This window comes from Burkholderia sp. BCC0506, assembly GCF_902833145.1.
In the GTDB taxonomy this organism is placed as follows: Bacteria; Pseudomonadota; Gammaproteobacteria; order Burkholderiales; family Burkholderiaceae; genus Burkholderia.
On the sequence record NZ_CADFEN010000011.1, the window covers coordinates 57,672 to 114,172 of the forward strand.

Consider the following 56,501-nt stretch of genomic DNA (forward strand, 5'->3'; position numbering starts at 1 on the left):
CGCCGCCTACGTCGCGCTCGCGGCCGACATGACGAAGGTGGCCGACAGCGAGGCGATGGGTGCGCTCGCCCGGCGCCTGAACACCGAGATTCCCGGCTATCGCTCGCTCGTCGCGAAGACCGCGCGCGCGATGCCGCTGAAGGGCGACGGCGACGCGGTGCTCACGCCCGCGCAGCAGCGCGCGAAGCTCGTCGAGCTCGATGCGCGCTGGGGCGACCCCGCATACTGGCAGGCGATCGCGAAGAACGGCAGCGCGTATTCGCCGTTCTACCTGCTCGCCGCGCTCGACCACAAGCAGGACGGCTTCGGCCACATCGTGCAGGCCGATCCCGACCAGTCGATCTACGTCGCGATCTTCGGCCGCACGTTCGTGATCGGCATCGCCGTCACGCTGTTCGCGCTGCTGCTCGGCTATCCGCTCGCGTACTGGATCTCGACGCAGTCGGAGCGGCGCGCGAATCTCGTGATGATCCTCGTGCTGATTCCGTTCTGGACGTCGGTGCTCGTGCGCGTCGCCGCATGGATCGTGCTGCTGCAGAGCGAAGGGCTCATCAACAAGGCGCTGCTCGGCAGCGGGCTGATCTCGCATCCGCTGACGCTGCTGTTCAACCGCGTCGGCGTGTACATCTCGATGACGCACATCCTGCTGCCGTTCATGATCCTGCCGCTCTACAGCGTGATGAAGTCGATCCCGCCGACCTACCAGCGCGCGGCCGTGTCGCTCGGCAGCCATCCGTTCGCCGCGTTCTGGCGCGTGTACGTGCCGCAGACCTATCCGGGCGTCGGCGCGGGCGCGCTGCTCGTGTTCATCCTCGCGATCGGCTACTACATCACGCCCGCGCTGCTCGGCGGGCCGAACGACCAGATGGTCAGCTACTACGTCGCGTACTTCACGAACGTGACGATCAACTGGGGCATGGCGTGTGCGCTCGGCGGGCTGCTGCTCGCGGCGACGCTCGTGCTGTACGCGGTGTACGGGCGCTTCACGCGCACCAACGTGAGCCTCGGCTGAGCGCCGGGCACAGGGAAACGGGAAGGGGATGCCGACCATGAAACTCGCCAGGCCGCTGTTCGCGCCGCACATGTCGTTCGTCGAGCGCGCGTGGTACGTCGCGTTGCGCGTGCTCGTCGTGCTGACGCTGCTGTACCTGATCCTGCCGGTGCTCGCGATCGTGCCGCTGTCGTTCTCGTCGAGCACGTTCCTCGTCTATCCGATTCCGGGCTTCTCCACGCGCTGGTACGAGAACCTGATCGCCTCGGACGAGTGGCGGATGGCCGCGAAGAACAGCTTCATCGTCGCGCCGTCGGCGACCGTCGTCGCGACCGTGCTCGGCACGCTCGCGGCCATCGGCCTGACGAAGGCCGACTTCCGCGGCAAGGGGCTGCTGATGGCCGTGCTGCTGTCGCCGATGATCGTGCCCGTCGTCGTGGTCGGCGTCGGCATGTACCTGTTCTTCGCGCCGCTCGGGCTCGCGAATACCTACACGGGGCTGATCGCCGCGCACGCGGCGCTCGGCGTGCCGTTCGTCGTGACGACGGTGGCCGCGACGCTGCAGGGTTTCAACCAGAACCTCGTGCGCGCGAGCCTGTCGCTCGGCGCGAACCCGGTCACGACGTTCTTCCGCGTGACGCTGCCGGTGATCGCGCCGGGCGTGATGTCGGGCGCGCTGTTCGCGTTCGCGACGTCGTTCGACGAAGTGGTCGTCACGCTGTTCCTTGCCGGCGCGGACCAGACGACGCTGCCGCGCCAGATGTTCACGGGCATCCGCGAGAACATCAGCCCGACGATCGCCGCGCTCGCGACCATCCTGATCATCTTCTCGACGAGCCTGCTGCTCGCGCTCGAATGGCTGCGCGGCCGCAATGCACGGCGTGCGGTGTCGTAAAGAGCGGCGGCCGATCGTTGTGTCTGCATCGGTGCCGCCCGCCCGACGCGGCATGCCGAATCTTTCGTTTCGCTGACTGGCGAAGCGGCCGCCTGCACGTTTGATGCGGCTCTGCAACAATACGGCTCGCGGTGCCGCGCATTCCAGTGCTGCTGCACGGAACAACCGGCGCCGCGCCGCTCAATCCGCGACGCCGCGCGTCGCCCGTCAGCCGAGCCCATCTTGTCCGAATTCACTTCCTCCGCCGGCGCGCACGAGCCGGCCGTCAACTGGCGCGCGATGTCCGCGGTGCTGCTGGCCGTCGCGCTCGCGACACTCGATACGGCCATCGCGAACACCGCGCTGCCCGCCATCGCCGCCGACCTGCATGCGTCGCCGGCCGCGTCCGTGTGGATCATCAACGCGTACCAGCTCGCGATGGTCGCGACGCTGCTGCCGTTCGCGGCGCTCGGCGACATCGTCGGCCACAAGCGCGTGTACGTCACCGGGCTCGCGGTGTTCACGCTGGCGTCGCTCGGTTGTTCGCTCGCGTCGACGCTGCCGCTGCTGACGGCCGCGCGCATCGTGCAGGGCTTCGGCGCGAGCGCGATCATGAGCGTCAACGTCGCGCTGATCCGCGGCCTGTTTCCTGCGCACCGGCTCGGGCGCGGCGTCGGCTTCAACGCGCTCGTCGTCGGCGTGTCGTTCGCGGTGGGGCCGACCATCGCGTCGCTGATCCTGTCGGTGGCCGCGTGGCCGTGGCTGTTCGCGGTGAACGTGCCGCTCGGCGTGTTCGCGCTGGCCGTCGCGATTCCATCGCTGCCGCAGACGGCGCGCGGCAAGCATGCGTTCGATCCGGTTGCCGCGCTGTTCAACGTGATCACGTTCGCGTCGCTGATTTTCGCGCTCGGCGAATTCGCGCAGCGCGGGCCGCTGTCGGTCGTGTTCGCGGCGGCCGCGGTGGCATGCGCGTTCGGCTGGCTGCTGATCCGCCGCCAGGGCGGGCACCCGGCGCCGATGCTGCCGGTCGACCTGTTCCGCCGCCCCGTGTTCGCGCTGTCCGCGCTGACCGCCGTATGCGCGTTCGCCGCGCAGGGGCTCGCGTTCGTGTCGCTGCCGTTCTATTTCGAAACCGTCCTGCATCGCAGCGCAGTCGAAACGGGTTTCCTGATGACGCCATGGTCGGCGGTCGTCGCGCTCGCCGCGCCGATCGCGGGGCGGCTGTCGGATCGTTATCCGCCCGGGCTGCTCGGCGCGATCGGCCTCGCGTTGCTGAGTGCGGGGATGGTGTCGCTCGCCGCGCTGCCGGTGTCGCCGGGCGTCGTCGACATCGGCTGGCGGATGATGCTGTGCGGCGCGGGCTTCGGCTTCTTCCAGTCGCCGAACCTGAAAGCGCTGATGTCGAGCGCGCCGCCCGAGCGCAGCGGCGGCGCGAGCGGGATCATCGCGACCGCGCGGCTGATCGGGCAGGCGACGGGCGCGGCGCTGGTTGCGCTGTCGTTCGGCATTGCGGGGCACCACGGGCCGACGCTTGCATTGATGCTCGGTGCGGGCTTCGCGGGCGCGGCGAGCGTCGCGAGCGGGCTGCGGCTGTTCGCGCCGTCGCATCGGGCCGGCGCGCCGGTCGCGTCGGAGCGCGTGAAGGAGCCGGCGACGGAGTAGGGCGCGGGACGCTCGCAACCGGTGCGCGGCAGACGCTCGCCGCGCACCGGTCTTCATGCATCGCTCAGAACCCGCCGGACTTGATCAGCTGGTTGAGGTTCGCGATGTTCAGGCTGCCGAAGCCGGTCGTCAGATCCCAGCCGGTGCCGGCGGTATAGCCATACCCCTGATAGCCGTTGTTGCCCGACTTGACGTCATAGCGCACGAGCGACGGGTTCGACGGAATGTCCGCATAGAAGTTGCCGGCCGGGAAGCCGAGGCCGGTGCCGTTCGCCGCGAGCAGACGCGCCCAGAAGCCCGTGAAGATCGGCGCCGCGAGGCTCGTGCCGCCGATCTGCTGCAACTGGCCGTAGTTGTAGATGTACGCGCCCGTGCTTTGCGCCGCATCGAACGCGACGTCCGGCAACTGGCGATTGCTGCCCGACTGCCACGACGGCGCGGGCAGGATCGTGCTGACGCCGCCCCCCGTCGCCCACAGCTTGCCGTTCGAATCGAGCCCTTCGTTCCACACCGTCTCGTTCGAGAACGCGCCCGCCGACGTCGTGTAGAGCGTCGTGCCGCCGATCGCGAGCACGTGCGGCGACGATGCCGGCCACGACACCGTGTAGTTCGAGCCGTCCGGATAGCCGCGGTTGTTGCACTCGTACACGCCTTCGTCGCCCGACGATACCGAGAACGTCTGGCCTTGCGCGGCTGCCGTCGTGAAGATCTGTTCCTCGGCGTCGATCGTGCCGTCCGCGTTCGCATCGGTTTCGCACCAGCCGAGCGACACGTTGATCACCTTCGCGGTGTTGTCCGACACCGCGCGGTTGAACGCCTGCGTGAGGCCCGTGTTGCCGGCGGCGTTCAGGTCCGTCATGTAGAACACCAGCTTGCCGACCTGGCCGCCGGCCGCGCCGACGATCGACTGGCTGTCGAGATCCCATTCGCCCTGGCCGTCCTGGTCGTCGGTGTAGCTGCCGCCCGTGCCGTTGGTCTTGACGGTCTGCGTCGTGACCGTGCCGTAGCCGTTGCTCGACGTGAACTGCTTCAGGTCCTGCAGCGTTTGCGATACGCCGCCGATCGTGATGATGCCGACGGTCACGCCGGCCGCGGTCGGCACGCCGGTCGCGTTGTAGAGGCCCGGGAATTCCTTCGGATAGTGGCCCGTCGCCGTGCCGGCGGCGAGCGCCTGCGGCTTCGCCACGTTGCCGATGCGCAGCATCGGCTGCGCGTGCGCGACGCTTTGCAGCCCGAGCACCGAGCCGACGACGTCGCCGAGTGCACGCGGCACCTGCGCGGTCGACGTGTTGGCGAAGCCCGAACGGCCCGCGTACTGGAAGTGCACGAGCGACGTGTTGAACGCCGTCTTCACCGTGCCGGCCGTGCCGCTGGCGGAGATCAGCAACCGGTTCGGCGCGACCTCGACATTCGTGAAGCCGCTCTTGCGCAGATAGTCGACGACCGACTGCACCTGCGCTTCGGTCGGCGCGTAGTTCGCGAGGAACTGCTCGTGCGTCAGGTACTGGCGGTAATGCGCGCTGCCGGGCCGGTTCACGTCGCGCGCCAGTTGCTTGAGTTGCGCGGCGTTGCGCAGCTTCAGGCTGACGACGACGTTGGTCGTTTCACCGGCCGCGAGTTCGAGCGACGGCGCCGCACTGCGCGCCATCAACTGCGGGCCGGTCAGAAAGGCCTTCGTGTGAGTATCGACCCAATCCGTCGCCGCGTGCGCCGCGGCGGCGGCGAACACGAGCGGTGCCACGCACGCCAGGCGGCGGGGCGACGGAAGGGGAAGGGCAAACCAGGTGTTCCTTTTCATCGGGAGTCCTTTTTAGGAGAGGCGACGTTACTGGAACCCCCGGCCCTTGTGGGGCCGCGAGCGGTGACGAGCGTAGGGCGTCGGTGCCGTTCGGGTAGCTGCCATTTTCCATAGCTGTCAGTTCTGACAACGGCACGCATGCGTGTGCGCACGGCGTCGCACGCGTGGGCCAATGGCGGGGGCGGCGAGCGGAACCGGTTCGCGGTACGACGGCGCGGCAATGCGCGCCGCTATCACGCACGCGTCGTTCGTTGCAGCACCGGAACGTGCGCGATCGACGAAGGGCGCGCCGCGTGGCCGCGCGGCGTTGGCGTGTCAATGGCTGCGCGCCGTATCGCACTATGTGGTCACTGGAAGCGACTCGTCAGGAACGGATTCGCACATGCACAGGAACGGGGCCGGCCGAACGCAAACGTTTCCCGAACTGTGGAACGGCGCGTCGGCCAGTCTTGCAGGCTGCTTTCGGATCGCGCGTCGCAATCGAGGATTAGAAGAAAGGCTCGAATTCGCCGTTGGCGCGAGCCGGTGCGATACGTGTGCCTGTCGCGCAGGATCGGACAACGTCGTGCGCGAAATTCCCCCTTGACGCGCGCCGCTCGGCGGATATGCTTCGATTCATAACCATGGAGTTATGAATTTTCGCCGACATGCAGAACGCTCACGACACGCTTTTCCGGACGCTTGCCGATCCCACGCGCCGCGCGCTTTTCGAGCGGCTGTGCGCGGAGGGCGAGCTGACGGTTGCCGCGCTGACCGCCCATGCGGGCGTCTCGCAGCCGGCCGTGTCGAAGCACCTTGGCGTACTGAAGCAAGCCGGGCTCGTGAACGACCGTCACGAAGGCCGGCAGACGCACTACAGCGCGCAGCCGCACGCGCTGGCCCCGTTGATCGACTGGACGAGCCAGATGGCAGGTTTCTGGCGGAGCCGGTTCGATGCCCTCGAAGACCTGCTCAAAAGGATGGATCAGTAATGAACCCAGCCTCGACCGAAACGCGCTCCGTCGTCGTCGAACGGGAGCTGCCTCATCCGCCGGAGAAGATCTGGCGCGCGCTCACGCAACCGCACCTGATCGAGGCGTGGCTGATGAAGAGCGACTTCGCGCCCGTCGCGGGCCGTGCATTCGGCTTCCGCGCGGACTGGGGCTCGGTCGACTGCACGGTCGTCACGATCGAGCCGCACCGCACGCTGTCCTATACATGGGCGGCCCACGGCCTCGAAAGCATCGTCACGTGGACGCTCACGCCGACGCCGGCCGGCACGCACCTGCGCATGGAACAGGTCGGCTTCCGCCCCGACCAGGAGCACGCATATCGCGGCGCGCAGTACGGCTGGGTCCGCTTCTTCGACTCGCTCGAACAGGTACTGGCGCGCCCCGACGCGCAAACGGAGGCGCGCGCATGAGTGCAACGGAGCTGCAACCGTCCGAGCGCATCGACGCGCTGATCGCCGGCATCGCCGACTGGCGCGGCGCGACCTTCGCCGAGCTGCGCCGGACGATCCTCGCGGCGGACGAGGGCATCGTCGAAGAGTGGAAGTGGATGGGCAGCCCCGTGTGGTCGTGCGACGGGATGATCGCGGTCGCGAACGCGCACAAGGGCAAGGTGAAACTGACGTTCATGCACGGTGCGCACCTGCCCGATCCCGACGGGCTGTTCAATGCGGGCCTCGAAGGCAATGCGCGTCGCGCGATCGACTTCCTCGAAGGCGACAAGATCGACAAGCGGGCGTTGAAAAAGCTCGTGCGCGCGGCGATCGACTACAACCGCGCGCATTTGAAGAAGAATGCGCGCGGGGCGGCCGCGAAGGCGCGCGGCGACACGGCGGCGTAGGCCGCATCGAGCAGGGCGAAAAAAAGCCCGACACGAGGTCGGGCATCCAAATCGGCCGCAACCACCCGCGAGGCGGTTGCGGCACCTGCAACGGCCGCGCGCTTACGCCGCGAGCAGCGAGCGCAGCACGAACGGCAGGATCCCGCCGTGCTTGTAGTAGTCGACTTCGATCGGCGTATCGATGCGCAGCAGCACCGGCACGCGGGTCGTTTCGCCGTTCTTGCGGTGGATCACGAGCGTGACGTCCTGCTGCGGCTTGAAGTCGTCGCCGAGGCCTTCGATGTCGTAGGTCTCTTCACCGGTGATGCCGAGCGACTGGACGCTGTCCGCGCCCTTGAACTGCAGCGGCAGCACGCCCATGCCGACCAGGTTCGAGCGATGGATCCGCTCGAAGCTGCGGGCGATCACGGCCTTCACGCCGAGCAGTTGCGTGCCCTTCGCGGCCCAGTCGCGCGACGAGCCCGTGCCGTACTCTTCGCCCGCGAACACGACGGTCGGCGTGCCGGCGGCCACGTACTGCATCGCCGCGTCGTAGATCGACTGCTGTTCGCCGCTCGGCTGGTGGATCGTCAGGCCGCCTTCGACGCGCGTGCCGTCCGCCTTCGGCGGGATCATCAGGTTCTTGATCCGGACGTTCGCGAACGTACCGCGCATCATCACGTCGTGGTTGCCGCGGCGCGAGCCGTAGCTGTTGAAGTCGGCCTTCTGCACGCCGTTTTCCTTCAGCCACTTGCCTGCCGGCGAATCTTCCTTGATCGAGCCTGCCGGGCTGATGTGGTCGGTCGTGACAGAGTCGCCGAAGATGCCCAGCGCGCGCGCGCCCTTGACCGTCGGGATCGACGCGGCCGGCTCCATCGAGAAGTCGTTGCCGAAGAACGGCGGCTCGGCGATGTACGTCGACTTCGGCCAGTCGTAGACCTCGCCCGTTTCGCCCTCGATCTTGCTCCAGAGGTCGCCCTTCTTGGTCAGCTTCGAGTAGTTGTCCTCGAACTTCTTCGGATCGAGCGCGAACTTGAGCAGCGCGTGGATTTCGTCGCTCGTCGGCCAGATGTCGCCGAGGTAGATGTCGCGGCCGCCCTTGCCCTTGCCGACCGGCTCGGTCATCAGGTCGCGCGTGATGTTGCCGGCGATCGCGTACGCGACGACGAGCGGCGGCGATGCGAGGAAGTTCGCGCGGATGTTCGGGTGGATACGCGCTTCGAAGTTACGGTTGCCGGACAGCACGGCCGCCGCGACGATGTCGTTCTTCGTGATCGCTTCGTTCAGTTCCGGCGTCAGGTCGCCCGCGTTGCCGATACAGGTCGTGCAGCCGTACGCCGCCACTTCGAAGCCGAGCTTCGACAGGTAGGGCAGCAGGCCGGTCTTCGTCAGGTATTCGGTGACGATGCGCGACCCCGGCGCGAGCGAGGTCTTGATCTTCGGATCGACCGTGAGGCCGGCCTCGACCGCCTTCTTCGCGAGCAGGCCGGCGGCCAGCAGCACGCTCGGGTTCGACGTGTTCGTGCACGACGTGATCGCGGCGATCAGCACGTCGCCGTTCTTCACGTCGACGCCGTTGCTCGTCGTGTACTGCGTGTTCAGGTCTTCCGCCTTCTTCGCGAAGCCGTTCTCCGCGACCGGCTTCGAGAACAGCTCGGTGAACGTCGACTTGACGTGACCGATCTCGATGCGGTCCTGCGGGCGCTTCGGGCCGGCCAGCGACGGGGCGACCGTCGCGAGGTCGAGCGTCACCGTCTTCGTGTAGTCGATGTCGCCGGCCTTCGGAATGCCGAACAGCTTCTGCGCCTTGAAGTAGTTTTCGAACGCGGCGATTTCGGCCTTCGTGCGGCCCGTGCCTTCGAAGTATTCGATGGTCTTTTCGTCGACCGGGAAGAAGCCCATCGTCGCGCCGTATTCCGGCGCCATGTTGCCGATCGTCGCGCGGTCCGGCAGCGACAGCGACTTCGTGCCTTCGCCGAAGAATTCGACGAACTTGCCGACGACCTTCTCCTTGCGCAGCATTTCGGTGATCGTCAGCACCAGGTCGGTGGCCGTCACGCCTTCGCGCAGCTTGCCCTTCAGCTCGACGCCGACCACGTCCGGCGTCAGGAAGTACACCGGCTGGCCGAGCATGCCGGCTTCCGCCTCGATGCCGCCCACGCCCCAGCCGACCACGCCGATGCCGTTGATCATCGTCGTGTGGCTGTCCGTGCCGACAAGGGTGTCCGGGTAGTACACGGTGTCGGCGCCGTCCGTCTTCTTGTGGACGCCGCGCGCCAGATACTCGAGGTTCACCTGGTGGACGATACCCACGCCCGGCGGCACGACCTTGAACGTGTCGAACGCCTGCATGCCCCACTTCATGAACTGGTAGCGCTCGTTGTTGCGCTGGAATTCCAGCTTCATGTTCAGGTCGAGCGCGTCCTTCTGGCGGAAGTAGTCGATCTGGACCGAGTGGTCGACGACGAGATCGACCGGGACCAGCGGCTCGATCTTCTTCGGGTTCTTGCCCGTGCGCTCGGCGACGCCGCGCATGGCCGCGATGTCGGCGAGCAGCGGCACGCCCGTGAAGTCCTGCAGCACGACGCGCGACACGACGAACGGAATCTCGTCCACGCGCTTCGCGGTCGGTTTCCAGTTCGCGAGCTGCTCGATGTGCTCTTCGGTGATTTTCTTGCCGTCGTAGTTGCGCAGCACGGACTCGAGCACGATGCGGATCGACACCGGCAGGCGTTCGATCTTCGTCTTCAGCTCCTTGCCGAGTTGCGGCAGCGAGTAGAACTTGCCTTTGCCGGAACCGCTGTCGAATTCCTTGAGGGTCTTGTGGAGATTGTGGGCCATGGTGATTTTCCTGGGTTTAAGGCTAGGAAACAAAGAGTCCTATATCACATACAAGTCGACGTACTCATCGACCGGCATCGCGTCGAGCTTTGCCTGGTCCAGCGACACGTCGAGAATCGCTTGTTGCTGCTTGGCCGGAAAGCGGCGGGCGAGGTGGGTCCGGAATTTATCGACCAGCAGCGGGATGCCGTCCGCGCGGCGCCGCCGATGGCCGAGCGGGTACTCGACCGCCACTTCGGCAAGCTTCGATCCGTCCGTGAACTCGATCGTCAGCGCATTCGCGATCGAGCGCTTGTCCGGATCGTGGTAATCCTTCGTGAACTGCGGATCCTCGACGCACACGGTTTTCGCGCGCAGCGCGTCGATGCGCGGGTCCGCCGCGGCCGCGTCTTCGTAGTCGGCCGCGGTCAGCCGGCCGAACAGCAGCGGCACGGCGACCATGTACTGGATGCAGTGGTCGCGGTCGGCCGGATTGGCGAGCGGGCCCTGCTTGTCGATGATGCGGATCGCGGCCGCGTGCGTGCGGATCGTGATGCGGGCGATGTCGTCGGTCGTGCGGCCCGCCGCGGCGAGCTGCGCGTGCAGCTGCAGCGCGGCCTCGGCGGCCGTCTGCGCATGGAATTCGGCGGGGAACGCGATCTTGAACAGCACGTTTTCCATCACGTACGTGCCGTACGGGCGCTGGAAGCGGAACGGCTTGCCGCCGAACAGCACGTCGTAGAAGCCCCAGGTGCTGGCGGTGAGCGCCGACGGATAGCCCATTTCACCCGTTTTCGCGATCAGCGCGAGGCGCACCGCGCGGGACGTGGCGTCGCCGGCCGCCCACGATTTGCGCGAACCGGTGTTCGGCGCATGGCGGTAGGTCCGCAGCGCGTGGCCGTCGACGAACGCGTTGGACACCGCGTTGATCAGCTCGTCGCGCGTGAGCCCGAGGAGACGCCCGACGACGGCCGTCGATGCGACCTTCACGAGCAGCACGTGGTCGAGCCCGACCGCGTTGAACGCATTCTCGAGGGCGAGGCAGCCCTGGATCTCGTGAGCCTGGATCATCGCGACCAGCACGTCGCGCATCGCGAGCGGCTTGCGGCCGGCCGCGCGGGCCGTGCGGGAGAGCCAGTCGGCCGTCGCCAGGATCCCGCCGAGGTTGTCGGACGGATGACCCCATTCGGCGGCGAGCCAGGTGTCGTTGAAGTCCAGCCAGCGGATCATCGCGCCGATGCCGAACGCGGCCTGCACGGGATCGAGCTGGAAGGAGGTGCCGGGCACCTTCGCGCCGTTCGGCACGATCGTGCCGGGCACGACGGGGCCGAGCAGCTTGGTGCAGGCAGGGTAGGACAGCGCCTCGAGTCCGCATCCGAGCGTGTCGATCAGGCAATGACGCGCCGTCTCCAGCGCGAGCGCGCTGTCGATCCCGGTGTTCAGCACGTAGTCGACGATGTCGACGAGTACCGTATCGGGAGCCGGGCGGACGTTGGAGACCGGGGCGGACATCGAGGGGCCGAGGGAAGCGCGCTTAGTTCGTCGCCGGCTTCAGTTCGTTCGCCTGCGTCGGCGCCGCGGCGCCTTGTGCCATTTCCGGCGTCACGCACTCGTCCGCGAGGCGCTCGCCGCCGTTCGCGTCGGAGAACAGCATCGCCTTGCTCGGGATCACGACCAGCTTGAAGCCGGCTGCCGGATCGTAGAACGTGTCGGCGCCCGTCGTCGTGGCCTGGCGCGGCAGCTTGTAGTTCTTCTTCGCCCAGTGAACCGTGACGACCTGGTCGCGCTTCATGTCGCCGGCGAGGTCGAACGACAGACCTTCCTTACAGGACCACTTGACCGCGCCGTCCGGTACCGGATCGACCTTGGCGGCTGCGCGTGCCTGCGCCTTCTTGCTGCGCGGGATGATGCGCTTGGCCGGCGCCGGGCGCTTGGCCGCTGCCTTCTTCGCGGTCGTGGTGGCCGTACCCTGGGCAAACGCGCTCGGAGCCGACACCAGCATCGTGGCGGACAAGGCGCCGATGGCGGTAGCGATCAGGAGTTTCTTCATGGAGTCAGAACCTTTCGATAATCAGTTGACAAGGGCCGGCAATCGAAACCGCCGGCCGGTTTGAAACTGCACGCGCCCCGAAAGCGCGCAGCGGCCGCTATTTTCACCTATTTGGCCGCGCATATATCAGGTTTTCGGGCTCCGTTACGTTTTTTGTCGTTTCGCCGACTTCTGCCCGGCCTGCGTTCCGGCGAATGCATGAAACGCGTGACCCGGCCGGCGGCGCGCATTCAACGCGCGGCGCCCGCGGCGGCGGGGCCGAACAGCGGCGCGGCCTCGGCCGGTACGGGCTGGCCGGTGGCCCGCGCACGGCGCAGCACCGACCAGTAATAACGATAACTCGCGCGATCGTGCAGCGTATCACCGTGGCGCGTCGGGCCCCAGTCGGCCGCCTGCGCGGCCAGCAGAATCTCGGCGGCCAGCGCGACTTCGTCGGTGCGCGGCGCGAAGGCGTCGACGATCGGGCGGATCTGCGCGGGGTGGATGCTCCACATCCGCGTGAACGCGAATTCGTCGCGTGCGCGGCGCGCATCGCCGGCGACGACGCTCATGTCGCGCACCTCGGTCGTCACGTTGTGCGACGGCGTCTTGCCGTGCGCGTGACAGGCCGCGGCGATTTCCAGCTTCGCGCGGCGTACGAGCGGGTGCTCGAACTGGCCGGGCGAGCACATCGCGGAATCGGGGATCGCGCCGTGGTGCGCGGAGACGAAGTCCATCAGCCCGAAGCTCAGCGTGCCGACCGTCGGCAACGCGGCGAGGGCGGCGGCTTGCGCCAGCGCGCCGTGCGTCTCGATCAGCACGTCGACCGGAATCGGCTGCGCGATGCCGAGCTCGCGGCGCGTGCCTTCGATGAACGCGGTCATTTCGGCCGCGTCGGCGGCGTTCGCGACTTTCGGCAGCGTGATGTAGGCGGGTACGTGCGATGCGCGCAGCACGATGCGCACGTCGTCGCGCCAGTGCGGGTGGGAAAAGTCGTGGATGCGGACGCCGACGCGGCCGAAGCGGTTCTCGGCGCTGCCGAGCAGATCGGCGACGAGCGCCGCGTGCGCGGCTTCCTGGCCGACGGCCGCGCCGTCCTCGCAGTCGAGCGTGAGATCGAACACGGGGCCCAGCTCGGCCTGCAGCGCGAGCGACTTGCGCATCAGCTTCTCGCTGCCCGCGTAGTGATCGCAGCAGGGCAGGATCGCGGGCGGTGACGCCCCGTCGTACAGCACTTGTGCAGGAGTGAGCGCGGCCATCTCGTCTACGTCAGGGGAGCGGGTCAACGTGGAGAAAATCGGATTCGGGCAGGTTCTGGGCCGGTGCGCGGCGGGCGCGGGGCGGCAAAACGGGCGCGAATCGGATCGGCCGGCAGGGCCGGCGGCATGCCGGCCCGTGCCGAAGCCGGGCGGCCCGAAGGCCGCCCGGCACGATGCGTGATGCTTAGTTCTTCAGCAGGTGGGCGACGCCATCGCGCTCTTCGAGCAGCTCGGCCAGCGTGCCGTCCATCTTCTCGCGCGAGAACGCGTCGATTTCCAGGCCTTCGACACGCTTGTACTCGCCGTTTTCGCAGGTGACCGGCACGCCGTAGATGATGTCTTCGGGGATGCCGTACGAGCCGTCCGACGGAATGCCCATCGTGACCCACTTGCCGTTCGTGCCGAGCACCCAGTCACGCACGTGGTCGATCGCCGCGTTGGCCGCCGACGCCGCCGACGACAGGCCGCGCGCTTCGATGATCGCCGCGCCGCGCTTGCCGACGGTCGGGATGAACGTGTCGCGGTTCCACACGTCGTCGTTGATCAGCTTCAGCAGCGATTCGCCTTCGGCGGTCGCGAAGCGGAAGTCCGGGTACATCGTCGGCGAGTGGTTGCCCCACACGGCGAGCTTCTCGATCGACGCGACCGGCTTGCCCGACTTGGCGGCGAGCTGCGACAGCGCGCGGTTGTGGTCGAGGCGCAGCATGGCCGTGAAGTTCTTCTTCGGCAGATCCGGCGCCGACTTCATCGCGATGTACGCGTTCGTGTTCGCCGGGTTGCCGACGACCAGCACCTTCACGTCGCGGCTCGCGACTTCGTTCAGCGCGGCGCCCTGAACCGTGAAGATTTCGGCGTTCGCCGACAGCAGGTCCTTGCGCTCCATGCCCTTCGAGCGCGGACGTGCACCGACCAGCAGCGCGACGTCCGCATCCTTGAATGCGACCTTCGGATCGTCGGTGATCACGACGCCCGCGAGCAGCGGGAACGCGCAATCGTCGAGTTCCATCACGACGCCTTTGACGGCGGCTTGGGCTTGCGGGAGGTCGAGCAGTTGCAGGATGACCGGCTGGTCCTTGCCGAGCAGGTCGCCGTTCGCGATGCGGAACAGCAGGGAGTAAGCGATTTGACCTGCGGCGCCGGTGACGGCAACGCGCTTTGCGGGCTTAGCCATTGAAAATCTCCAGGACGGGTGAAGCGTTGGACGCGAGCGAAAACGCCATTCTATGCGCGTTGTGCGTAGCGTTGCATTGAAGCAGGGCGGAGGACTCGCGATGGCACACGCGGTGAACCTGGAGACGGCCGTGGCACGTAGCCGGGGACGCGCCGTTGCACCCGCGAACCCTTGCTCGACCGGGAGTGTAGGAGCCGTCACGCGCAAAGTCAAACGGTATCATATGTCTTATATAAGACAGATGTTTTGCGGAAATTGAGTGGACGAAAAAGTGCGGTTTGTGATGAAATGCGCGCCATGACATCGAACCAGGCGAACACCGCGAATCAGACCGGCGCAGGCGGCCCAGGGCAGCCGGGCGCGGGCGATCCCGCGGCCTCGCCCGCGGCAGCCGCGTCGCCGACGTTCAGCCCGTTATACCAGCAGATCAAGTCGTTGATCACGCAGAGTCTCGAATCCGGCGAATGGAAGCCGGGCGAGATCATTCCCAGCGAAGTGGAGCTCGCGGCCCGGTACAAGGTCAGCCAGGGCACCGTGCGCAAGGCGATCGACGAGCTGGCCGCCGAAAACCTCGTGGTCCGGCGGCAGGGCAAGGGTACTTTTGTTGCAACGCACAACGAGGATCGCGCGCAATTCCGCTTCCTGCGTCTGCTGGCCGACGACGGCGCCGAGCACCCGCACGTGAGCCGCCTGCTCGAATGCCGGCGCCTGCGCGCGCCGGCCGAGATCGCGCGGCAGCTCGACCTGAAGCCGGCCGATCCGGTCGTGCAGGTGCGCCGCCTGCTGGAATTCGACGGCGAAGTGACGGTGCTCGACGAGATCTGGCTGCCGGGCGCGATGTTCCGCGGGCTCACGTTCGAGCGGCTGAGCGAGTACAAGGGGCCGCTCTACGCGATGTTCGAGACGGAGTTCGGCACGCGGATGATCCGCGCGACGGAGAAGATCCGCGCGGTCGCGGCGGATCCGGCGGTGGCCGACCTGCTGCACGTGCCGGCGGGCTTCCCGTTGCTGTCGGTCGAGCGTGTGTCCTATACGTACGGGGACCGGCCGGTGGAAGTGCGGCGCGGCTGGTATGTCACAACCGGGTACTACTATCAGAATGACTTGAGCTGACGACGTTCGGCTCAGCCGCGTGCATTCGCGTTTCCCACGCTCGCGAAGCACGTTTCGGGCCGCCTTTGTTCGTGTTCGCGCAATGATCCAGAGCAGACTTTCGCTGCAGCGCGATATAAAAAGGCGCTAAAATCGCGGATTAGTGTGACAACATAGTAGGGGTCTAGCATGACTGACGCAGTAAGAAAGCCGAGGCCGGAATACCGGAACATCGGAATCGGCGACATCACGTTGAAATATCGCATGCCGCTGGCGGCGATACTGTCGATTCTCCATCGTATCAGCGGCGCGCTGCTGTTCCTGTTCCTGCCGTTCCTGCTGTTCCTCTTCGACCAGAGCCTCACCTCCGAGCTCAGCTTCGAAGTCTTCAAGGCTTTCCTCTCCAACATCGTCGTCAAGCTGATCGTCCTCGCACTGTCCTGGGCCTTCTTCCACCATTTCTGCGCCGGCATTCGCCACCTGCTGATGGACGTCAACCACGACGCCGTCTCGAAGGAAGGCGGCAAGCGGACGGCCGTCGTCGTCTTTGTCGTCTCGATCGCGCTGACGATCGCCATGGCACTCAAACTGTTCGGAGCATTCTAAGAAAATGGCAGCCAACAACCGAATCGGCTCGAAGCGCCTCGTCGTCGGCGCGCACTACGGCCTGCGCGACTGGCTCGCGCAGCGCGTCACCGCCACGATCATGGCGGTCTACACGGTCATTCTGCTCGTCCTGTTCTTCGGCGCGCACGACTTCTCGTACGAAGGCTGGGCATCGATCTTCTCCGCGCAATGGATGAAGCTCGCGACCTTCGTGACGCTGCTCTCCCTCTTCTACCACGCATGGGTCGGCGTGCGCGACATCTGGATGGACTACGTGAAGCCCGTCGGTGTGCGCCTGCTGCTGCAATCGCTGACCATCGTCTGGCTGCTCGCATGTGCGGGCTACGCCGCGCAGATTCTCTGGAGAGTGTAAAGAATGGCTGCAATCAAAACTTCCCTGCCGCGCCGCAAGTTCGACGTGGTGATCGTCGGCGCGGGCGGCTCGGGCTTGCGCGCAGCGCTGCAACTGTCGCGCGCGGGCCTGTCGGTCGGCGTGCTGTCGAAGGTGTTCCCGACCCGTTCGCACACGGTGGCCGCGCAAGGCGGCATCGGCGCGTCGCTCGGCAACATGAGCGAAGACAACTGGCACTACCACTTCTACGACACGATCAAGGGTTCCGACTGGCTCGGCGACCAGGACGCGATCGAGTTCATGTGCCGCGAAGCACCGAACGTCGTGTACGAGCTCGAACACTTCGGCATGCCGTTCGACCGTAACGCCGACGGCACGATCTACCAGCGCCCGTTCGGCGGCCACACCGCGAACTACGGCGAGAAGCCGGTCCAGCGCGCTTGCGCGGCCGCCGACCGTACCGGTCACGCGCTGCTGCACACGCTGTACCAGCAGAACGTCGAGGCGAAGACGCAGTTCTTCGTCGAATGGATGGCGCTCGACCTGATCCGCGACGCGGACGGCGACGTGCTCGGCGTGACGGCCCTCGAGATGGAGACGGGCGACGTCTACATCATGGAAGGCAAGACGACGCTGTTCGCGACGGGCGGCGCGGGCCGGATCTTCGCGGCATCGACCAACGCGTTCATCAACACCGGCGACGGCCTCGGCATGGCGGCCCGCTCGGGCATCGCGCTGCAGGACATGGAGTTCTGGCAGTTCCACCCGACCGGCGTGGCCGGCGCGGGCGTGCTGATCACCGAAGGCGTGCGCGGCGAAGGCGGTATCCTGCGCAACGCGAACGGCGAGCGCTTCATGGAACGCTACGCGCCGACGCTGAAGGATCTGGCGCCGCGTGACTTCGTGTCGCGTTCGATGGACCAGGAAATCAAGGAAGGTCGCGGCGTCGGTCCGAACAAGGATCACGTGCTGCTCGACCTGTCGCACATCGGCGCCGAGACGATCATGAAGCGTCTGCCGTCGATCCGCGAAATCGCGCTGAAGTTCGCGAACGTCGACGCGATCAAGGAGCCGATCCCGGTCGTCCCGACGATCCACTACCAGATGGGCGGCATCCCGACCAACATCCACGGTCAGGTCGTCGGCACGTCGCGCGACCACAAGGAACCGGTCAACGGCTTCTACGCAGTGGGCGAATGCTCGTGCGTGTCCGTGCACGGCGCGAACCGCCTCGGCACGAACTCGCTGCTGGATCTCGTGGTGTTCGGCCGTGCGGCCGGCAACCACATCGTCCAGCACGTGAAGAACCAGAAGGAACACAAGCCGCTGCCGGCCGATGCAGGCGAATTCTCGCTGGCGCGCCTGAACAAGCTCGACAAGTCGAGCTCGGGCGAGTACACGCAGGACGTCGCGAACGACATCCGCGCGACGATGCAGAAGCACGCAGGCGTGTTCCGCACGTCGGCGCTGCTGAAGGAAGGCGTCGAGCAGATGGCCGGCCTGAAGGCGCGCGTGGAAAACATCCACCTGAAGGACAAGTCGAAGGTGTTCAACACCGCGCGCGTCGAAGCGCTCGAGCTGGAGAACCTGATCGAAGTGGCCCGCGCGACGATGGTGTCGGCGGAAGCGCGCAAGGAAAGCCGCGGCGCGCACGCGCACAGCGACTACGAACACCGCGACGACGAAAACTGGCTGCGCCACACGCTGTGGTACAGCGAAGGCGATCGCCTCGACTACAAGCCGGTTCAAATGAAGCCGCTGACGGTCGAATCCGTGCCGCCGAAGCCGCGCACGTTCTAAGCCGAGTCAAAGGAATCCGAAATGGCAAAACGCATTTTTGAAGTCTACCGCTACGATCCGGACAAGGACGCGGCACCGCGCATGCAGACGTACGAGCTCGAGATCCAGCATGAGCGCATGCTGCTCGACGCACTGGTGAAGCTGAAGGCCGTGGACGAGACGCTGTCGTTCCGCCGTTCGTGCCGCGAAGGCGTGTGCGGTTCGGACGCGATGAACATCAACGGCAAGAACGGTCTCGCGTGCCTGACGAACCTGAACGACCTGCCGCAGAAGATCGTGCTGCGTCCGCTGCCGGGCCTGCCCGTCGTGCGCGACCTGATCGTCGACATGACGCACTTCTTCAATCAGTACCACTCGATCAAGCCGTACCTGATCAACGACGCGCCGCCGCCGGAGAAGGAACGCCTCCAGTCGCCGGAAGAGCGCGACGAGCTCGACGGCGTGTACGAGTGCATTCTGTGCGCGAGCTGCTCGACGTCGTGCCCGAGCTTCTGGTGGAACCCGGACAAGTTCGTCGGCCCGGCCGGCCTGCTGCAGGCTTACCGCTTCATCGCGGACAGCCGCGACACGGCCACCGGCGAGCGTCTCGACAACCTGGAAGATCCGTACCGTCTGTTCCGTTGCCACACGATCATGAACTGCGTCGACGTTTGCCCGAAGGGCCTGAACCCGACGAAGGCGATCGGCAAGATCAAGGAACTGATGGTCCGTCGCGCGGTATAAAGTTTGATGAGCGACGATTCGCATCAATCCGACCCTCACCGCCGCGCGCGCCTGCGCTGGCGCGCGCGGCGGGGTCTGCTGGAGAACGACATCGTGTTCGAGCGTTTCTTCAGCCGATACGAGCATGACCTCACCGATGCAGACGTAGGCGCGTTGTCGCGCCTGCTCGATCTGAGCGACAACGACCTGATGGACTTGCTCCTCGCGCGCAAGGAACCAGAGGGCGACCTAGACAGCCCGGACATTCACCGGCTGTTGGAGATGCTGCGCAACGTGTAATGCCAAGGCGTAACGCGCTGTGCCCGTTATCGAATCCCGTTTCTTTATTTCGATTGAGGATGTGCCATGACTCCGTCTGATGTTAAAGCCACGCTATCGTTCAGCGACAACTCGCCGAGCGTCGAACTGCCGATCTACAAGGGCACGATGGGCCCGGACGTGATCGACATCCGCAAGCTGTACGGCCAGACCGGCAAGTTCACTTACGACCCGGGCTTCATGTCGACGGCTTCGTGTAATTCGGCGATCACGTACATCGACGGCGACAAGGGCGAACTGCTGTATCGCGGCTACCCGATCGACAATCTCGCGCAGAACGCCGACTTCCTCGAGTCCTGCTACCTGCTGCTGAAGGGCGAGCTGCCGAACGCCGCACAGAAGAAGGAATTCGTCGACACCGTCACGAAGCACACGATGGTGCACGAGCAGATGCACTTCTTCTTCCGTGGCTTCCGCCGCGACGCGCACCCGATGGCGATCCTGGTCGCCGCGGTCGGCGCGCTGTCCGCGTTCTACCACGACTCGCTCGACATCAACGACCCGCGTCACCGCGAAGTGTCGGCGATCCGCATGATCGCGAAGCTGCCGACGCTCGTCGCGATGGCGTACAAGTACAGCATCGGCCAGCCGTTCGTGTATCCGAAGAACTCGCTGTCGTACAGCGCGAACTTCATGCACATGATGTTCTCGAACCCGTGCGAAGAGTACAAGGTCAACGACGTGCTCGTCCGCGCGCTCGACCGCATCCTGATCCTGCACGCCGACCACGAGCAGAACGCGTCGACGTCGACGGTCCGCCTGGCCGGCTCGTCGGGCGCGAACCCGTTCGCGTGTATCGCGGCCGGTATCGCGTGTCTGTGGGGCCCGGCGCACGGCGGTGCGAACGAAGCCGCGCTGAACATGCTCGAGCAGATCGGTTCGCCGGACAACATCCCCGAATTCATCAAGCAGGTGAAGGACAAGAATTCGGGCGTGAAGCTGATGGGCTTCGGTCACCGCGTGTACAAGAACTACGACCCGCGTGCGAAGCTGATGCGCGAAACGTGCTACGAAGTGCTCAACGAACTGGGCCTGCACGACGATCCGCTGTTCAAGCTCGCGATGCAGCTCGAGAAGATCGCGCTGGAAGACGAATACTTCGTGTCGCGCAAGCTGTACCCGAACGTCGACTTCTATTCGGGTATCGTCCAGCGCGCGCTGGGCATCCCGACGTCGATGTTCACGTGTATCTTCGCGATGGCACGTACGGTCGGCTGGATCGCACAGTGGAACGAAATGATCGCGGATCCGGAACAGAAGATCGGCCGTCCGCGTCAGCTGTTCATCGGCGACACGCCGCGCGAAGCGAAGCCGCTCAACGCACGTTAAGCCGTGTGCGGCACGAACGGCCGGCAGGCCGTTCGCGTCGGGCAATAGCCACGCCACGACACCCCGACGGGTCAACCCGTCGGGGTGTTTTCATTTGGGCGGCCGGCGTTGGCCCGATCCGGCGCGGCGCTCCAGCGACGGCGGCCGTGCGTCGAGCGCGAGCGCCTCGTCGTCGGGCGCGTGGCCGTGCTGCTTGAAGAACCGGCGGTACGCGCCGGGCGTCGTGCCGCGCGCGGCGAGGAACTGGCGGTTGAAGTTCGCGACATTCGGCATGCCGCAGCGCGCGGCCACCGTCGCGATCGGCCAGTCGGTGCCGACGAGATGGCGGCATGCGTGCGCGAGCCGCAGCCGCTGCACGTAGCGGCCGACGCTTTCGCCGAGATGCCGGACGAACAGGCGTTGCAGCGTGCGTTCGGACAGGTGCGCGGCAGCGGCGAGTGCGTCGATGCGCAGCGGTTCATGGAAATGCCGGTCGATCGCGTCGAGCACGCGGTCGAGCCGTTCGGCTTCGGGCGCGCCGGGGCCGGCGGGCGACGGTGCGCGGTCGGGCCGCTCGTACGCATGCGCGGTGGCGAGCGGCTCGCCGCCGGCTTCCGCGAGATCGGCAAGCGTGTCGAGCGTGGCCGCGAGCCGCACGCGCGGCGACGGATCGAGCAACAGCGGCAGCCGCGCGCGCATCGCGCGGGCCGTCTCCACGTCGAAGCGCAGGCCGGGCGCCGCGCGCCGCAGCAGCGAGCGCAGCGGCGCGTATTCGGGGCAGCAGTCGGCCAGTCGCCGCGCCCAGTCCCCGTCGAACCAGACGACGAGCGCGACTTCGGGCGCGTCGCGCTCGATGCGCGCGTTCGACGACCACGTATGCGGCAGGTTCGGCGGTACGAGCACGAGATCGTCGTCCGCGTAGCGTGCGACGTGATCGCCGATGAAGCGCTGGCCGCGGCTGTTGAGCGTCAGCGTCAGTTCGTACTCGGGATGGCGATGCCATTCGAACGGGATGCGCTCGAGCTGGCGGTGGTAGACGCGGATCGAACAGCCGGACGCGAACGTCACGTGCTCGTATTGCGGTTTCATCGCGGCCTCCGGCAGCGCGCCGTGGCATGATCGTGAGCGATCGTCACCCCGGAGCGATGCCATGTTTTCACATGTTTGCGTGGGCGTCAGCGAGACGGCGCGCGCCTACGATTTCTACGCGCCGCTGTTCGCGGAACTCGGGCTGCGCCTGAAGTTCCGCGAGCCGGACGGCTGGGCGGGCTGGATGCCGGCCGACGCCGAGCGGCCGCTGTTCTTCTTCGGCAAGCCGCTCGACGGCCGGCCGCCCGAGCCGGGCAACGGCCACACGATCGCGTTCGATGCGCCGACCCGCGCGCACGTCGATCGCTGCCACGCGCTCGCGCTGCGACAGGGCGGCACCTGCGAAGGGCCGCCGGGCCTGCGGCCGCACTATCACCGCGACTACTACGGCGCCTATTTTCGCGACCCGGACGGCAACAAGCTCTGCGTGGTCTGCCATCGTCCCGAGTAATACACGGTTGTCAGGATTGTATCGATTGTTGGCTGAATAGTGTCGATGGCGACCGTTTGGCGGCCGTACGCTGAGGGCTCATCAAGACGCGATTCAGCGAGGAGACAAGCGATGCACCTGACGATCGACGATCTGCCGGCCGCGATCCGTACGGCAAAACGGGCGCTGCGCGCCGACTTGCCCGGTTATGCGGCCACGTTCCGCGAACTGGAAGGCGACATCGCGCGGCAGGTCGATACGATCCGCCGCGCGCACGCGCACGGCCACGACGTGATTCCGGTCGTACCGTTCGCGGATATCGCGGGCGGGAAGGTCGATCCGCACGCGATTGCCGCGATCCGCACGCATGGCGCGGTCGTGATCCGCGGCGTGTTCGATGCGCGGCAAGCGCGCGACTGGAACGACGAGATCGGTGCGTATCTGGAGGCGAACCGTTTCGCCGAGCGGCTGCACGCGCGCGCGGAAGACCGCTATTTCGGCAATCTCGCGTCGAGCAAGCCGCAGATTTACGGCGTGTACTGGTCGAAGCCGCAGGTGGCCGCGCGCCAGTCGCCGGCGCTCACGCAGGCGCGCGTGTTCCTGAACCGTCTGTGGCGACATGCGGACGGCGCGCGCACGCATTTCGATCCCGAGCAGGTGCCCGCGTATGCGGACCGGATTCGCCGCCGGCCGCCCGGTTCGACGTCGCTCGGGCTGTCGCCGCACGTCGACGGCGGCTCCGTCGAGCGCTGGCTCGGTGCGAATTTTCGCCAGGTCTATCGCCACGTGCTGGCCGGCCGCTGGCGCGATTACGACCCGTTCGATGCGGCGTTCCGCCCCGACGTCGAGGAGATTCCGTCACCGGCCGTATGTTCGATGTTCCGCACGTTCCAGGGCTGGACCGCACTAACACCGCAGGGCCCCGGCGACGGCACGCTGCAACTGATCCCGGTCGCGAACGCGATGGCCTATGTCGTGCTGCGCGCGCTGCAGGACGACGTCGCCGACGACGACCTGTGCGGCGCGCGTCCCGGCCGCGCGCTGTCGATCCGGCCCGAATGGCATTCGCTGCTGCTCGAGGCACTGGTGCCGATCCCGCACATGGAGCCGGGCGACGCGGTGTTCTGGCACGGCGACGTCGTGCATGCGGTCGAGGATGCGCATCGCGGCAACGGTGACAGCAACGTGATGTACATCGCGGCCGCGCCCGGCTGCGCGAAGAACGACGCGTACCTGCAACGCCAGCGGTCCGCGTTCCTGCGCGGCGACAGCCCGCCCGATTTTCCGGCCGACCATTTCGAGGTCGATTTCGACGGGCGCGCGGGGGAGGGCGAACTCACGGCGCTCGGCCGTTCGCAGATGGGGTTCGGGCCCGGCGCATAAAGCATGTGCGGCGGCCCCGAACGGCCGTGCGCGAGACGGCGGGCGGGCCGTCTGCCGAATCGGCTGCGTGGTGCACGCAATTCGACGCAATCGGCTGTCGGTGCCGCCGAAATCGACGCGAATTGCGCAATTTGGCTTCCGATAATGGTCCGGACACAACGCCGCAGGCCGCGCGCCGCACGGAAAGCGGCGCAGATCATGGAGGAGTCGATGCAATTCACGCAAGCGATCGTTCGTCGTCCCGCGCGGTCCTGCGGCGCGGGCCTGACTACCGCCGAACTCGGCGCACCCGACTACGACAAGACGCTCACGCAGTTCCATGCGTATTGCGACGCGCTGCGCACGCTCGGCGTCGAGCTGACCGAACTGCCGCCGCTGGATGCGTTTCCCGATTCGCACTTCGTCGAGGACGTCGCCGTCGTCACGCCGGAATTCGCGGTGATCACGCGCCCCGGCGCGCCCGCGCGGCGCGGCGAGACGGTTCACATCGAAGCGGCGCTCGCCGTGCATCGCGACCTGCTGCCGATGCAGTCCGGCCGCCTCGACGGCGGCGACGTGATGCTGGTCGGCAAGTGCTTCTTCATCGGCCTGACGAGCCGTACCGACGCGCAAGGCATCGCCGCGTTCGACGCGCTGGTGTCGCGTCACGGCTACTCGGTCGTCGCGGTACCGGTCGGCGCCGGCCTGCACCTGAAATCGGTCGTCAACGCGCTCGGCGACGACACGCTGCTCGTGACCGAGGCGCTCGCCGCGCATCCGGCATTCGCCGGCTATCGCCGGATCGCGATCTCGGCCGCCGACGAATACGCGGGCAACACGCTGCGCGTGAACGGCACGCTGATCACGCCGGCCGGTTATCCGCGCGTGCATGACGCGATCGCGTCGCTCGGCATGCCGCTGCACGTGATCGACACGAGCGAATTCCGCAAGATGGACGGCGGCCTGACCTGCCTGTCGCTGCGGTTCTAGCCGATTGGCGCGCGGCCGCTTCGGCCGGATAATGTGGCCCCCGCGCGGAACGGCAGACGTGCCGCGCACCAGCCACGACCCGACCGGAGCGAACGCGGATGACCGACAAGAAGATGCAGCTCGACAAGATCGATCTCCGGATCCTCGACATCCTGCGTACCGACGGGCGAATTTCCTACCGGAAGCTGTCGGAACGCGTGAACCTCACGCCGCGGCCGTGCCAGGCGCGCGTGGAGCGGCTCGAGGCGCTCGGCGTGATCGAAGGCTACCGCGCGGTGATCAAGGCGCCGCGCGCGACCAAGCCGATCATCGTGATCGCGCAGATCGTGCTGGCCGACCACGGGCGCTCGCAGGCGCCGTTCGAGGAGGAAATGCGCGCGAATCCGGCCGTGCTCGATTGCTGGCTCGTCAGCGGCACGTTCGATTTTCTCGTGCGGCTCGCGTGCGAGGATCTCGACGAGTACCGGCGGATCGCGAACGCGTGGCTGGAAAGCCCGCGATTCCGGATCGAAAAGATCGTGACGACGGCCGAACTGCAGGCGATCAAGCGCAGCGTCGTGTGAGCAACCGGCCCGGCAGGCCGGTTTCGATGCGAATGACCGGATCGATCGCTTTGCATTCCGAATCGAATTGGCTGACTGGATCGCAATCAGGGGGAACACTATGGATGCCATGCAAGCGGCGGCTGAGACGGCCGCGCCGTCCGGGGCGACGCTGAAGCGTCGTCTGCAGGGCCGCCACATCGCGATGATCGCGATCGGCGGTTCGATCGGCACGGGGCTGTTCGTCGCGTCGGGCGCATCGGTCGCGCAGGCGGGGCCGGGCGGGGCGATCGCCGCGTATCTCGCGATCGGGATCATGGTCTACTTCGTCGTCACCGGCTTGGGCGAGATGGCCGCGCTGATGCCGGTGTCGGGTTCGTTCGCGATCTACGGCGAGAAGTACGTCGACGAGGGTTTCGGCGTCGCGCTCGGCTGGACCTACTGGTATAGCTGGGCGGTGACGATCGCGATCGAGCTGGTCGCCGCGCAGATCGTGATGCGCTACTGGTTTCCGTCGGTGCCGGGCGTGTGGTGGGGCGCGGGCTTCCTCGTGCTGATCTTCCTGCTCAATACGCTGTCGGTGCGCGGCTTCGGCGAATCGGAGTACTGGTTCTCGCTGATCAAGGTCGCCACCGTGATCGCGTTCATCGCGGCCGGGCTGCTGATCGCGGCCGGCGTGCTGGGCGACGGGCATACCGGCAGCGGGCATATCGGCACCGGGCATCCGGTCGGCTGGCGCAACTTCACGACCGGCGACGCGCCGTTCGTCGGCGGCGTGCACGCGATGATGAGCGTCGCGCTGATCGCCGGCTTCTCGTTTCTCGGCACCGAGCTGGTCGGCATCACGGCCGGCGAATCGGAGCACCCGCGCACGACGATTCCGCGCGCGGTGAAGCAGATCTTCTGGCGGATCATGCTGTTCTACGTGCTCGCGATCTTCGTGATCGGCCTGCTCGTGCCGTACACCGATCCGAACCTGCTGAAGAGCGACGTGACCGACATCGGCGTGAGCCCGTTCACGCTGGTGTTCAGTCACGCGGGGTTCCCGCTCGCGGCCGGTGCGATGAATCTGGTGATCCTGACGGCCGTGCTGTCGGCCGGCAATTCCGGCACCTACGCGGCGACGCGCATGCTGTATAACCTCGCATCGGAAGGGCGTGCGCCGGCCGTATTCGCGACGCTGTCGCCCGGCGGCGTGCCGCGCAACGCGCTGTACGCGACGATGGCCGTGGGCGGGTTGTGCTTCCTCACGTCGCTGAGCAACAACCAGCGCATCTATCTGTGGTTGCTGAATACGGTCGGCATCACCGGCTTCATTGCGTGGCTCGGCATCGCGGTCTGCCATTACCGGTTCCGCAAGGGGTTCCTGAAGCAGGGCTATCGGCTCGACCAGCTGCCGTATCGCGCGAAATGGTTTCCGTTCGGGCCGTTGTTCGCGATCGCGATCTGCATCGTGATTTCGCTCGGCCAGGATTACCAGGCGTTCTTCGCCGCGCGCATCGACTGGATGGAAGTGCTGTCGATCTACGTGTGGATTCCGCTGTTCGTCGCGATCTGGTGGGCGTATCGCCGCGCGCGCAAGAGCCGGCTCGTGCGCTACGAGGAGATGGACATCGGGCCGTGGCTCACGCGCCCGGTCGACGAGGCCGACGAGAAGCGCGAATCGCCGCGCCGCTTGTAGCCCGTGCGTGCGGCCGCGGGCCGGGATACCATCGCGATTCGCGCGACGTGCCGGAGAGGGCCTCGGGCGCGTCGCGCGTTTCCCGATCGATTCCGCGTCCAGCACACGACATGACAACACAGCCGAACCGCGTTTTTTCCCGATCCTTCGTTTCCGCCGCCAGCGTGCACGGGCTGGCCGATACCGTGCGCACGGCCGGGCGACGCGCCGTCGACGTGGCCGACGACGCCCTCGCGCGTCTCGCGGCGATCGCGCCGCTCAATGCGATGGTGCACGTCGACGCCGAACTCGCGCGCCGCACGGCCGAGCGCGTCGATGCCCGCATCGCGCAAGGCGATGCGCTGCCGCTCGCCGGCGTGCCATTCGTGATCAAGGACAACCTCGATACCGCCGAAATGCCGACGCTCGGCGCGAGCCCGGCGGTGACCGGTTACCGTGCGACGCAGGACGCGCTGACCGTGCGGCGCCTGCTGGAAGCCGGCGCGGTGCCGCTCGGCAAGGCGAACATGCACGAGCTTGCGTTCGGCATCACGAGCGGCAACCGGCACTTCGGGGCAGTCGGCAATCCGCACGATCCGCGGCGTATCGCCGGCGGGTCGAGCGGTGGCACCGCGGCGGCCGTCGCGGCCGGCATTCCGTTCGGACTGGGTACCGACACGGGCGGCTCGGTGCGGATCCCGGCCGCGTTCTGCGGCGTCTACGGGTTGCGGCCGTCCGCGCAGCGCTATTCGTCGCACGGCGTGCTGTCGCTGTCGCCCACGCGCGATACGGTGGGGCCGATCGGCCACGGTATCGACGACCTGCTGTTGCTCGACGCGGTGCTGACGCGCGACGACAGTACGACCGCCGCGCCCGAATGGTCGCGGTTGCGCATCGGCGTGCCCGGCGCACCGTACTTCGACGAACTCGATCCGGGCGTCGCGGCGTGCATCGAACGCGCACTCGCGTCGTTCTCGGCGGCCGGCGCGACGCTCGTGCCATTGCCGGCGCTGCCGCTGCACGACGCCAGCGAAGCCTGCGGCTTTCCGCTCACGGCATTCGAGGCGAACCTGTACTGGCGCCGCTTCGCGGACGAACGGCTCGGCATCCCTTTCGGCACGTTCGTCGAGCGGATCGCGAGCGACGACGTGCGTGCGATCTTCCGCTCGTTCGTCTCCGCGCCGGTCGATGCGCGCGCCTATGCGGAAGCGGTCGTGTGCCGTCAGCGGCTCGTGCGCTGGTACGACGACGCGTTCGGTACGCCGGTCGACTGCATCGCGATGCCCACGGTGCCGGACGAGCCGCCGCCGCTCGACGACACGGCTGCGATGACGGCTGCGCAGGATGCGGCGCTGTTCGCGCGCGTCGTGCGCCAGACCTCGCCGGCGACGCTCGCCGGCGTGCCGTCCGTGTCGCTTCCGGCCGGGCGTTCCGCGCACACGGCGCTGCCGGTCGGGTTGATGCTGGAAGGGCCGTGGGGCAGCGATCGCCGACTGCTGGCGATCGCCGCGCGGATCGACGCCCTGCTGCGGGACGACGCGGCGCGCACGTGAGTCGCCGCGCTCAATCGACGGCCAGGTACGCCTTCATGAAGTCGACCCACGCACGCACTTTCTGCGGCACGTGCGGCGTCGACGGGTACAGCGCATAGACGGCCTGCGGCGGGAAGCGGTAGTCGGGCAGCGCATCGACGAGCGCGCCGCTGGCGAGATCGTCGCGCACGAGCCATTCCGGCAACAGCGCGACGCCGCTGCCTTGCCGCGCGAGCACGCGCAGGACCGATGCGTTGTCGACGACCACGCGCGGCTTCGTGCCCGGCCGGAACGCGTGCGGATTGCCGTCACGGTCGGAGAGCGTCCACGTGGCGATTCGCTCGAGCCTCGTATGGCCGAGTTGCGGCAGCCGGGCGAGCGCGTCCGGCGAGTCGATCCGCGGCACGCCGGACGCGGCGAGCAGCGACGGTGCGATCACGGGTCGCACTTCGTAGGTCGCGAGGCACGCGCCGCGGTACGGCAGATCCTGGAACTGTTCGAGGCGGCCCAGCCGGATCGCCACGTCGACGCGCTCGCGCACCAGGTCGACCTGCGACGCGTGCGTCTCGAGCCGCACGCGCAGCGCGGGATGGCGCTGCATGAACGTGTGCAGCGCGGGTGCGACGACCATCGTTCCGTACTCGACGGTCGACGTCACGCGCAGTACGCCTTGCATCCCGCCATGCTCGCTGCGCGCGTCGTCGATCGCGCTTTCGGCTTCCTCCAGCACACGCAGGCAACGCGCATGGAAACGTTCCCCGGCATCGGTCAGCTCGACGCGCCGCGTGGTGCGCGTGAGCAGCGTGACGCCGAGCTCGGCTTCCAGCTGTTTGATGTTGAAGCTCACCGCGGCCCGGGCCTGGTTCAACTGGGCGGCGGCTGCCGTAAACGACCCCGTTTCCACGACGGCGCGGAAGACGGCGAAACGATCGAGGCTCACCATGACATGTCGGATGCTGGGCGGAAAACCGACATGGTGCCTTGATTGTCAAAATTTTTCGACCAGTCTTGCCGTCCGTCCGATCTTATCGACGTGCGCGGCGAACCTTACACTGCGGCGTTTCGTTCGCCTTGAGCCGCCATGACCGATCGCTCGAAAATCGCCGCCGTCTATCTGCTGGGGTTCGCGATCGACCTCGCGAACATGTTCGTCATCAACGCCGCGTATCCGACGATCCAGCGCGAGCTGCACGCGTCGGTCGCGCAGCTGGCGTGGATCGGCAACATGTACGTGCTCGGGCTGACGGTCGTGATCCCGCTTGGCACATGGCTCGCGCGGCGCTTCGGCGAGCGCCGGCTGCTGATCGCGTCGCTGCTGCTGTTCGCGGCGGGCAGTCTCGGCGTCGGCCTGTCGGCATCGATCGGCGCGCTGCTGGCGTGGCGGCTGGTCCAGGGGCTCGGCGGCGGCCTGCTCATCCCGGTCGGGCAGACGATGGCGTATCGCGCGTATCCGCCCGATGCGCGTGCGCACCTGACGTCGATCGTGATGATGGTCGCGCTGCTCGTGCCGGCGCTGTCGCCGGCGCTTGGCGGCGTGGTCGTCGATCGCGTGTCGTGGCGCGCGATCTTCTTCGGGATGCTGCCGCTCGCGGCGCTCACGAGCGCACTCGCGTTCGCGTGGCTGCCGGCCGACGCACCGGACGGCGTCCCGCCGGCGCTCGACGTGCGCGGCCTCGGGCTGAGCGTGGTGGCGCTCGTCGCGCTGCTGCTCGGCCTGACGTTCGCGGGACAGCCCGGTGCCGGCCGCGACGCGCTCGTGCCGCTCGCGATCGCGCTCGTCGCCGGCGGCGCGTATGTCGCGCACGCGCGCCGGGCCGCGGCGCCGCTGCTCGACCTGGGCCTCGTCGCGCAGCCGCTGCTGCGGATCGGCCTGATCGTCTATTTGTGCGTGCCCGGTGTGTTTACGGGTGTCAATCTCGTCGCCGCGCTGTATCTGCAGAACGCGCTCGGGCTCAGCGCGACGCATACGGGCGCGCTGATGGTGCCGTGGGCGATGGCATCGTTCGCCGCGATCGCGACGACGCGCCGCTGCTTCCCGAAGTGGGGGGCGAAACCGCTGTTCACGTGCGGGATCGTGATCGACGCGATCGGCATCGTGCTGCTCGCGACCCCGCTCGCCGGGTTCGAGGCCGGACGCGTGCTCGCGTTCGTCGCGATGGGGCTCGGCGCCAGCATGTGCACGAGCACGTCGCAAAGCGCGGCGTTTCTCGACGTGCCCGCCGCGCGGATGGGCGACGCGAGCGCGCTGTGGAACATCAACCGGCAACTGAGCTTTTGTCTCGGCGTCGCGGTGCTGGGCAGCGCGCTGAATTTCCTGCTGTCGATGCACGGCGACGACGCTCGGCTCGCGTATCAGCAGTGTTTCGGCCTGGCCGCGCTGGCGACGCTGCTGCCGTTGCCATTCGTCGTGCGTCTCGCGCCGCATCGTGCGCCTGCCGGGCGCGCGGCTTCCCAACGTTCGTGAGTTTCGACAATGAATTCGTCCAACCCGTTTTTCCAGGAAGTGATCGACGCCCACGTCGACATCGAGCAATGGTTGTCCGGCCGCGCGGCGCGCGACGGGCTCACATCGCTGCTCGGGCGCTTTTCGCGCGCCTTCTCGATGATTTCGCTGCACGGGCACGCGCTCGACTACGCGGATATCGACGTGCTGTTTTCGCGCGGCTTCGGTGCGCGGCCTGGCTTGCGGATCGAGATCGACGAACTGCACGAAGTGAACACGTGGGCGGGCGGCTCGGCGATCGCCTATCGCGAGACGCAGACCGATGGGGCGGGGCATCGTACCGTGCGCCGCTCGACCGTCGTGTTCGAGCGCGACACGGACGGCCGCATCGGCTGGCTGAGACTGCATGAAACGCCGGTGACGGGCTGACCGTCGCCGCAGCGTCCGCCGCCCGCTGTGTCGCGGCAGGCGCACGCTCGTCCGAGTGGCATACCAACCAGAACCTGAGAGATGACAATAAAAGCAATCGATACCGCGCGCCGCGAGGGCGCGCGGCCGAATCGCGTCCGCAGCCGGGGGCGCGCATGACGGCACAACGGTTCACCGACGCGATCGCGTCGCTCGTGCGCGATACCGAGGTGCACAAGGACCTCTATTTGTCCCCGCGCATCTTCGAGCTGGAGATGCGCCACCTGTTCCGGAATACGTGGATCTACGTGGGCCACGTCAGCCAGATTCCGGAAACCGGCGATTACGTGACGACGACGATCGGCGCCGAGCCGGTCGTGATGGTGCGCCACGTCGACGGGTCGGTGCGCGTGCTGCACAACCGCTGTTCGCACAAGGGCACGCAGCTCGTCACGGATGCCTGCGGCAACACGGGGACCTTCTTCCGCTGCCCGTACCACGCGTGGTCGTACCGGACCGACGGCAGCCTGTACGCGATTCCGCTGCGGCGCGGCTACGAGCACACCGGCTTCGAATCGTGCGAGGCCAGCAAGGGCATGCAGGCGGTCGGCGCGACTCATGACCATCGCGGTTTCGTGTTCTGCCGCCTGAATCCGTCAGGCGTCGATTTTCACGCGTATTTCGGCGACGCGCTGTCGTCGCTCGACAACCTCGTCGACCGTTCGCCGGAAGGGCGCGTCGAAGTCGCGGGCGGCGTGTTCCGCTACGTGCACGCATGCAACTGGAAGATGCTGGTCGAGAACCAGACCGATACCTGCCATCCGATGGTTGCGCACGAGTCGTCGGCCGGCACGGCCGTGCGCGTGTGGGAACGCGACGGCACGCAGCACGCGAAGCCGATGGCGGTCGAGCTGCTGGAGCCGTTCATCCAGCCGCATGCGTTCTTCGAGCAGATGGGGCTGCGCGTGTGGCCCAACGGGCATGGCCATACCGGCACCGCCGATTCGATCCATGCGCGTTACACGCCGATCCCCGGCTATCACGAGAAGATGACCGCGGCCTACGGCGAGGCGCGCGCCGCGCGCATCCTCGGCGAGGTGCGTCACAACACGGTGCTGTTTCCGAATGCGATGGTGAAAGGGCCGATCCAGATCCTGCGCGTGTTCAAGCCGCTGGCGGTGGACCGCACGCTGGTGGAGTCGTGGTCGTTCCGGCTCGTCGGTGCGCCCGATTCGCTGTTCGAGCGCACGCTCGCGTACAACCGCCTGATCAACGCGCCGACGTCGATCGTCGCGCACGACGATCTCGAAATGTACGAGCGCGCGCAGCGCGGTCTCGCCACGCAGGCGCGAGACTGGGTGCACGTCGGGCGCCTGTTCGATCCGCAGGAGTTTGCACAGTCGACGTCGGAGACGAACGGCACCAGCGAGCAGCAGATCCGCAACCAGTTCCGCGCGTGGCTGCGCTACATCGCGCCGGATTCGACGCAGGAGGCCGCCGATGCGCGCATTTCCCCACGCTGAACTCGTCGCGTTCGTCTATCGCGAGGCACGCCTGCTCGACGAACGGCGCTACGAGGAGTGGCTCGCGCTCTACGCGGACGACGCCCGCTACTGGATGCCGCTATCGCCGGACCAGCCCGACACCGGGCTGCACGGCGCGCTGATGGACGAGGACCGGCTGTTGCTGCGCATCCGCATCGAGCGGCTGGGCGGGCGCCGCACGTTCTCGCAGCAGCCGGCGAGCCGCGGTCACCATCTGCTGCAGCAGCCGCAGGTCGATCGGGCCGACCCCGAGCGCGGCGCCTACGTGCTGCGCACGCCGTTTCATTACGTCGAAACGCGGCGCGACGAGCAGACGCTGTTCGCGGGCTGGTACACGCACGAACTTGCGGTACGCGACGACGCGCTGTGCATTCGCGTGAAGCGGGTCGATCTCGTCAACGCCGACGCGCCGCTCGGCAGCATCCACCTGCCGGTCTGACCGCGTGCGGTCCGCACGGCCTTTTTCGTTCCCGATCACATGAACGCTCCTGAATGCCTGTCGCGCACGCTGCCGTACATCGACACCCTCTACGACTACGGTGCCTTCCTGTCCCGCACCGGCGGGCATCTCGGCACGCTGCCGGCGCACCGTGCGCGCGACGCGCGGATCGCAATCGTCGGCGCGGGCGTCGGCGGCCTCGTCGCCGCGTGCGAGCTGCTGCGCGCAGGCGCACGGCAGGTCGTGGTGTTCGAGGCGAACCGCGCGCGCGTCGGCGGGCGCCTGCTGTCGCAGTCGATCAATCCGGACCATCCGCACCTGCTCGCCGAAATGGGAGCGATGCGCTTCCCGCCGTCGCAGGCCGCGCTGTACCACTATCTCGAGCGGTTCGGTGTGGACAGCGCGTCCGCGTTTCCCGATCCGGGTGTCGTCGACACCGAGATCCACTACCAGGGTCACGCGTATCGCTGGGCCGCCGGCGATGCGCCGCCGCCGCTGTTCGATCGTGTCGATCGCGGCTGGCGCGCGTTCATCCGCGACGGCGTGCGGCTCGACGACGGCACGCAGTTGCCCGCGCCCGCCGAACTGACGGCGCTGCTGCGCGCGCATCGCTACGACGACGCGCACCGCGGCTGGCAGCAGTACATCGACCGGTTCGGCGACGAGTCGTTCTACTCGGCGATCGTCAAGATCTTCACGGGCACGGCGCCGCCCGGCGGCGTGCGCTGGCGCAAGGGCGAGGACCTGCGCCTGTTCGGCACGCTCGGCATCGGTTCGGGCGGCTTCCAGCCGGTCTATCGCGCGTCGTTCCTCGAAATCCTGCGGATCGTGGTCAACGAGCTCGAAGTCGACCAGCGGCTGATTCCGGCCGGCATCTATGCGCTCGCGCAGGGGCTGCTCGACGATGGCGGGGACGACGCACGGGTGCGCGACTGCATCGTCCACGCCGCCGTGCGGCGCGTGGCGAAGCAGCCGGACGATACCTTCGCGCTCACGCTCGACGACGGTTCGACGCACGTGTTCGACCGTGTGATCGTCGCGACGACGACGCGCGCGATGCAGGTCGGCATGGGCATCACGGGCATCGCGAACCTGTTCGCACCCGACGTCGTTCGCGCGATCAACGAGACGCACATGGTCAGTTCGTCGAAGCTGTTCGTGTTGACCCGCGACAAGTTCTGGCTCAAGCACGGGCTGCCGCACAACATCCAGACCGACACGCTGGCGCGCGGCATCTACTGTCTCGACTACGCGCCCGACGATCCCGATGCGCACGGTGTCGTGCTGATCAGCTACACGTGGGAGGACGATTCGCACAAGATCCTGTCGCTCACCGACAAGGTCGAGCGCTTCGAGCGCCTCGTGGCCGAGATCGGCATCGTATCGCCGGCGTTCGCCGCGCACCTGCGTCCGCTCGACGACGATTACGCGCGCAACGTCACGAGCCACGACTGGTTGTCGGACCGCTATGCGCTCGGCGCGTTCAAGCTGAACTATCCGGGCGAGGACGTCCACTCGCAGGCGCTGTTCTACCAGTTCCAGACGGCCGCCGATCCGTCGTCCGATCGCGGGATCTACTTGGCCGGATGCTGTTGCTCGTTTACGGGCGGCTGGATCGAGGGAGCGGTGCAGACCGCGATCAACGCGGCGAGCGCGGTGATCCACAGCCTCGGCGGGACGCTCGCCGACGGCAATCCGCTCGACGCGATGCGCAGCCGCTATCGCTATGGCGACTGACGCGGCGTCGGCCGCTACTTGTCCAGCTCCGGGTAGTGCCGGAAGATCCCCATGTCGTTGAACGGGATGCGGCGCTCCGACTCGAGATAGCGCGCGACGGGCGGATGCTGCGCGACGCGATCGTGCAGCGCGACGAGCGCCGCGACCTTGCGCTCCGCGCGCTTCATCGCTTTCGGAAACGCATAGCGCAGGCCCTCGATCAACTGGAACATCGTCAGGTCCGCATAGCTGAGCGTGCTGCCTGCGATATAGCCGCGCTTGTGCGGATTCTGTTCGAGCACGCGATCGAAGTAGCCGAGGAATTTCGGCAGCCGGTTCTCGAGGAAATCGGCCGCGCGCTCGGCCGCTTCCGCTTGCTGGTCCTCGTAGTACAGGCCGCTGCCGATCGGGTGGTGCGTGTCGTGGATCTCGGTGATGAAGTCTGCGGCGGTCAGCTGGATCTGGTGCACCCACAGCCGGCCGGCTTCGTCGTCGGGCGCGAGCCCGAGCCGCGCACCGAGAAACAGCAGGATGTTCGCGGTCTGCCCGACGACCATGTCGCCCGCCTTCAGGAACGGCGGCGCGAACGGCACGCATTCGGCTTTCGCGCTATCCATCATGCGCATCATCGCCGATACGCCCATCCCGCGCCCCGATTCGCGCGCGACATCGACATAGTCGGCTTCGGCCGCCTCGAGCGCGAGCCGCACATACTCGCCGCGGCCCTGGATCTCGGGCCAGTAATAGAGTTCATATCGCATGCTGTTCTCCTGTTCGTTGCACCGAATGCTGCCGGCTGCGTGACGACGGGGGCGGCCATGCGGCGCCCGCTGCGAATAGACAGTCTAGGAGATCGTCGGAAAAGTGCCGCGCGCGGCGATCCGTCGAAACACCGCGCTGGCCGTCGCCGAAACACGGATCCGGCGGGCTCGCCATAGGTGAAACGGCTTCGTCCATCGGCGAAACGGCGAAACGGCGCAGCAGGCGAACGGATTCAACCGGCGTTTTCACCGCAATTTAACCAACACCGCCTACGATCGAGCTTCGCCAGTCGGCGATGCGCGGCGATGCCGATTCATGCGCGGTGACCCGATGGCCTTTCTCCTTGACCTCGCGAAACCTGGCGGTCGTGCCTGCTCTCGGGCGCGCTCGTCATTCGCCTTCTTTCGTCTCGCACTCATGAGTCAGCATTCCCCGGCTTCGTCTCGCAGAACGTTCCTTTCCGCCGCGCCGGCCGTCGCGGCGGCCTCATTGCTCGGCGCATGCGGCGGCGGCGACGTCACGTCGGCGCCGATCGGCGACGCGGCGCTCGCCGCGCAGATGTCCGCGAAACTGAACGCCCAGTTGGGCGATGCGGCGACGGTCGACGCGATCGTGCCGGCGATGACAGACGTCGGCTTCACGTGGGCGCTGCCGACGGTGCCCGCCGCGCAGATCGGCGCGATCGTCGCGTACAGCTTCGGCAACCGGCCGAACGCGGCGAGCGGCAATACGTCGAGCACCGGCGGCAATCAATCGGCGCTGCCCGATCCGGGGCCCGTCAACGAAGCGCTCGCGGACGCCGTGTACCGCATCCGCCAGCTGAAACCCGTGAAGGTCTACGCGCAGTGGGAAATCGCGCGCTTTCTCGTGTCGAAATACGGGCTGGGCGCCGACGTGCTGTCGTCGATCGAACCGGTGATCGCGAGCGACGGCTCGATCGTGTACCTGAGCACCGCGGGTGTCGCGGCGGTGGCCGTCTCGCGCGCGGGCGGCGCAGCGGCGATGGGCACCGTCGCGGTGGTCGGCCATCGCGATCATGCGAAGCGCTGCATCCAGACCTCGCAGCAGGCGGGCATGCAGGCGGCGGCCGTCGTCGAGGTGTCGCTGCCGACGGTATACGACCCGCAGTCGGGCCAGCCGTGGACGCGCAACCGCAGCCTTTATCTCGTACACGACATGTATGCGCAGATGCTGACGCACGCGACGACCGCGACGATGCAGGCGTTTCCGAAGGGCTGATGCCTTCCGTTGTTTCTCATTCGAATCCCGTGACCATGACGAACCGCCGCCATTTCCTGGCTTCCACTTCATTACTCGCCGCATCGTGCGCCGCCTCTGCACCGGCTTTCGCGAGCGACGCCCCCGTTTCCGACGCGGAACTGCAGCGCCAGATGCTGGGCAAGCTGACGAACGAACTGAACGATCGCGCGACCGCTGCCGACGAAGCCGGTTACCTGCTCGACACGTTTTTCTCGTGGACGCCGCCGACGGTGGACGCTGCCGGCATCGACACGATTGCCGCGTTCAGCTTCGGCAGTCGCGCCGGGGTGTCGGCCGCCGCGCCGGTGCCGGGCCCCGTGAACGAGGCGATCGCCGATGCTGTGTTCCAGCTTCGGCGGATAGTCGCGGTACCGGTGTTCGCGCAGCAGGAAGTCGCGAGCGTGCTCGCGTCGAAGTACGGACTGACGGCCGGCGTGACGTCGATCGCGACGCCTGCCGCGAGCACCGGCAGCCCGATACCGACCCCCGACGGCGTGGCCGCCGCGATCGTCAGGCAGGCCGGTTCGGCCGCGGCGCTCGGCAAGGTCGGCGTGGTCACGCATCGCGATCAGGCGTCGATCGCCGTGCGCATGTCGAATGCGGCCGGAATGCAGGCGGCGGTGCCGGCCGGACTGTCGCTGCCCGGCGCCTACGATGCATCGGCCCGGCAGCCCGCGATGCGACGGCGCAATCTTTACCTGATGAGCAACGCCGGCATGCAGCTCGCGATGCTGCGGCTCGACCTGATCAATCGCGAATATCCGAATGGCTAGGCGGGCACGGTGCGGCGCGCGCCTCGCCGGACCGTGCGTGCCCCGTTTTGGCTGGTAATGCCGATACAGGTATTGGCACTACCAGCCAAACCACTGTTTTTAATGGGTTTTTTCGCGTCCGGGCTGCGCCGCGACGCGTTCTGCGTGGCATAATCGACCGCATCCGCAAGGCTTGTAGTCACAACGACCCCGCATACCCATGGCACAGACGCTCTACGACAAACTGTGGAACACCCACGTGGTCCACACCGAGGAAGACGGCACGACCCTGCTCTACATCGACCGTCAGCTGCTGCATGAAGTCACGAGCCCGCAGGCGTTCGAAGGGCTGAAGATGGCGCAGCGTCCGGTGTGGCGCATCAGCGCGAACCTGGCCGTGTCGGACCACAACGTGCCGACCACGGACCGCAGCCACGGCATCGCCGATCCCGTCTCGAAGCTGCAGGTCGACACGCTCGACGCGAACTGCGACGCGTTCGGCATCACGCAATTCAAGATGAACGACGTGCGCCAGGGCATCGTCCACATCATCGGGCCGGAACAGGGCGCGACGCTGCCGGGCATGACGATCGTGTGCGGCGATTCGCACACGTCGACGCACGGCGCGTTCGGCGCGCTCGCGCACGGCATCGGTACGTCGGAAGTCGAGCACGTGCTCGCGACGCAGACCTTGCTGCAGAAGAAGAGCAAGAACATGCTCGTGAAGGTCGAGGGCGCGCTGCCGCGCGGCTGTACCGCGAAGGACATCGTGCTCGCGATCATCGGCAAGATCGGCACGGCGGGCGGCACGGGCTACGCGATCGAATTCGGCGGCTCGACCATTCGCGCGCTGACGATGGAAGGCCGCATGACCGTCTGCAACATGGCGATCGAGGCCGGCGCACGCGCGGGCATGGTCGCGGTGGACGACACGACGATCGATTACCTGAAGGGCCGTCCGTTCGTGCCGACCGGCGCGGAATGGGATCAGGCCGTCGAATACTGGCGCCAGTTCAAGTCGGACGACGGCGCGCAGTTCGACCGCGTGGTCGAGCTGAACGCCGCCGAGATCGTCCCGCAGGTCACGTGGGGCACGTCGCCGGAAATGGTCACGTCGATCGACGGTCGCGTGCCCGATCCCGAGCGCGAGAAGGATCCGGTCAAGCGCGACGCGATGGAGCGCGCGCTGGCGTACATGGCGCTCGAGCCGAACACGCCGATCGAATCGATCAAGGTCGACAAGATCTTCATCGGCTCGTGCACGAACGCACGGATCGAGGACATCCGCGCGGCCGCGTACGTCGTGAAGAAGCTGAACCGCCGCATCGCGTCGAACGTGCGGCTCGCGATGGTCGTGCCGGGTTCGGGCCTCGTGAAGGCGCAGGCCGAGCGCGAAGGGCTCGACAAGGTGTTCACCGATGCAGGCTTCGAATGGCGCGAGCCGGGTTGCTCGATGTGCCTCGCGATGAACGCCGACCGGCTCGAGCCGGGCGAGCGCTGCGCATCGACGTCGAACCGCAACTTCGAAGGCCGGCAGGGCGCGGGCGGTCGCACGCACCTCGTGAGCCCCGCGATGGCCGCGGCCGCGGCGATCGAAGGTCATTTCGTCGACATTCGCCAGCTGGGGTAACACGTGACGGCATCGAAACTCATCGTGCGGCTGGTTGCCGCGCTGGCGCTGGCGGGGCTGGGTTTTGGCCTCGCGGGCTGCAATACCGTCCGAGGCTTCGGGGAAGACGTCAACGCCGCCGGCAGCGCGCTGAAGCGCGCCGCGGAGTGACGTTTCCCGCCGAGAATTTGTCGATGCGCGCCGGCTGAACGCCGGCCCTTCAACCGGATAGACGGATCATGGAAAAATTCACTGTACATACCGGCGTCGTGGCGCCGCTCGATCGCGAGAACGTCGACACCGACGCGATCATCCCGAAGCAGTTCCTGAAGTCGATCAAGCGCACGGGCTTCGGTCCGAACGCGTTCGACGAATGGCGCTACCTCGATCACGGCGAGCCGGGCCAGGACAACTCGAAGCGTCCGCTGAACCCGGACTTCGTGCTGAACCAGCCGCGCTACCAGGGCGCATCGGTGCTGCTCGCACGCAAGAACTTCGGCTGCGGCAGCTCGCGCGAGCACGCGCCGTGGGCGCTGCAGCAGTACGGCTTCCGCGCGATCATCGCGCCGAGCTTCGCGGACATCTTCTTCAACAACTGCTTCAAGAACGGCCTGCTGCCGATCGTGCTGACCGAGCAGCAGGTCGATCACCTGTTCAACGACACCTACGCGTTCAACGGCTATCAGCTGACGATCGACCTCGACGCGCAGGTCGTGCGCGCGGGCGACGGCCGCGAGTATCCGTTCGAGATCACCGCGTTCCGCAAGTACTGCCTGCTGAACGGCTTCGACGACATCGGCCTCACGCTGCGCCACGCGGACAAGATCCGCCAGTTCGAAGCGGAGCGGCTCGTGAAGCAGCCGTGGCTCAATACCAAGCTGGTCGGCTGATTGCGCGTGGCGGGCGGGTGCATCGTGGTGCGCTCGCCGGCCTGCCTCCATAACAATTCATCCAGTCAGGAATTTCGCATGAAGATTGCAGTGCTGCCCGGCGACGGCATCGGTCCGGAAATCGTCAATGAAGCCGTGAAGGTGCTGAACGCACTCGACGAGAAGTTCGAACTCGAACAGGCGCCGGTCGGCGGCGCGGGCTACGAGGCGAGCGGCCATCCGCTGCCCGACGCGACGCTGAAGCTCGCGAAGGAAGCCGACGCGATCCTGTTCGGCGCGGTCGGCGACTGGAAGTACGATTCGCTCGAGCGTGCGCTGCGCCCCGAGCAGGCGATCCTCGGGCTGCGCAAGCACCTCGAATTGTTCGCGAACTTCCGCCCGGCGATCTGCTATCCGCAGCTCGTCGACGCATCGCCGTTGAAGCCGGAACTGGTCGCGGGCCTCGACATCCTGATCGTGCGGGAACTGAACGGCGACATCTACTTCGGCCAGCCGCGCGGCGTGCGGGCGGCGCCGGACGGCCCGTTCGCCGGCGAGCGCGAAGGCTTCGACACGATGCGCTACTCGGAGCCGGAAGTGCGCCGCATCGCGCACGTCGCGTTCCAGGCCGCGCAAAAGCGCGCGAAGAAGCTGCTGTCGGTCGACAAGTCGAACGTGCTGGAGACGTCGCAGTTCTGGCGCGACATCATGATCGACGTGTCGAAGGAGTACGCGGACGTCGAGCTGTCGCACATGTACGTCGACAACGCGGCGATGCAGCTCGCGAAGGCGCCGAAGCAGTTCGACGTAATCGTCACCGGCAACATGTTCGGCGACATCCTGTCGGATGAAGCGTCGATGCTGACGGGCTCGATCGGCATGCTGCCGTCGGCGTCGCTCGACAAGAACAACAAGGGCCTGTACGAGCCGTCGCACGGTTCGGCGCCCGACATCGCGGGCAAGGGCATCGCGAACCCGCTCGCGACGATCCTGTCGGCCGCGATGCTGCTGCGCTATTCGCTGAATCGCGCGGAGCAGGCCGATCGCATCGAGCGTGCGGTAAAAACGGTGCTCGAACAAGGCTATCGCACGGGCGACATCGCGACGCCGGGCTGCAAGCAGGTCGGCACGGCCGCGATGGGCGACGCGGTGGTCGCCGCGCTGTCAGCGCAGGGCGACGAAGTGCGGTAATTAATGTGGAAAAGGGCGCGAACGGGCCGTAAAAATCGGCCGGTTCGCGCGCGGTTGGCCGTTGTGCGGGCCACCGGCTTTGTGTAGACTCGAACGATGGCGCTGATTTCCCTGATCTCCCCGGTCCTGAAACTCCACGGCAACACTGCCCGTGCGGGTGCGCGCGCCATCGTCATCACGAAAACCATTACCACGAAAACGATCATTAAACGCTGATCGCCGTCGTGCCCGCCTGTTTCCCCGCGCGGTCACGCGGGGACGGAAATGGCGGGGAAGCTCCATTCAAAGCAAAGGGTTAGTCATGAACGTAGGTCTCGTAGGTTGGCGCGGCATGGTCGGCAGCGTCCTGATGCAGCGCATGCAGGAAGAGGGCGATTTCGACCTGATCGAACCGGTGTTTTTCAGCACCAGCAATACGGGCGGCAAGGCGCCGTCGTTCGCGAAAAACGAGACTACGCTCAAGGACGCGACCAACGTCGACGAGCTGAAGAAGTGCGACGTGATCATCACGTGCCAGGGCGGCGACTACACGAACGACGTGTTCCCGAAGCTGCGCGCGGCCGGCTGGAACGGCTACTGGATCGACGCGGCATCGTCGCTGCGGATGAAGGACGACGCGGTCATCATCCTCGATCCGGTCAACCTCGACGTGATCAAGGACGCGCTCGTCAAGGGCACGAAGAACTTCATCGGCGGCAACTGCACGGTCAGCCTGATGCTGATGGCGCTCGGCGGCCTGTTCCGCGAGAACCTCGTCGACTGGATCACCGCGATGACCTACCAGGCCGCATCGGGCGCGGGCGCGCAGAACATGCGCGAGCTGCTGTCGCAGATGGGCACGCTGAACGGCGCGGTGCAGGAACAGCTCGCCGATCCGGCTTCCGCGATCCTCGACATCGACCGCCGCGTGCTGGCCGCGATGAACAGCGACGCGATGCCGACGAGCCACTTCGGCGTGCCGCTCGCCGGTTCGCTGATTCCGTGGATCGACAAGGATCTCGGCAACGGGATGTCGAAGGAAGAGTGGAAGGGCGGCGCGGAAACCAACAAGATCCTCGGCAAGCCGGCGATGGGCGAGCCGGGCTCGATCCCGGTCGACGGGCTGTGCGTGCGGATCGGCGCGATGCGCTGCCACTCGCAGGCGCTGACGATCAAGCTGAAGAAGGACGTGCCGCTCGACGAGATCAACGGCATCCTCGCGTCGGCGAACGACTGGGTGAAGGTCGTGCCGAACGAGCGTGAAGCGTCGATGCGCGACCTGTCGCCGGCGAAGATCACCGGCACGCTGTCGGTGCCGGTCGGCCGCCTGCGCAAGCTCGCGATGGGCGGCGAATACCTGTCGGCGTTCACGGTCGGCGATCAGCTGCTGTGGGGCGCGGCCGAGCCGCTGCGCCGCATGCTGCGCATCCTGCTCGACAAGTAAGCACGCGGGCTGTCCGGCCCGCGGGCCGGGCTGCACGATACGACGCGCCGCGTCGGCCTCGAGGTTCGGGGCCGGCGCGGCGCGTTTTTCATGCGCGGTTCAGCGCAGGTTCAGCAGCGTCTGATCGACCGCCTGCTGGGTCTTGATCGTCTGCGCATTCGCCTGGTAATTGCGCTGCGCGGTGATCAGGTTCACGAGCTCGGTGGTCAGGTTGACGTTCGAATTTTCGAGCGCGCTGCCCTGCAGCGTGCCGTGGTTCGTGCTGCCCGGCGCGGAGATTTGCGGCACACCCGACGCGGCCGTTTCCGCATATTGATTACCGCCGATGTTCACGAGCCCGTTCGGGTTGTTGAAGTTCGCGAGCGCGATCAGGCCGAGCACCGCGCTCTGGCCGTTCGAGTAGTTGCCGGTCAGCTTGCCGTCGGTGCCGATCGAGAACGTCGTCAGCGTGCCGCTCGCGAAGCCGTCCTGCGCGAGATTGGTCACGCCGTCCTTGCCGCCGTACTGCGTCGTGCCGGTCAGGTCGAGCGTGAGGTTCTGCGGATTCGCGCCGCCCGTCGTGTTCGGGATCGAGACCGCGAACTGGCCGAGGCTCGGGGTCGGCTGGCCGGTCGCGGCCGACGTCGTCGAGCTGATCCGGCCGGACGCGTCGAACGTGACGGTGCCGAGATTCGTCGGCGTCTGGCCCTGCACGCCCGCGTAGGCCTGCCACGTGCCGGCCGAACGCTTCGCGAAGTACATCGAGACCTGTTGCGAGCCGCCGAGCGTGTCGTAGACCTGGATCGACGTGTTGTAGTTGTACGTCGTGTTGTCGGTCGCGTTGAACGGCGTTCCGGTCGGCACCTTGTCCTGCGAATTCAGGTTGAACTGGCCGGTGATCCTGGTCGTCGCGTGCGGTGCGATGTTGCCGGTCGGCGCCTGTAGCGGCACGGTCTGCGCGGTGTTGATCACGCCGCCGGCGCCTGCTGCATAGCCCATCAGGTTGCGGCCTTGCGCGTCGACGATCGCGCCGTTCTTGTCGCGGTGGAACGTACCGTCTCGCGAGTACGTGCTCACGCCGTTGCTCGACATCTGGAAGAAGCCGTTGCCGTTGATCGCGACGTCGAGCGACGACTTCGTCGAATTGATCGTCCCCTGGCCGAAATGCTGCTGCACCGACGCGAGCCGCGTGCCGATGCCGATCTGCGTGTTGACCGACGTCGCGACCGAATTCGCGTACAGGTCCGAGAAGTTCGCGCGTCCCTGCTTGAAGCCGACCGTGTTCGCGTTCGCGATGTTGTTGCCGATGACGTCGAGATTGCTCGACGCGCCGGCCAACCCGCTCAAACCCTGCTGATAGCCCATGTTCGGTCCCCGTAACGAGCTGGTGAGTGGATGCAGTCGTGCGACTGCGCGATGGCCCTCCGGTACTTCACGGCATGCGCCCGGCCGGGCGCGCTTGCGCCTTTTCCGGCATGCGCGAGCGCGAGGTCGAGGTGTGCCGATTGCTGTTTGAAGGCGATCGTATCGACGGGGGTTATTGGGTCTGTGTAATTTTGTGTAATGTAATTGAGTTAATGCAGAAATGACTGCTTTGGTATGAGCAATGGGGTGCGCGGATGGCTATGAAAGCCTTATGGGGCGGGACTTCGGTCGTGTAGATTTTTATTTCTTCGATAAGAGGGGAGAGTTGCCTTCTTATCGGTGAATTGAAATTCATTTGGAGCGCGGTCGATTGCCGGGGGGATTTGTTTCGATTTCCGGCGATTGATTCATTAACGGCGGGCGGGGTGGATTGTCGAGAGAATGCCTGTGAGGCTGTCGCCACCGTGAATCCTGCGGCGAACACCCGGTGAGCGCCGCAAGGCCGCCACCTTCGCGCGAAGAGCGACGCTGCTGCGAGACGGCTTTCGCCTGCGGCACGCAGGTTCGCTTTGAGCCATCGGACGCATTGGCAACGACAGGCTGACTCGCTCGATACGAGCGCTTGCCCGCGTCCGGTTGCACCTGCGGGCGACGAATTCGGCCGGAACCCGATCGTGTGAAGTAAACTACGCGGTTACGACGCACAGACCCGCCGAAAGCGTCGCGTTCCGCGCGACGCTTTTGCATTTCTGCAGCACCTTTATTGACGCTTCCAACCGCGAATCCGAGCCGCGTCCGTGCGCGGCGATAGAGCCAACGATGTCCCGAATTTCCTTGTTTCCGCGTCAGTCCCGTCTGTCGCGCGCCGTGCGTGGCGCGCTGGCGATCCTGGCGCTCGGCGCAGCCGCATCGGCGTGGGCCGTCGGCACCGGCGAGCTGCCGGCATCGGCCGCCGGCGCCGCCGCCCCGCTTACCGTGACGGTCCAGCCGGGCCAGTCGCTGAACGACATCGCGAAGGCGGCCACGCAATCGCACGATCCGGCCGTGCTCGCGCGCGCTGGCCGTGCGCTGTTCGACGCCAATCCGCAGGCGTTCATGAAGCGCGACGCGAGCCGCCTGAAAGTCGGCGCGACGCTGACCGTGCCCGCGCTCGACGCCACCGGCGCGGCGCTCGTGCCGGCCGGCGCATCGGCTGCGTCCGGTACGGCGGCCGCTTCCGCGCCCGCCGTCGCATCGGGCGGGGCGGCGCTCGCGCAGCATGGCGCATCCGCGCCGCATGCCGGCTCGGCCGTGCAACCCGCGCCAGCAGCGCCGGCCGCGCATGCGGCGCCGGTGAGCGGGGCGAGTGCCGCGACGGTGGCGGGGGCGTCGGCTGCGGTCGGCACGCCGGCCGCACATGGCGCGTCGGCAGTCGAAAGCACGCAGCCGGCGGCACCCGCGGCAGGTGCAAGCGGCCCGCATGTGTGGAGCGGTGCGATCCAGTCGGCGCCGTCGTCCGCGAGCGACGCTGCGGGGCAGTCGGTGCCGGCCGGCCCGGTTTCCGGTGCGCACGAACCGGCCGGTGCGGCGCCTGCCGTGGGGGCGTCGCAGCCGCGGCCGTCGAGCCTTCAGCAATTGTTGGCGTTGAAGAATCGTGTGCTGATGGAGTTGCAGAAGCACGGCATCGGCAAGCCGGCGACGACGACCGGCGTGCCGCCGGCTCCGGCGCCGGCGCCCGTCGCGTCGCGTCCGGCCGCCAGTGACGCTCGGGCGTCGGCAGTTGCATCGACGCCGGACGAAGCCGCGTCGGGCGTGGCAGCCAGCGCGCCGCAACCGGCATCGGCTTCGGTACAACCGGTCGCGCCCGTCGCGACACCGGCACGTCGTACCGAAGAAATGGACTGGCGCCCGGCCGCCGTCGCCGGCGCTGCCGTGATCGTGCTCGCGGCCGGCTTCGCATGGCGCAAGCGCCGCAAGGGCCGCCGCGCGGACGATGCGGGGACGGCTGCGACTGCGGCCGCGGCAGGCAGCGCCGCCGCGGCAGAATCCGAAGTCGCGCCGGCCATCGAGCGCGAACTGCCGATCACGCCCGAGATGCCGGTCGCGCGCGACGCGGCGTCCGACATGAACCTCGCCGCGGCGACTGCCGCTGCGGCGGAGACGATCGAGCCGCCCGCAGCGGACCCTGCGCCCGAAGTGGCGGCGCCGCGCGACGAATCGGCCGAATTGCCGGCGGCTCACGCTACCGTGTCGCCCGCGAACGAGGCGGCTCCGGTTCCGGTCGAGGCGCCGCGCGATGCAGAGCCGGAGCAACAAGACACTGCCGCCGACAAGCCGGCCGAGCCGACCGCCGCCCCTGCAGCGCCTTCGAGCACCGAGGCGCAGCACGCGGTGCTGATGCAGAACGCGATCAGCGCGCTCAACAGTCTCGATATGCCGCTGCCGCCGCGGACGGCGGACGAGCCATCGCCGACGGCGGACAGCGCGCCTGCTCGGGAAACGCATGCCGATGCCGACAAAATCGCAACTAACGGTCAAGTCACCCAGCGCCCGCCGATGGGTTCGGGCGATATGGCATCGGAACATCCGGCCGACCAGGACGACGAGTTCGACTGGGATCCCGACGCCGCGACACCGGCCGGCCAAGCGGGTCGCCCCGTTGCTCCGACCTCGCTGCCGCCGCTCGGCGGCGCGCAATTCGGCGCGCTGAAGCTCGACTTCGATCTCGACCTGCCGTCCACGCCGGGCGCCGCGCTGCCTGCGCTCACCGCCGACGAGCTCGCGCGCATCGCGCGCAACAAGCTCGATCTCGCGGCCGAATACGTCGAACTGGGCGACCTGTCGGGCGCGCGGACGCTGCTGCAGGAAGTGGTTGACGCGAACGACGCCGCGACGCGCGACGATGCGCGCGCGCTGCTCGCGAAACTGGCGGACGAGACGTGATGCGGATCGCGCTCGGCATCCAGTACGACGGCGCGGCGTTCTGCGGCTGGCAGGCGCAGCCGCACGGCAAGACCGTGCAGGACCGGCTCGAGCATGCGCTGGCCGAGTTCGCGCGGGTGCCGCTGCACACGACGGTGGCGGGGCGGACCGATACCGGCGTGCACGGGCTCGGGCAGGTCGTGCATTTCGACACGGACCTCGAGCGCGAGGTGTTCTCGTGGGTGCGCGGCACCAACGCGTTCCTGCCGCCGACCGTGTCGGTGCAATGGGCGAAGCCGATGCCGGACACGTTCCATGCGCGCTTCTCGGCGTTCGAGCGCACCTATTACTACGCGCTGTACGTGCACCCGGTGCGTTCGCCAATGCTGGCCGGGCGCGCGGGCTGGATCCACACGCCGCTCGACGACGACGCGATGCGCGCCGCCGCCGCGCACCTGATCGGCGAGCACGACTTTTCGTCGTTCCGGTCGTCGGAATGCCAGTCGAAGACGCCGGTCAAACACCTGTATCAGATCGACGTGCGGCGTGCGGGGCATTTCATCCATTTCCGCTTTCGCGCGAACGCGTTCCTGCATCACATGGTGCGCAACCTGATGGGCTGCCTCGTCGCGGTCGGGCGCGGCCGCTATCCGGCCGACTGGCTCGCCGACGTGCTGGCCGGGCGCGACCGCAACCTCGCGGCGCCCACGTTCATGGCCGACGGGCTGTACCTCGCCCACGTCGGCTACCCGGCGGAATTCGCCGTCCCGCCCGCGCAGCTCGGCAGCGTGCCGTGGAGCAGCGTCTGGGCCGATCTGGACCCTCAATCATGACGGATCACGCCGTGTCTTCCTCGAGTTCCGCCCCGGCGCACGTGCCGCCGCGCACGCGCATCAAGCTGTGCGGGCTGTCGCGTCCCGAGGACGTGCTGCACGCGGCGGCGCTCGGCGCCGACGCGATCGGCCTCGTGTTCTACCCGAAGAGCCCGCGCGCGGTGACGATCGCGCAGGCGGCCGAGCTGGCGAGCCTCGCGCCCCCGTTCGTGTCGGTGGTCGGGCTGTTCGTGAATGCGACCGAAGCCGAGATCGAAGCCGTCGTGCGCGACGTGCCGCTCACGCTGCTGCAGCTCCACGGCGACGAGACGCCGGCGCAGTGCGACGCGCTCGGCCGCGCGGCTCGCCTGCCGTGGTTGCGCGCGGTGCGCGTCGGCCCCTCGACGCAGCGTGCCGATTTGGTAGAATCGGCTCTTCATTATTCGAAAGCGCGCGGCCTCCTGTTCGACACCCTGGTGCCGGATTACGGCGGTAGCGGCAAGGTCTTCGATTGGTCTCTTATTCCCGCAGAGCTCGCGCGTCGGGCCGTTTTGAGTGGTGGCTTGAACGCGCAAAACGTCGGTGATGCGATCCGCCAGCTGCGTCCGTTTGCTGTCGATGTCTCGAGTGGCATCGAAGTGGAGGGCGCGAAGGGCGTGAAGGATCACGCCCGGATGGCGGCGTTCGTACGCGCGGTGCGCGAAGCGGACGCCGGGTGATGCAAGCCGGTGCGGCCCCGAGCGCGGGGCGCACCGACCGATCGAGAGAGACACCATGTACAACCTTCCCGATGATCGCGGCCATTTCGGCCCGTATGGCGGCGTGTTCGTCGCCGAGACGCTGATTCACGCGCTGGACGAGCTGCGCGCGGCGTATGAAAAGTTCCAGAACGATCCCGATTTCGTCGCCGAGTTCGAGCGCGAGCTGAAGTATTTCGTCGGCCGCCCGTCGCCGATCTATCACGCGCAGCGCTGGAGCGAGATGCTCGGCGGCGCGCAGATCTACCTGAAGCGCGAAGACCTGAACCACACGGGCGCGCACAAGATCAACAACGTGATCGGCCAGGCGCTGCTCGCGAAGCGCATGGGCAAGAAGCGCGTGATCGCGGAAACGGGCGCCGGCCAGCACGGCGTCGCGACCGCGACGATCTGCGCGCGCTTCGGAATGGAATGCGTCGTCTACATGGGCGCCGAGGACGTGCGCCGGCAGGCCGCCAACGTCTACCGGATGAAGCTGCTCGGCGCGACGGTGGTGCCGGTCGAATCGGGCTCGCGCACGCTGAAGGACGCGCTGAACGAAGCGATGCGCGACTGGGTCACGAACATCGAAAGCACGTTCTACATCATCGGCACGGTCGCGGGCCCGCACCCGTACCCGATGATGGTGCGCGACTTCCAGCGCGTGATCGGCGACGAGTGCAAGGTGCAGATGCCCGAGCTCGCCGGCCGGCAGCCCGATGCGGTGATCGCCTGCGTCGGCGGCGGGTCGAACGCGATGGGCATCTTCTATCCGTACATCGACGATACCTCGGTGCAGCTGATCGGCGTCGAAGCGGCCGGCGACGGCCTCGACACGGGCCATCACGCGGCATCGCTGATCGCCGGCAGCCCGGGCGTGCTGCACGGCAACCGCACGTACCTGCTGCAGGACGACAACGGCCAGATCATCGAGACGCATTCGGTGTCGGCGGGCCTCGACTATCCGGGCGTCGGCCCCGAGCACGCGTGGCTGAAGGACAGCGGCCGCGCGCAGTACGTGCCGATCACCGACGCAGAAGCGTTGAAGGCGTTCCACGACTGCTGCCGGATCGAGGGGATCATTCCCGCGCTCGAGTCGAGCCACGCGATCGCGTATGGCGTGAAGCTCGCGCCGACGTTGCCGAAGGACAAGATCCTGCTCGTCAACCTGTCGGGCCGCGGCGACAAGGACATGCACACGGTCGCCGAGCGATCGGGCATCGCGCTCTGACCCCGACCGATGCGTGACCTGATCGAAGAGCCGGGCGGCGGCGCCGCGAGCGAGGCGGAGGCGGTTCAGCCCGCCGCTGCCGTGCCGCGCGCGCTGCCGCCCGGGATCGAGCTGCACAACCGCGATTTCCTGACCGATGCCGTGCACCTGCCGGATGCGTCGATCGACCTGATCGTCGCCGATCCGCCGTACGGGCTCGGCAAGGACTACGGCAACGATTCGGACAAGCGTTCGGGCGACGATTTCCTCGCGTGGACGCGCGCGTGGCTCGAGCTCGCGATTCCGAAGCTGAAGCCGAGCGGGTCGATGTACATCTTCTGCACGTGGCAGTACGCGCCGGAAATCTTCAGTTTCCTGAAGACGCAGCTCACGATGGTCAACGAGATCATCTGGGACCGGCGCGTGCCGAGCATGGGCGGCACGACGCGCCGTTTCACGTCGGTGCACGACAACATCGGCTTTTTTGCGGTTTCCAGGGCGTATTACTTCGATCTCGATCCGGTCCGCATCCCGTACGACGCCGACACGAAGAAGGCCCGCTCGCGCAAGCTGTTCGAAGGCAGCAAGTGGCTGGAGATGGGCTACAACCCGAAGGACGTCTGGTCGGTCTCGCGCCTGCACCGGCAGCACGCGGAGCGCGTCGATCATCCGACCCAGAAGCCGCTGGAAATCATCGAGCGGATGGTGCTCGCGAGCTGCCCGCCGGGCGGCCGCGTGCTCGATCCGTTCATGGGCAGCGGCACGACCGCGGTGGCCTGCGCTCGGCAGGGGCGCGACTTCGTCGGCTACGAGATCAACGAAAGCTATTGTGCGATCGCGCACGAGCGCGTGAGCGCGCTCGCCGCGCCGGCGTGCGCGTGAGTCGCGCCGCCGCATCGCCGAACGCATCCAGGAAAAAATTGCCATGTCCCGTATTCAACAGACCTTCGCCGCGCTCGCCGAACAAGGCCGTAAGGGCCTGATCCCGTTCATCACGGCCGGCGACCCCGATCCCGCGAAAACCGTCGAATTCATGCACGCGCTCGCCGCAGGCGGCGCGGACGTAATCGAACTCGGCGTGCCGTTCTCGGACCCGATGGCCGACGGCCCGGTGATCCAGCGCTCGTCGGAACGCGCGCTTGCGCGCGGCGTCACGTTGAAGAGCGTGCTCACCGACGTGAAGCGTTTCCGCGAAACCGACCCCAAAACCCCCGTCGTGCTGATGGGCTATGCGAACCCGATCGAACGGATGGGCGTCGACGCGTTCGCGGCCGAAGCGCACGCGGCCGGTGTCGACGGCGTGCTGGTGGTCGACTATCCGCCGGAAGAGGCGGGCGTATTCGCGGAAAAGATGCGCGCCGCGCAGATCGATCCGATCTTCCTGCTCGCGCCCACGTCGACCGACGAACGCATTGCCGACGTCGGCAAGATCGCGAGCGGCTACGTGTATTACGTGTCGCTCAAGGGCGTGACCGGCGCGGGAAATCTGGATGTTTCGAGCATTGCAGGTAAAATCCCGGCCATCAAGTCGCGCGTGCCGGTTCCGGTGGGCGTCGGCTTCGGGATCCGCGACGCCGAAACGGCGCGTGCGGTGGCCGAAGTGTCGGACGCCGTCGTGATCGGCAGCCGCCTCGTGCAACTGCTCGAGAGCGCCGCGCCGGAAGGTGCCGCCGCCGCGCTGAAGACGTTCATCGCCGAGCTGCGCGCCGCCCTGGACGGCGCCGGCAACACGGCGCGATAAACACAACACAGGAAGCGGGAACGGGCCGCGTCGGCCCGCCCCGCCACGGAACAGGAAACCATACGATGAGCTGGCTCGACAAACTGTTGCCGCCGAAGATCAAGCAGACCGACCCGAAAAGCCGCAAGGGCATTCCGGAAGGCCTGTGGGTCAAGTGCCCGTCCTGCGAGGCCGTTCTCTATCGCAACGACGTGGACGCGAACCTGCACGTGTGCCCGAAGTGCGATCACCACATGCGCATCGGCGCGCGCGAGCGTCTCGACGGGCTGCTCGATCCGGAAGGCCGCTATGAAATCGGCCAGGAAGTCGTGCCGGTCGACTCGCTGAAGTTCAAGGACAGCCGCAAGTACCCCGATCGTCTGAAGGAAGCGATGGACGAGACCGGCGAGACCGACGCGATGGTCGTGATGGGCGGTGCGATCCACACGCTGCCCGTCGTCGCGGCCTGCTTCGAGTTCTCGTTCATGGGCGGCTCGATGGGCTCGGTCGTCGGCGAGCGCTTCGCGCGCGGCGCGCAGAACGCGCTGGAACAGCACGTGCCGTTCATCTGCTTCACGGCGTCGGGCGGCGCGCGGATGCAGGAAAGCCTGCTGTCGCTGATGCAGATGGCCAAGACCACCGCGATGCTGACGAAGCTGGCCGAAGCCAAGCTGCCGTTCATCTCGGTGCTGACCGACCCGACGATGGGCGGCGTGTCGGCGAGCTTCGCGTTCCTCGGCGACGTCGTGATCGCCGAGCCGAAGGCGCTGATCGGCTTCGCCGGCCCGCGCGTGATCGAGCAGACGGTCCGCGAGAAGCTGCCGGAAGGCTTCCAGCGCGCCGAGTTCCTGCTGAAGACGGGCGCGATCGACATGATCGTCGACCGTCGCAAGATGCGCGACGAGATCGCGCAGTTGCTCGCGCTGCTGCAGCGACAGCCGGCCGACGCGCTGGCCTGACAGGCGCGGCGTTGTGAACTGCGCGCGTCGCCCGGCTGAACCGCCGGGCGGCGCGTTTCGTTTTTTGGCGTAGTGGCGGTACCGAGCCAGATTTGATCCGATGAGCACTTTTCCCACTCTCGACGCGTGGCTTTCGCATCTCGAACGCGCGCACCCGGTCGGCATCGACATGGGCCTGACCCGCATCGGGCAGGTCAAGGCGGCGCTGCAGCTCGAATTCGCGTGCCCCGTGATCACGGTGGGCGGCACGAACGGCAAGGGCTCGACCTGCGCGTTCCTCGAGACGATCCTCGTGCGCGCGGGCTACAAGGTCGGCTGCCACACGTCGCCGCACCTGCTCGAATTCAACGAGCGCGCGCGCGTGAACGGGCAGAACGTGACCGACGATGAACTGCTGCCGCACTTCGAGGCCGTCGAAGCCGCGCGCACGTCGCTGCCCGAGCCCGTGTCGCTCACGTATTTCGAATTCACGACGCTCGCGATCCTGCATCTGTTCGCGTCGCGCGGGCTCGACGCGGTGATCCTCGAAGTCGGCCTCGGCGGCCGGCTCGACGCGGTCAACGTCGTCGATACCGATTGCGCGATCGTCACGAGCATCGACATCGACCACACCGAATACCTCGGCGACACGCGCGAGAAGATCGCGTTCGAGAAGGCCGGGATCTTCCGCGCGGGCAAGCCGGCGATCTGCGGCGATCCGGCCGCGCCGCAGACGCTGATCGACCACGCCGAAGCGATCGGCGCCGATCTGTGGCTCGTCGGCCGCGATTTCCGCTACGAGGCGCAGGCAGGCGCCGAGCGCCAGCAATGGAGCTACCTCGGCCGCGAGAAGCGTTATCCGGCGCTCGCGTATCCGGCGCTGCGCGGCGCGAACCAGCTGATCAATGCGTCGGCCGCGCTCGCCGCGCTCGAGGCGCTGCGCCCGGTGCTGCCGGTGTCCGCGCAGGACATCCGGCTCGGGCTGGCGAACGTCGAGCTGCCGGGGCGTTTCCAGGTGCTGCCCGGCAAGCCGGCGATCGTGCTCGACGTCGCGCACAACCCGCACGCGTCGGCCGTGCTCGAGCAGAATCTCGGCAACATGGGTTTCTTCCCGTACACGTACGCGGTGTTCGGCGCGATGCACGACAAGGACATCGACGGCGTGCTGCAGCACCTGAAGGGCGAGATCGACCACTGGTGCGTGACCGACCTGCCGTTGCCGCGCGCGGCCACGGCGGAGCAGCTCGAAGCCGCGCTGCGCAAGGCCGGCGTGGAGGACGGGCCCGATTCGAGCGTGACGCGTTACGCGTCGCCCGCGGACGCGTTTCGCGATGCGCTAAAAAGAGCATCCGAGAATGATAGAATCGTGGTTTTCGGCAGTTTCCATACGGTTGCCGGCGTGCTGGCCTACCGTAAATCGCAGCAACACTGACTGACGGGCAGTTTCGGACTCAGCCATTCATGGGAATTTTCTCGTTCGGCAAAAAAGACGACGACGCGCCCCCGCGGCGCGGCGGTCGTACCGGGGCCTCCCGGAACGTGCGCACGGAGCGCACTGAACGCGTCGAGCGACGCTCGCGCCGCACCGAGCGTCCGGAATCGGACGCACTGCTCCTCGATCCGACCCTTCCAGAAAAGCAACGCGCGCGCCGCCGCCTCGTCGGTGCGATCGCGCTCGTCGTGGCCGCGGTGATCGTGCTGCCGATGGTGCTCGATTCGCACCCGAAGCCGGTCACCGACGACATCGCGATCGACATCCCGAACCGGCCCGCGCACCAGGCGGTCGCGCCGCGCGACGACGACGTGTCCGACGTGCAGGCGGGCGTCGCGCACGACGAACCGCCGGCCTCCGATATGGCCGTTGCGGCCGCACCGGTACCGTCACCCGCGCCGAAGGATGCGGCCAAGCCGGCCGCGAAACCCGATACGACCGCCACGGCGAGCGTGACGCCGCCGAAGCCCGCACCGAAGCCGGCCGCCCCCGCGCCGAAGCCTGCGCCCGCAACCGTCGCGAATGCCGGCGCCGCGAGCCCGGACAGCGGCGACGCATCGTCGCCGGCGTCGCCGGCCGGGGCGCGCTTCGCGGTGCAGCTCGGCTCGTTCAAGGACGACGCGACGGCGCGTTCGTGGGCGACCAAATTGAAATCGGCGGGTGTGCCCGCATATGTCGAGCATCGCAAGCAGGCTGACGGCAGCACGGCTACACTGTTGCGGGCAGGCCCGTTCGCGGATCGCTCGGCGGCCTCCGCCGCGATCGCGAAGGTGCGTGAAGCCGGTCTGACGCAGTAATGCCACGATGCTGACGGCTTTCGACTACGCTGTATTGGCGGTGATCGCATTGTCGGCGCTGCGCGGTGCGTGGCGCGGCTTCGTGTCCGAGATTTTCGGGCTGATCGGCTGGATCGCGGCGATCGTGATCGCGGGCCGCTACGTCGGGCTGGTCGTGCCGTATATCCCGGCGAACTGGCCGGGCGGCGCGCTGACGCAGTGGGTGATCGCCTTCGCGTTGCTCGTGATCGGCGTCGTGCTGGTCGCCGGCGTGGCGAACGCGCTGCTGTCGCGGATCGCGCAGGCGAGCGGCCTGGGCGGCGTCGACCGCTCGCTGGGCATGATGTTCGGCCTCGTCCGCGGCGGCGTGCTGGTGGTGCTGCTGGTCGCGGCGGCCGGGCTGACCGAATTGCCCAAACAGGATTTCTGGCGCAATGCGCTATTGCGTCCTTTTGCCGAACAGGGCGTGCACGAGCTGAAGCAGCTCCTGCCCGACGGCATGGCCCAGTACGTACGCGTGTGACGGCGCGGTCGGGCAGGACGGAACCGATTTTGTCATTCTGAAGGACATGCCATGTGCGGCATCGTAGGTGTTATCTCCCAATCCCCGGTCAATCAGCTGATCTATGACAGCCTGCTGCTGCTGCAGCATCGCGGTCAGGATGCGGCGGGCATTGCGACGGCGGACGGCAGCAATTTCCACATGTACAAGGCGAACGGCATGGTGCGCGACGTGTTCCGCACGCGCAACATGCGCAGCCTGCCCGGCACCTACGGCATCGGCCAGGTGCGCTACCCGACGGCCGGCTCGGCGTCGAGCGAGGCCGAGGCGCAGCCGTTCTACGTGAACGCGCCGTTCGGGATCATCCTCGCGCACAACGGCAACCTGACGAACTGGCAGCAACTGAAGGACGAGATGTTCCGGATCGACCGCCGGCACATCAACACCAATTCCGACAGCGAAGTGCTGCTCAACGTGTTCGCGCACGAACTGCAGCTGTCGACCACGGGCCTCGAGCTCGACCCGGCGTCGGTGTTCAAGGCGGTGTCGGGCGTGCATCGCCGCCTGCAGGGTTCGTACGCGATCGTGTCGCTGATCGCCGGTTACGGCCTGCTCGCGTTCCGCGACCCGTTCGGCATCCGCCCGCTGTGCATCGGCAAGCTCGAGACCGAGCACGGCACCGAGTGGATGATCGCGTCGGAGTCGGTGGCGGTCGAAGGCATCGGTTTCGAATTCGTGCGCGACGTGCAGCCGGGCGAGGCGATCTTCATCGACCAGGCCGGCAACTTCCACAGCCAGCAATGCGCGGAGCAGCCGACGCTGAATCCGTGCATGTTCGAATACGTGTATCTGGCCCGTCCGGATTCGTGCCTCGACGGCGTGCCGGTCTACAACGTGCGCCTGCGCATGGGCGACTATCTCGCCGAGAAGATCAAGCGCGAACTGCCGAACGTGCCGATCGACGTCGTGATGCCGATTCCCGATTCGTCGCGCCCGGCGGCGATGCAGGTCGCCGCGAAGCTCGGCGTCGAGTATCGCGAAGGCTTCTTCAAGAACCGCTACGTCGGCCGGACCTTCATCATGCCGGGGCAGGCCGTGCGCAAGAAGTCGGTGCGCCAGAAGCTCAATGCGATGAGCATCGAGTTCAAGGACAAGCACGTGCTGATCGTCGACGATTCGATCGTGCGGGGCACGACCTCGCATGAAATCGTGCAGATGGCGCGCGATGCGGGCGCGAAGTCGGTGATCTTCGCGTCGGCGGCGCCGCCCGTGAAGTTCCCGAACGTGTACGGCATCGACATGCCGACGCGTGGCGAGCTGGTCGCGCACGGCCGCACCGACGAGGAAGTCGCGAAGATCATCGGCGCCGACCACCTGATCTATCAGGACGTCGACGATCTGCGCCGCGCGGTGCGCGACATCAACCCGAAGCTCGA

Annotated in this window: 54 protein-coding genes (2 of these 54 cut by a window edge); 44 read left to right on the plus strand and 10 right to left on the minus strand. The window is 67.2% G+C overall.

The genetic code is table 11. The features are described 5' to 3' along the window. The 3 genes from HWX62_RS23960 to HWX62_RS23970 all read left to right on the plus strand — a co-directional run. Positions 1 to 1,012 carry the 3' portion of an ABC transporter permease gene (locus tag HWX62_RS23960; protein WP_175931622.1) on the plus strand. The gene continues 254 nt to the left of window position 1, outside the view, so the window shows 1,012 of its 1,266 coding nt (coding positions 255-1,266); its start codon lies off the left edge, out of view; its stop codon occupies positions 1,010 to 1,012. Between the two features lie 37 nt (positions 1,013 to 1,049). Next, on the plus strand, positions 1,050 to 1,886 hold the full coding sequence (locus HWX62_RS23965) for an ABC transporter permease (protein ID WP_040141016.1): 837 nt from the start codon (positions 1,050 to 1,052) through the stop codon (positions 1,884 to 1,886). 222 nt (positions 1,887 to 2,108) lie between these two features. Then, complete coding sequence (locus HWX62_RS23970) at positions 2,109 to 3,527, plus strand: MFS transporter (RefSeq protein ID WP_175931623.1); 1,419 nt, start codon at positions 2,109 to 2,111, stop codon at positions 3,525 to 3,527. A gap of 64 nt (positions 3,528 to 3,591) precedes the next feature. Here the strand turns inward: HWX62_RS23970 and HWX62_RS23975 are convergent, their stop codons facing one another. After that, positions 3,592 to 5,325 carry a S53 family peptidase gene (locus HWX62_RS23975; RefSeq protein WP_175931624.1) on the minus strand — a complete coding sequence of 578 codons (1,734 nt, stop codon included), beginning with the start codon at positions 5,323 to 5,325 and terminating at the stop codon, positions 3,592 to 3,594. A 647-nt stretch (positions 5,326 to 5,972) separates the two neighbouring features. Here HWX62_RS23975 and HWX62_RS23980 point away from each other — a divergent pair. From HWX62_RS23980 to HWX62_RS23990, 3 genes are read left to right on the plus strand one after another with little or no spacing between them, the layout of a single operon-like run. Then, positions 5,973 to 6,296, plus strand: a complete 324-nt coding sequence (locus HWX62_RS23980; protein ID WP_175931625.1) for a metalloregulator ArsR/SmtB family transcription factor — start codon at positions 5,973 to 5,975, stop codon at positions 6,294 to 6,296. Then, complete coding sequence (locus HWX62_RS23985; RefSeq protein ID WP_175931626.1) at positions 6,296 to 6,727, plus strand: SRPBCC domain-containing protein; 432 nt, start codon at positions 6,296 to 6,298, stop codon at positions 6,725 to 6,727. The genes HWX62_RS23980 and HWX62_RS23985 overlap by 1 nt, the downstream gene beginning before the upstream one ends. Further along, positions 6,724 to 7,155, plus strand: coding sequence for a DUF1801 domain-containing protein (locus tag HWX62_RS23990; protein WP_175931627.1), 432 nt, complete (start codon positions 6,724 to 6,726; stop codon positions 7,153 to 7,155). Before HWX62_RS23985 ends, HWX62_RS23990 begins: the two co-directional genes overlap by 4 nt. A gap of 102 nt (positions 7,156 to 7,257) precedes the next feature. On the opposite strand, the gene acnA is transcribed toward HWX62_RS23990, so the two are convergent. From acnA to HWX62_RS24015, 5 genes are all read right to left on the minus strand, one after another. Continuing rightward, positions 7,258 to 9,975, minus strand: coding sequence for an aconitate hydratase AcnA (gene acnA / locus HWX62_RS23995; protein WP_175931628.1), 2,718 nt, complete (start codon positions 9,973 to 9,975; stop codon positions 7,258 to 7,260). 39 nt (positions 9,976 to 10,014) lie between these two features. Continuing rightward, positions 10,015 to 11,466, minus strand: a complete 1,452-nt coding sequence (locus HWX62_RS24000; RefSeq protein WP_175931629.1) for a bifunctional 2-methylcitrate dehydratase/aconitate hydratase — start codon at positions 11,464 to 11,466, stop codon at positions 10,015 to 10,017. Between the two features lie 22 nt (positions 11,467 to 11,488). Next, positions 11,489 to 12,004, minus strand: a complete 516-nt coding sequence (locus tag HWX62_RS24005; RefSeq protein ID WP_175931630.1) for a hypothetical protein — start codon at positions 12,002 to 12,004, stop codon at positions 11,489 to 11,491. Between the two features lie 230 nt (positions 12,005 to 12,234). After that, positions 12,235 to 13,242 carry an aldolase/citrate lyase family protein gene (locus tag HWX62_RS24010; RefSeq protein ID WP_175931704.1) on the minus strand — a complete coding sequence of 336 codons (1,008 nt, stop codon included), beginning with the start codon at positions 13,240 to 13,242 and terminating at the stop codon, positions 12,235 to 12,237. 184 nt (positions 13,243 to 13,426) lie between these two features. Next, on the minus strand, positions 13,427 to 14,413 hold the full coding sequence (locus HWX62_RS24015; protein ID WP_006487742.1) for a malate dehydrogenase: 987 nt from the start codon (positions 14,411 to 14,413) through the stop codon (positions 13,427 to 13,429). 297 nt (positions 14,414 to 14,710) lie between these two features. Here HWX62_RS24015 and HWX62_RS24020 point away from each other — a divergent pair, with 297 nt between their 5' ends. The 7 genes from HWX62_RS24020 to gltA all read left to right on the plus strand — a co-directional run bounded on the left by HWX62_RS24020 (position 14,711) and on the right by gltA (position 20,633). Then, complete coding sequence (locus HWX62_RS24020; RefSeq protein ID WP_059583137.1) at positions 14,711 to 15,526, plus strand: GntR family transcriptional regulator; 816 nt, start codon at positions 14,711 to 14,713, stop codon at positions 15,524 to 15,526. Positions 15,527 to 15,694: 168 nt separating this feature from the next. After that, on the plus strand, positions 15,695 to 16,111 hold the full coding sequence (gene sdhC / locus HWX62_RS24025) for a succinate dehydrogenase, cytochrome b556 subunit (RefSeq protein WP_151062419.1): 417 nt from the start codon (positions 15,695 to 15,697) through the stop codon (positions 16,109 to 16,111). Positions 16,112 to 16,115: 4 nt separating this feature from the next. Beyond that, positions 16,116 to 16,484: a succinate dehydrogenase, hydrophobic membrane anchor protein gene (gene sdhD / locus HWX62_RS24030; protein ID WP_006399546.1), complete on the plus strand. Its 369-nt coding sequence runs from the start codon at positions 16,116 to 16,118 to the stop codon at positions 16,482 to 16,484. 3 nt (positions 16,485 to 16,487) lie between these two features. Beyond that, positions 16,488 to 18,263 (plus strand): succinate dehydrogenase flavoprotein subunit, encoded by a 1,776-nt coding sequence (gene sdhA, locus HWX62_RS24035; protein WP_175931631.1) that lies wholly within the window; start codon positions 16,488 to 16,490, stop codon positions 18,261 to 18,263. Positions 18,264 to 18,284: 21 nt separating this feature from the next. Beyond that, entirely contained in the window at positions 18,285 to 18,986 is a 702-nt protein-coding gene (locus HWX62_RS24040; protein ID WP_011658352.1) for a succinate dehydrogenase iron-sulfur subunit, read from the plus strand. Between the two features lie 6 nt (positions 18,987 to 18,992). Next, on the plus strand, positions 18,993 to 19,265 hold the full coding sequence (locus HWX62_RS24045; protein WP_057923949.1) for a succinate dehydrogenase assembly factor 2: 273 nt from the start codon (positions 18,993 to 18,995) through the stop codon (positions 19,263 to 19,265). 66 nt (positions 19,266 to 19,331) lie between these two features. Further along, positions 19,332 to 20,633, plus strand: coding sequence for a citrate synthase (gene gltA / locus HWX62_RS24050; RefSeq protein ID WP_006487713.1), 1,302 nt, complete (start codon positions 19,332 to 19,334; stop codon positions 20,631 to 20,633). Between the two features lie 90 nt (positions 20,634 to 20,723). On the opposite strand, the gene HWX62_RS24055 is transcribed toward gltA, so the two are convergent. Then, complete coding sequence (locus HWX62_RS24055) at positions 20,724 to 21,701, minus strand: AraC family transcriptional regulator (RefSeq protein WP_175931632.1); 978 nt, start codon at positions 21,699 to 21,701, stop codon at positions 20,724 to 20,726. 61 nt (positions 21,702 to 21,762) lie between these two features. Between HWX62_RS24055 and HWX62_RS24060 the strand changes: the two genes are divergently transcribed. The 6 genes from HWX62_RS24060 to iaaH all read left to right on the plus strand — a co-directional run bounded on the left by HWX62_RS24060 (position 21,763) and on the right by iaaH (position 28,238). Then, positions 21,763 to 22,152, plus strand: coding sequence for a VOC family protein (locus HWX62_RS24060; protein ID WP_175931633.1), 390 nt, complete (start codon positions 21,763 to 21,765; stop codon positions 22,150 to 22,152). Between the two features lie 111 nt (positions 22,153 to 22,263). After that, complete coding sequence (locus HWX62_RS24065; protein WP_175931634.1) at positions 22,264 to 23,514, plus strand: DUF1479 domain-containing protein; 1,251 nt, start codon at positions 22,264 to 22,266, stop codon at positions 23,512 to 23,514. A gap of 210 nt (positions 23,515 to 23,724) precedes the next feature. Beyond that, positions 23,725 to 24,483, plus strand: a complete 759-nt coding sequence (locus HWX62_RS24070; protein ID WP_175931635.1) for an arginine deiminase family protein — start codon at positions 23,725 to 23,727, stop codon at positions 24,481 to 24,483. A gap of 98 nt (positions 24,484 to 24,581) precedes the next feature. Further along, the gene (locus HWX62_RS24075; protein ID WP_175931636.1) at positions 24,582 to 25,046 is read left to right on the plus strand and encodes an Lrp/AsnC family transcriptional regulator; all 465 of its coding nucleotides are present in this window, start codon (positions 24,582 to 24,584) and stop codon (positions 25,044 to 25,046) included. A 100-nt stretch (positions 25,047 to 25,146) separates the two neighbouring features. Next, the gene (locus HWX62_RS24080) at positions 25,147 to 26,706 is read left to right on the plus strand and encodes an amino acid permease (RefSeq protein ID WP_175931637.1); all 1,560 of its coding nucleotides are present in this window, start codon (positions 25,147 to 25,149) and stop codon (positions 26,704 to 26,706) included. Positions 26,707 to 26,816: 110 nt separating this feature from the next. Then, positions 26,817 to 28,238: an indoleacetamide hydrolase gene (gene iaaH / locus HWX62_RS24085; RefSeq protein WP_175931638.1), complete on the plus strand. Its 1,422-nt coding sequence runs from the start codon at positions 26,817 to 26,819 to the stop codon at positions 28,236 to 28,238. A gap of 10 nt (positions 28,239 to 28,248) precedes the next feature. Here the strand turns inward: iaaH and HWX62_RS24090 are convergent, their stop codons facing one another. After that, positions 28,249 to 29,160, minus strand: a complete 912-nt coding sequence (locus tag HWX62_RS24090; protein WP_175931639.1) for a LysR family transcriptional regulator — start codon at positions 29,158 to 29,160, stop codon at positions 28,249 to 28,251. Between the two features lie 138 nt (positions 29,161 to 29,298). On the opposite strand from HWX62_RS24090, the gene HWX62_RS24095 reads away from it, so the two are divergent. From HWX62_RS24095 to HWX62_RS24115, 5 genes are all read left to right on the plus strand, one after another. Further along, positions 29,299 to 30,681 (plus strand): MFS transporter, encoded by a 1,383-nt coding sequence (locus HWX62_RS24095; protein ID WP_175931640.1) that lies wholly within the window; start codon positions 29,299 to 29,301, stop codon positions 30,679 to 30,681. A gap of 9 nt (positions 30,682 to 30,690) precedes the next feature. Further along, a complete protein-coding gene (locus tag HWX62_RS24100) occupies positions 30,691 to 31,089 on the plus strand; it encodes a DUF4440 domain-containing protein (protein ID WP_175931641.1) in 399 nt (132 codons plus the stop codon). 155 nt (positions 31,090 to 31,244) lie between these two features. Beyond that, positions 31,245 to 32,591, plus strand: a complete 1,347-nt coding sequence (locus HWX62_RS24105; RefSeq protein ID WP_175931642.1) for an aromatic ring-hydroxylating dioxygenase subunit alpha — start codon at positions 31,245 to 31,247, stop codon at positions 32,589 to 32,591. Beyond that, a complete protein-coding gene (locus HWX62_RS24110; protein WP_175931643.1) occupies positions 32,569 to 33,051 on the plus strand; it encodes an aromatic-ring-hydroxylating dioxygenase subunit beta in 483 nt (160 codons plus the stop codon). The genes HWX62_RS24105 and HWX62_RS24110 overlap by 23 nt, the downstream gene beginning before the upstream one ends. A 39-nt stretch (positions 33,052 to 33,090) precedes the next feature. Beyond that, positions 33,091 to 34,788, plus strand: coding sequence for an NAD(P)/FAD-dependent oxidoreductase (locus HWX62_RS24115; RefSeq protein ID WP_175931644.1), 1,698 nt, complete (start codon positions 33,091 to 33,093; stop codon positions 34,786 to 34,788). A 14-nt stretch (positions 34,789 to 34,802) separates the two neighbouring features. Here HWX62_RS24115 and HWX62_RS24120 read toward each other — a convergent pair whose 3' ends face one another. Further along, positions 34,803 to 35,528 (minus strand): glutathione S-transferase, encoded by a 726-nt coding sequence (locus HWX62_RS24120; RefSeq protein ID WP_175931645.1) that lies wholly within the window; start codon positions 35,526 to 35,528, stop codon positions 34,803 to 34,805. A 418-nt stretch (positions 35,529 to 35,946) separates the two neighbouring features. Here HWX62_RS24120 and HWX62_RS24125 point away from each other — a divergent pair, with 418 nt between their 5' ends. The 8 genes from HWX62_RS24125 to asd all read left to right on the plus strand — a co-directional run bounded on the left by HWX62_RS24125 (position 35,947) and on the right by asd (position 42,633). Beyond that, positions 35,947 to 36,768, plus strand: a complete 822-nt coding sequence (locus HWX62_RS24125; protein ID WP_175931646.1) for a hypothetical protein — start codon at positions 35,947 to 35,949, stop codon at positions 36,766 to 36,768. 35 nt (positions 36,769 to 36,803) lie between these two features. Further along, positions 36,804 to 37,562 (plus strand): Tat pathway signal protein, encoded by a 759-nt coding sequence (locus HWX62_RS24130; RefSeq protein ID WP_175931647.1) that lies wholly within the window; start codon positions 36,804 to 36,806, stop codon positions 37,560 to 37,562. Between the two features lie 199 nt (positions 37,563 to 37,761). Further along, positions 37,762 to 39,171 carry a 3-isopropylmalate dehydratase large subunit gene (leuC, locus tag HWX62_RS24135; protein ID WP_175931648.1) on the plus strand — a complete coding sequence of 470 codons (1,410 nt, stop codon included), beginning with the start codon at positions 37,762 to 37,764 and terminating at the stop codon, positions 39,169 to 39,171. A 3-nt stretch (positions 39,172 to 39,174) separates the two neighbouring features. Next, on the plus strand, positions 39,175 to 39,321 hold the full coding sequence (locus tag HWX62_RS24140) for an entericidin A/B family lipoprotein (protein ID WP_175931649.1): 147 nt from the start codon (positions 39,175 to 39,177) through the stop codon (positions 39,319 to 39,321). A 68-nt stretch (positions 39,322 to 39,389) separates the two neighbouring features. Next, positions 39,390 to 40,040, plus strand: coding sequence for a 3-isopropylmalate dehydratase small subunit (gene leuD, locus HWX62_RS24145; protein ID WP_012493210.1), 651 nt, complete (start codon positions 39,390 to 39,392; stop codon positions 40,038 to 40,040). 78 nt (positions 40,041 to 40,118) lie between these two features. Then, positions 40,119 to 41,210, plus strand: a complete 1,092-nt coding sequence (leuB, locus tag HWX62_RS24150; RefSeq protein ID WP_175931650.1) for a 3-isopropylmalate dehydrogenase — start codon at positions 40,119 to 40,121, stop codon at positions 41,208 to 41,210. 96 nt (positions 41,211 to 41,306) lie between these two features. Beyond that, positions 41,307 to 41,426 (plus strand): hypothetical protein, encoded by a 120-nt coding sequence (locus HWX62_RS24155; protein ID WP_006756675.1) that lies wholly within the window; start codon positions 41,307 to 41,309, stop codon positions 41,424 to 41,426. Between the two features lie 85 nt (positions 41,427 to 41,511). Continuing rightward, entirely contained in the window at positions 41,512 to 42,633 is a 1,122-nt protein-coding gene (gene asd / locus HWX62_RS24160) for an aspartate-semialdehyde dehydrogenase (protein ID WP_175931651.1), read from the plus strand. 99 nt (positions 42,634 to 42,732) lie between these two features. Here the strand turns inward: asd and flgE are convergent, their stop codons facing one another. Further along, positions 42,733 to 43,977: a flagellar hook protein FlgE gene (gene flgE / locus HWX62_RS24165; RefSeq protein WP_175931652.1), complete on the minus strand. Its 1,245-nt coding sequence runs from the start codon at positions 43,975 to 43,977 to the stop codon at positions 42,733 to 42,735. Positions 43,978 to 44,003: 26 nt separating this feature from the next. On the opposite strand from flgE, the gene HWX62_RS24170 reads away from it, so the two are divergent. From HWX62_RS24170 to purF, 12 genes are all read left to right on the plus strand, one after another. Next, a complete protein-coding gene (locus HWX62_RS24170; protein WP_175931653.1) occupies positions 44,004 to 44,201 on the plus strand; it encodes a hypothetical protein in 198 nt (65 codons plus the stop codon). A gap of 595 nt (positions 44,202 to 44,796) precedes the next feature. After that, a complete protein-coding gene (locus HWX62_RS24175) occupies positions 44,797 to 46,899 on the plus strand; it encodes a FimV/HubP family polar landmark protein (protein WP_175931654.1) in 2,103 nt (700 codons plus the stop codon). Further along, the gene (truA, locus tag HWX62_RS24180) at positions 46,899 to 47,711 is read left to right on the plus strand and encodes a tRNA pseudouridine(38-40) synthase TruA (RefSeq protein ID WP_059582759.1); all 813 of its coding nucleotides are present in this window, start codon (positions 46,899 to 46,901) and stop codon (positions 47,709 to 47,711) included. The genes HWX62_RS24175 and truA overlap by 1 nt, the downstream gene beginning before the upstream one ends. Continuing rightward, positions 47,708 to 48,409: a phosphoribosylanthranilate isomerase gene (locus HWX62_RS24185; protein WP_175931655.1), complete on the plus strand. Its 702-nt coding sequence runs from the start codon at positions 47,708 to 47,710 to the stop codon at positions 48,407 to 48,409. The genes truA and HWX62_RS24185 overlap by 4 nt, the downstream gene beginning before the upstream one ends. 55 nt (positions 48,410 to 48,464) lie before the next feature. Beyond that, a complete protein-coding gene (gene trpB / locus HWX62_RS24190; protein ID WP_175931656.1) occupies positions 48,465 to 49,658 on the plus strand; it encodes a tryptophan synthase subunit beta in 1,194 nt (397 codons plus the stop codon). Positions 49,659 to 49,667: 9 nt separating this feature from the next. Further along, complete coding sequence (locus tag HWX62_RS24195) at positions 49,668 to 50,519, plus strand: site-specific DNA-methyltransferase (RefSeq protein ID WP_175931657.1); 852 nt, start codon at positions 49,668 to 49,670, stop codon at positions 50,517 to 50,519. Positions 50,520 to 50,562: 43 nt separating this feature from the next. Beyond that, the gene (gene trpA / locus HWX62_RS24200) at positions 50,563 to 51,378 is read left to right on the plus strand and encodes a tryptophan synthase subunit alpha (RefSeq protein ID WP_175931658.1); all 816 of its coding nucleotides are present in this window, start codon (positions 50,563 to 50,565) and stop codon (positions 51,376 to 51,378) included. A gap of 65 nt (positions 51,379 to 51,443) precedes the next feature. After that, a complete protein-coding gene (gene accD / locus HWX62_RS24205) occupies positions 51,444 to 52,316 on the plus strand; it encodes an acetyl-CoA carboxylase, carboxyltransferase subunit beta (RefSeq protein ID WP_040139428.1) in 873 nt (290 codons plus the stop codon). Between the two features lie 100 nt (positions 52,317 to 52,416). Next, on the plus strand, positions 52,417 to 53,727 hold the full coding sequence (gene folC, locus HWX62_RS24210; protein WP_175931659.1) for a bifunctional tetrahydrofolate synthase/dihydrofolate synthase: 1,311 nt from the start codon (positions 52,417 to 52,419) through the stop codon (positions 53,725 to 53,727). 29 nt (positions 53,728 to 53,756) lie between these two features. Then, positions 53,757 to 54,584 carry an SPOR domain-containing protein gene (locus HWX62_RS24215; RefSeq protein ID WP_175931660.1) on the plus strand — a complete coding sequence of 276 codons (828 nt, stop codon included), beginning with the start codon at positions 53,757 to 53,759 and terminating at the stop codon, positions 54,582 to 54,584. Positions 54,585 to 54,591: 7 nt separating this feature from the next. Continuing rightward, a complete protein-coding gene (locus HWX62_RS24220) occupies positions 54,592 to 55,086 on the plus strand; it encodes a CvpA family protein (RefSeq protein WP_175931661.1) in 495 nt (164 codons plus the stop codon). 51 nt (positions 55,087 to 55,137) lie between these two features. Then, positions 55,138 to 56,501 carry the 5' portion of an amidophosphoribosyltransferase gene (gene purF / locus HWX62_RS24225; protein WP_175931662.1) on the plus strand. The gene runs 169 nt beyond the window's last position, so only the first 1,364 of its 1,533 coding nucleotides appear in the window; it begins with the start codon at positions 55,138 to 55,140; the stop codon falls past the right edge of the window.

Coding starts and splice junctions, on each gene's coding strand:
- HWX62_RS23965 (WP_040141016.1), top strand. CDS start 1,050: ATGAAACTCGCCAGGCCGCTGTTCGCGCCGCACATGTCGTTCGTCGAG.
- HWX62_RS23975 (WP_175931624.1), bottom strand. CDS start 5,325: ATGAAAAGGAACACCTGGTTTGCCCTTCCCCTTCCGTCGCCCCGCCGC.
- HWX62_RS23980 (WP_175931625.1), top strand. CDS start 5,973: ATGCAGAACGCTCACGACACGCTTTTCCGGACGCTTGCCGATCCCACG.
- HWX62_RS23985 (WP_175931626.1), top strand. CDS start 6,296: ATGAACCCAGCCTCGACCGAAACGCGCTCCGTCGTCGTCGAACGGGAG.
- HWX62_RS23990 (WP_175931627.1), top strand. CDS start 6,724: ATGAGTGCAACGGAGCTGCAACCGTCCGAGCGCATCGACGCGCTGATC.
- acnA (WP_175931628.1), bottom strand. CDS start 9,975: ATGGCCCACAATCTCCACAAGACCCTCAAGGAATTCGACAGCGGTTCC.
- HWX62_RS24000 (WP_175931629.1), bottom strand. CDS start 11,466: ATGTCCGCCCCGGTCTCCAACGTCCGCCCGGCTCCCGATACGGTACTC.
- HWX62_RS24005 (WP_175931630.1), bottom strand. CDS start 12,004: ATGAAGAAACTCCTGATCGCTACCGCCATCGGCGCCTTGTCCGCCACG.
- HWX62_RS24010 (WP_175931704.1), bottom strand. CDS start 13,242: ATGGCCGCGCTCACTCCTGCACAAGTGCTGTACGACGGGGCGTCACCG.
- HWX62_RS24015 (WP_006487742.1), bottom strand. CDS start 14,413: ATGGCTAAGCCCGCAAAGCGCGTTGCCGTCACCGGCGCCGCAGGTCAA.
- HWX62_RS24020 (WP_059583137.1), top strand. CDS start 14,711: ATGACATCGAACCAGGCGAACACCGCGAATCAGACCGGCGCAGGCGGC.
- sdhC (WP_151062419.1), top strand. CDS start 15,695: ATGACTGACGCAGTAAGAAAGCCGAGGCCGGAATACCGGAACATCGGA.
- sdhD (WP_006399546.1), top strand. CDS start 16,116: ATGGCAGCCAACAACCGAATCGGCTCGAAGCGCCTCGTCGTCGGCGCG.
- sdhA (WP_175931631.1), top strand. CDS start 16,488: ATGGCTGCAATCAAAACTTCCCTGCCGCGCCGCAAGTTCGACGTGGTG.
- HWX62_RS24040 (WP_011658352.1), top strand. CDS start 18,285: ATGGCAAAACGCATTTTTGAAGTCTACCGCTACGATCCGGACAAGGAC.
- HWX62_RS24045 (WP_057923949.1), top strand. CDS start 18,993: ATGAGCGACGATTCGCATCAATCCGACCCTCACCGCCGCGCGCGCCTG.
- gltA (WP_006487713.1), top strand. CDS start 19,332: ATGACTCCGTCTGATGTTAAAGCCACGCTATCGTTCAGCGACAACTCG.
- HWX62_RS24055 (WP_175931632.1), bottom strand. CDS start 21,701: ATGAAACCGCAATACGAGCACGTGACGTTCGCGTCCGGCTGTTCGATC.
- HWX62_RS24060 (WP_175931633.1), top strand. CDS start 21,763: ATGTTTTCACATGTTTGCGTGGGCGTCAGCGAGACGGCGCGCGCCTAC.
- HWX62_RS24065 (WP_175931634.1), top strand. CDS start 22,264: ATGCACCTGACGATCGACGATCTGCCGGCCGCGATCCGTACGGCAAAA.
- HWX62_RS24070 (WP_175931635.1), top strand. CDS start 23,725: ATGCAATTCACGCAAGCGATCGTTCGTCGTCCCGCGCGGTCCTGCGGC.
- HWX62_RS24075 (WP_175931636.1), top strand. CDS start 24,582: ATGACCGACAAGAAGATGCAGCTCGACAAGATCGATCTCCGGATCCTC.
- HWX62_RS24080 (WP_175931637.1), top strand. CDS start 25,147: ATGGATGCCATGCAAGCGGCGGCTGAGACGGCCGCGCCGTCCGGGGCG.
- iaaH (WP_175931638.1), top strand. CDS start 26,817: ATGACAACACAGCCGAACCGCGTTTTTTCCCGATCCTTCGTTTCCGCC.
- HWX62_RS24090 (WP_175931639.1), bottom strand. CDS start 29,160: ATGGTGAGCCTCGATCGTTTCGCCGTCTTCCGCGCCGTCGTGGAAACG.
- HWX62_RS24095 (WP_175931640.1), top strand. CDS start 29,299: ATGACCGATCGCTCGAAAATCGCCGCCGTCTATCTGCTGGGGTTCGCG.
- HWX62_RS24100 (WP_175931641.1), top strand. CDS start 30,691: ATGAATTCGTCCAACCCGTTTTTCCAGGAAGTGATCGACGCCCACGTC.
- HWX62_RS24105 (WP_175931642.1), top strand. CDS start 31,245: ATGACGGCACAACGGTTCACCGACGCGATCGCGTCGCTCGTGCGCGAT.
- HWX62_RS24110 (WP_175931643.1), top strand. CDS start 32,569: ATGCGCGCATTTCCCCACGCTGAACTCGTCGCGTTCGTCTATCGCGAG.
- HWX62_RS24115 (WP_175931644.1), top strand. CDS start 33,091: ATGAACGCTCCTGAATGCCTGTCGCGCACGCTGCCGTACATCGACACC.
- HWX62_RS24120 (WP_175931645.1), bottom strand. CDS start 35,528: ATGCGATATGAACTCTATTACTGGCCCGAGATCCAGGGCCGCGGCGAG.
- HWX62_RS24125 (WP_175931646.1), top strand. CDS start 35,947: ATGAGTCAGCATTCCCCGGCTTCGTCTCGCAGAACGTTCCTTTCCGCC.
- HWX62_RS24130 (WP_175931647.1), top strand. CDS start 36,804: ATGACGAACCGCCGCCATTTCCTGGCTTCCACTTCATTACTCGCCGCA.
- leuC (WP_175931648.1), top strand. CDS start 37,762: ATGGCACAGACGCTCTACGACAAACTGTGGAACACCCACGTGGTCCAC.
- leuD (WP_012493210.1), top strand. CDS start 39,390: ATGGAAAAATTCACTGTACATACCGGCGTCGTGGCGCCGCTCGATCGC.
- leuB (WP_175931650.1), top strand. CDS start 40,119: ATGAAGATTGCAGTGCTGCCCGGCGACGGCATCGGTCCGGAAATCGTC.
- HWX62_RS24155 (WP_006756675.1), top strand. CDS start 41,307: ATGGCGCTGATTTCCCTGATCTCCCCGGTCCTGAAACTCCACGGCAAC.
- asd (WP_175931651.1), top strand. CDS start 41,512: ATGAACGTAGGTCTCGTAGGTTGGCGCGGCATGGTCGGCAGCGTCCTG.
- flgE (WP_175931652.1), bottom strand. CDS start 43,977: ATGGGCTATCAGCAGGGTTTGAGCGGGTTGGCCGGCGCGTCGAGCAAT.
- HWX62_RS24175 (WP_175931654.1), top strand. CDS start 44,797: ATGTCCCGAATTTCCTTGTTTCCGCGTCAGTCCCGTCTGTCGCGCGCC.
- truA (WP_059582759.1), top strand. CDS start 46,899: ATGCGGATCGCGCTCGGCATCCAGTACGACGGCGCGGCGTTCTGCGGC.
- HWX62_RS24185 (WP_175931655.1), top strand. CDS start 47,708: ATGACGGATCACGCCGTGTCTTCCTCGAGTTCCGCCCCGGCGCACGTG.
- trpB (WP_175931656.1), top strand. CDS start 48,465: ATGTACAACCTTCCCGATGATCGCGGCCATTTCGGCCCGTATGGCGGC.
- HWX62_RS24195 (WP_175931657.1), top strand. CDS start 49,668: ATGCGTGACCTGATCGAAGAGCCGGGCGGCGGCGCCGCGAGCGAGGCG.
- trpA (WP_175931658.1), top strand. CDS start 50,563: ATGTCCCGTATTCAACAGACCTTCGCCGCGCTCGCCGAACAAGGCCGT.
- accD (WP_040139428.1), top strand. CDS start 51,444: ATGAGCTGGCTCGACAAACTGTTGCCGCCGAAGATCAAGCAGACCGAC.
- folC (WP_175931659.1), top strand. CDS start 52,417: ATGAGCACTTTTCCCACTCTCGACGCGTGGCTTTCGCATCTCGAACGC.
- HWX62_RS24215 (WP_175931660.1), top strand. CDS start 53,757: ATGGGAATTTTCTCGTTCGGCAAAAAAGACGACGACGCGCCCCCGCGG.
- HWX62_RS24220 (WP_175931661.1), top strand. CDS start 54,592: ATGCTGACGGCTTTCGACTACGCTGTATTGGCGGTGATCGCATTGTCG.